Below are 41,813 nucleotides of genomic sequence, written 5' to 3' on the forward strand. Positions count from 1 at the left end.
GGTAGCGCCCCCTCCGTCATGTCGCCACCCCCTCTGACCTGCACTGATCGATCATCGGTCAAAAACTTCTGGCACCCAGTGTCTTGCCGACTGGCACGCGGTGCCATACGTTGATGTTGTCCGGGCGGCCGGCGTGCAGAGATCATCCGTACGTCGGCTGTCCCCTCAGGCCACGGTCTGTGCGCCCGGACGCCTGCGTCACAGGCACCTCCCACGCCCCACCAAGGCGTCGCCGAGCACCACCCTTCGCCGAACCGACGGCACATCCTCCACCGCAACTTCAGCACCAGACGCAACCCTTAAGAGCGTTCCCCTCAGACGCTTCTTCGCCGGAGGCAAAACCGTGAAGGAAATCCTGGACGCGATTCAGGCCCAGACCGCGACCGCGAGCGGCACCGCCGCGGTCACGTCCGCCGACTTCGCCGCTCTCCCCCTGCCCGACTCGTACCGCGCGATCACCGTGCACAAGGACGAGACGGAGATGTTCGCGGGCCTGGAGACCCGCGACAAGGACCCGCGCAAGTCGCTCCACCTGGACGATGTGCCGATCCCCGAACTCGGCCCCGGTGAGGCCCTGGTGGCCGTCATGGCCTCCTCGGTCAACTACAACTCCGTGTGGACCTCGATCTTCGAACCGGTGTCCACCTTCAGCTTCCTGGAGCGGTACGGCAGGCTCAGCGAGCTCACCAAGCGCCACGACCTGCCGTACCACATCATCGGCTCCGACCTGGCGGGCGTCGTGCTGCGCACCGGCCCCGGCGTGAACGCCTGGAACCCGGGCGACGAGGTCGTCGCGCACTGCCTCAGCGTCGAGCTGGAGTCCTCCGACGGCCACAACGACACGATGCTCGACCCCGAGCAGCGCATCTGGGGCTTCGAGACCAACTTCGGCGGCCTCGCCGAGATCGCGCTCGTCAAGTCCAACCAGCTGATGCCGAAGCCCGGCCACCTCACCTGGGAGGAGGCCGCCTCGCCGGGCCTGGTGAACTCCACCGCGTACCGCCAGCTGGTCTCCCGCAACGGCGCCGGCATGAAGCAGGGCGACAACGTGCTGATCTGGGGTGCGAGCGGCGGACTCGGTTCGTACGCCACGCAGTTCGCGCTCGCGGGCGGCGCCAACCCCATCTGCGTCGTCTCCAGCCCCCAGAAGGCGGAGATCTGCCGCGCCATGGGCGCCGACGCGATCATCGACCGCAACGCCGAGGGCTACAAGTTCTGGAAGGACGAGCGCACCCAGGACCCGAAGGAGTGGAAGCGCTTCGGCAAGCGCATCCGCGAGCTCACCGGCGGGGAGGACATCGACATCGTCTTCGAGCACCCCGGCCGCGAGACCTTCGGCGCCAGCGTCTACGTCACCCGCAAGGGCGGCACCATCACCACCTGCGCCTCGACCTCGGGCTACATGCACGAGTACGACAACCGCTACCTGTGGATGTCCCTGAAGCGCATCATCGGCTCGCACTTCGCCAACTACCGCGAGGCGTGGGAGGCCAACCGCCTGATCGCCAAGGGCAAGATCCACCCGACGCTCTCCAAGACGTACCGCCTGGAGGACACCGGCCAGGCCGCCTACGACGTCCACCGCAACCTCCACCAGGGCAAGGTCGGCGTCCTCGCCCTCGCGCCCGAGGAGGGCCTGGGCGTGCGCGACCCGGAGCTGCGGGCCCAGCACATCGACGCGATCAACCGTTTCCGCAACGTCTGAACGCACTGAGGAGCAGCGGAACATGACAGAGCGTCAGAAGGACCGGCCGTGGCTCATGCGGACCTACGCCGGTCACTCCACGGCGGAAGCGTCCAACGAGTTGTACCGCCGCAACCTCGCCAAGGGGCAGACGGGTCTCTCGGTCGCCTTCGACCTGCCCACGCAGACCGGCTACGACCCCGACCACATCCTCGCCCGCGGCGAGGTCGGCCGGGTCGGCGTGCCGGTCTCGCACCTCGGCGACATGCGACGGCTGTTCCAGGACATCCCCCTGGAGCAGATGAACACCTCGATGACGATCAACGCCACCGCCATGTGGCTCCTGGCGCTCTACCAGGTGGTCGCCGAGGAGCAGGGTGCCGACATCACCAAGCTCCAGGGGACGACACAGAACGACATCGTCAAGGAGTACCTCTCGCGCGGGACGCACGTCTTCCCGCCGGGTCCCTCCCTGCGGCTGACCACCGACATGATCACGTACACGGTGGCGCACATCCCCAAGTGGAACCCGATCAACATCTGCAGCTACCACCTCCAGGAGGCGGGGGCCACACCGGTCCAGGAGATCGCGTACGCGATGTCCACCGCCATCGCGGTTCTCGATGCCGTACGCGACTCGGGGCAGGTCCCCGAGGAGAAGTTCGGGGACGTCGTGGCCCGCATCTCCTTCTTCGTGAACGCGGGTGTCCGCTTCATCGAGGAGATGTGCAAGATGCGGGCGTTCGGGCGGATCTGGGATCAGGTCACGCGCGAGCGGTACGGCATCGAGAACCCGAAACACCGCCGGTTCCGCTACGGCGTGCAGGTCAACTCGCTGGGCCTGACCGAGGCCCAGCCGGAGAACAACGTCCAGCGCATCGTGCTCGAAATGCTGGCCGTGACGCTCTCGAAGGACGCACGCGCGCGTGCCGTGCAGCTGCCCGCCTGGAACGAGGCCCTTGGGCTCCCCCGGCCCTGGGACCAGCAGTGGTCGCTGCGCATCCAGCAGGTCCTCGCACACGAGAGCGACCTCCTGGAGTACGAGGACATCTTCGAGGGCTCGCACGTCGTCGAGGCCAAGGTGGCCTCGCTCGTCGACGAGTCCCTCGCCGAGATGGACCGCATCGAGAAGATGGGCGGCGCGATGGCCGCCGTCGAGTCCGGCTACCTCAAGTCGCAGCTCGTCTCCTCGCACGCAGAGCGCAGGGCGCGCATCGAGTCGGGCCAGGAGAAGATCGTCGGCGTGAACTCCTACGAGTCCACGGAGCCGAGCCCCCTCACCTCGGACCTGGACGCGGCGATCATGACGGTCGACCCGGCGGTCGAGGCGCGTGTCGTGAGCGCCCTGAAGCACTGGCGCGACACCCGCTACCAGCCGCCGTTCAACCACCCGCGCCCCTGCAAGGCCCTGCAGCGGCTCAAGGAGGTGGCCGCCGGGACGGGCAACCTGATGGAGGCCACCCTGGAGTGCGCACGCGCCGGTGTGACGACCGGCGAGTGGGCGGGGGCCCTGCGGGAGGTCTTCGGGGAGTTCCGGGCTCCTACGGGCGTCTCAAGCGCTCCTGTGGCGGTCACTGCGGAAGAGGGCACGCCGCTCGCCCTCGTCCGCGAGAAGGTCGCACGGACGGCGGAGGACCTCGGGGGCGGCCGGCTCCGCTTCCTGGTCGGCAAGCCCGGCCTCGACGGGCACTCCAACGGCGCCGAGCAGATCGCGGTGCGCGCGCGGGACGCCGGCTTCGAAGTGGTCTACCAGGGCATCCGCCTCACGCCCGAGCAGATCGTCGACGCGGCGCTCGCCGAGGACGTGCACGCGGTCGGGCTCTCCATCCTCTCCGGCTCCCACGCGGAGCTCGTGCCGGACGTGCTCGTGCGGCTCCGCGAGGCCGGCGCCCCCGACATCCCCGTCATCGCCGGGGGCATCATCCCCAACAGCGACGCCGAGGACCTGAAGGCGGCGGGTGTGGCCGCCGTCTTCACCCCCAAGGACTTCGGCATCACCGAGATCATCGGCCGTATCGTCGACGAGATCCGGAAAGCGAACCACCTCGACCCTCTGGAGGTCCCCGCATGACCGCGCCCATCAACCGGCTCCGCCCCCGCCGCTCCTGTCTGGCGGTACCGGGCTCGAACCCGCGCTTCCTGGAGAAGGCCCAGGGCCTCCCCGCCGACCAGGTCTTCCTCGACCTGGAGGACGCCTGCGCGCCGCTCGCCAAGCCGGAGGCCCGGCACACCATCGTCAAGTTCCTCAACGAGGGCGACTGGACGGGCAAGACGCGGGTCGTGCGCGTCAACGACTGGACGACCGAGTGGACGTACCGCGACGTCGTCACGGTCGTCGAGGGCGCGGGCCAGAACCTCGACTGCATCATGCTGCCGAAGGTCCAGACGGCCGACCAGATCGTCGCGCTCGACCTGCTCCTCACCCAGATCGAGAAGACCATGGGCTTCGAGGTCGGCAAGATCGGCATCGAGGCGCAGATCGAGAACGCGCGGGGCCTCAACAACGTCGACGCGATCGCCGAGGCCTCCCCGCGCGTCGAGACGATCATCTTCGGCCCGGCCGACTTCATGGCGTCGATCAACATGAAGTCCCTGGTCGTCGGCGAGCAGCCGCCCGGCTACCCGGCGGACGCCTACCACTTCATCCTGATGAAGATCCTGATGGCCGCCCGCGCCAACAACCTCCAGGCCATCGACGGCCCCTACCTCCAGATCAAGAACGTGGACGGCTACCGCGAGGTCGCGAACCGCGCCGCCGCGCTCGGCTTCGACGGCAAGTGGGTCCTGCACCCCGGCCAGGTGGAGGCCGCCAACGAGGTCTTCTCGCCCTCCCAGGAGGACTTCGACCACGCCGAGCTGATCCTGGACGCGTACGAGTACTACACGTCCGAGGCGGGCGGCAAGAAGGGCTCGGCGATGCTCGGCGACGAGATGATCGACGAGGCAAGCCGGAAGATGGCACTGGTCATCTCCGGGAAGGGCCGTGCGGCGGGGATGCGGCGCACGTCCAAGTTCGAGGCCCCGGAGGCGTAGGACATCATGCAGTTCGGCCGCACCTACGAAGAGTTCGAAGTCGGCGCCGTGTACAAGCACTGGCCCGGCAAGACGGTCACGGAGTACGACGACCACCTCTTCTGTCTGCTCACCATGAACCACCACCCCCTCCACATGGACGCGAACTATGCGGAGAAGACGACGGACTTCGGGAAGAACGTCGTCGTGGGCAACTACATCTACTCGCTGCTCCTCGGCATGTCCGTGCCGGACGTCTCCGGCAAGGCGATAGCCAATCTGGAGGTCGAGTCCCTGAAGCACGTGGCGCCGACCTTCCACGGCGACACGATCTACGGCGAGACGACGGTCCTCGACAAGACGCCGTCGAAGTCGAAGAGCGACCGCGGGATCGTCCACGTGGAGACCAAGGGCTACAAGCAGGACGGCACGCTCGTCTGCGTGTTCCGCCGCAAGGTGATGGTGCCCACCGAGACGTACATCAAGGAGCGCGGCGGCGAGCAGCCCGGCCGCCCCGAGCTGAAGGCCCCTTCAAAGAGCACGGAGAAGTGAACCCATGAGCCGACTCGCGCAGACCGCCGGTCTCACCGACATCCAGCGGGAGATCCTGTCCACCGTCCGGGACTTCGTCGACAAGGAGATCATTCCTGTCGCGACCGAACTGGAGCACCGCGACGAGTACCCGCAGCAGATCGTCGACGGCCTCAAGGAGTTGGGCCTCTTCGGGCTCATGATCCCGGAGGAGTACGGCGGCCTGGGCGAGTCGCTGCTCACGTACGCGCTGTGCGTCGAGGAGATCGCGCGCGGCTGGATGTCGGTCTCCGGCATCATCAACACCCACTTCATCGTCGCCTACATGCTCAAGCAGCACGGCACGCAGGAGCAGAAGGAGACCTTCCTGCCGCGCATGGCGGCCGGCGAGGTGCGGGGCGCGTTCTCGATGTCGGAGCCGGCGCTCGGCTCCGATGTGTCGGCGATCACGTCGAAGGGCGTGAAGGACGGCGACGAGTATGTCCTCAACGGCCAGAAGATGTGGTTGACGAACGGCGGTACGTCCACCTTGGTGGCCGTCCTGTGCCGAAGTGACGAAGGACACCCTGAAGGCACGGCGCCCCACAAGTCGATGACCACGTTCCTTGTCGAGAAGGAGCCCGGCTTCGGTGAGGTCCGGCCGGGCCTCACCATCCCCGGCAAGATCGACAAGATGGGTTACAAGGGCGTCGACACGACCGAACTCATCATGGATGGGCTGCGAATTCCGGCCAATCGTGTGCTCGGCGGGGTCACCGGCCGAGGGTTTTACCAAATGATGGACGGTGTCGAGGTCGGACGCGTCAATGTCGCGGCGCGTGGCTGCGGCGTCGCTCAGCGTGCGTTCGAGCTCGGCGTGTCGTATGCCCAGCAACGTCACACTTTCGGCAAGGCCATCGCCCAGCACCAGGCGATCCAGTTCAAGCTGGCCGAGATGGCTACCAAGGTCGAGGCCGCCCATGCGATGATGGTGAATGCAGCGCGCAAAAAGGACTCGGGGGAGCGAAACGACCTCGAAGCAGGGATGGCGAAGTACCTCGCCTCCGAGTACTGCAAGGAAGTCGTGGAGGACGCGTTCCGGATCCACGGGGGCTACGGCTTCTCGAAGGAGTACGAGATCGAGCGGCTCTACCGGGAGGCTCCCATGCTGCTGATCGGTGAAGGTACCGCCGAGATCCAGAAAATGATCATTGGCCGACGGCTACTCGAAGAGTATCGATTCCAGGGCTAGATGCCCGGTTTGGGCCACTTTCGCCGAGAAGAAGATCACACCCTGTCAACACTCTTCGGCCGCTGACTCGGCTTCCTGGCTTGCCCAGTTGTGGCTCGCAACCGATAACATCCGGAAAAAGCCGCCGTCCCCCGTTCACTGCGCGGCATCATCCGCTACGAAGGTCATCCATGCCCCACAGCCAAACCTCTGCACCACGCGACGGCATTCTTCAGGGACGCCTTGCTCGCGGAGCATCGCCGTGGCTCCTGCCGACCGTCGCCACCGCCGCACTCAGCCTCGCCCGCGCGCGCCGCTCCAAGAGCGCCGCGGCCGTGGCCGTACCCGCCACCGCTCTCGCGGCGGGCATGCTGTGGTTCTTCCGCGACCCCGAGCGCGAGATCGCTCAGGGCCGGGTCATCTCCCCCGCCGACGGCGTGGTGCAGAGCATCATGCCGTGGAAGGACGGGCGGACCCGCGTCGCCATCTTCATGAGCCCCCTGAACGTCCACGTCAACCGCGCGCCCCTGGCGGGCACGGTGACGTCCGTGGAGCACATCCCCGGCGGGTTCGTCCCGGCGTTCAACAAGGAGAGCGAGAACAACGAGCGCGTTGTCTGGCACTTCGACACCGAGCTCGGCGACATCGAGATGATCCAGATCGCGGGCGCGGTCGCGCGGCGCATCGTGCCGTACGTCCCGCAGGGGTCGAAGGTGGAGCAGGGCGAGCGGATCGGTCTGATCCGCTTCGGCTCGCGCGTCGACATCTACCTCCCCGAGGGTGTCGAGGTGGACGTCGAGGTCGGTCAGAAGACCGTGGCTGGGGTGACTCGCATTGACCGTGGTTGATCCAGAGACACAAGCGGGCTGGGTGCCCGAGGCGGTGCAGGACGAGGCGGACGAGGAGATGCCTCTCTCACTGCGCCTGTCGATAGCGGACACCCTCACGCTCGGCAACGCCACGTGCGGGTTCATGGCGGTGTACTTCACCACCACGGGCATCCTCATCCCGTACGTGCAGGGCAGCACCGAGAGCGGCATGGCGCGGCACTCCGCCGCGACCGCCGTGATCCTGATGCTCTGCGCGGCCGTCTTCGACCTGTTCGACGGGCTCGTGGCCCGCAAGCTGCGGTCCTCGCCGATGGGCGCGGAGCTGGACAACCTGTCGGACCTGATCAGCTTCGGTCTGGCGCCGGCGTACTTCGTCCTCGTCTACGGCATGGTCGCCGACGACGCCCACCAGCGGGTGGCGGCGGTCGGCGCGATCGTCGTGCTGCTGGCGGTGGTGCTGCGGCTTGCGCGGTTCTCGTGCGTGACCGTGAAGGACGGCACCTTCCAGGGCATGCCGTCGCCCTTCGGGGCGCTCACGGTCGTCTCGATCGTGCTCCTGGAGCTGCCCTTCGTGGCGACGCTCCTCGCGATCATCGGCACGGCCTGGCTCATGGTCAGCCGCGTCGAGTACCCGAAGCCGCGGGGTCCCCTCGCGGTGGCCATGCTCTCGTGGATCGTCGCGGCGATGGGGCTCCTGGCGGCCTGGGCGTTCGACGCGCCGGGCGGCCAGCTGCTCCTCCAGACGGGGTGCGCGCTCCAGCTCGTCCTCGGGGCGGTGATTCCCCTCTTCGCCACGGCTCGGAGGGTGAACAACTTCCGGGGCAACCGGCGTGAGGCGCGGGCGGCGCAGTTGCCGTAACGCTTGTACGTAGCCCAGGGGGCCTGAACCGTATGGTTCAGGCCCCCTTTGCTTGCCGTGGAAAACCTCACCCCCCGGCGGTGTAGCTCTCCGCCGCCTTGGCCGCGCCCGGCCGGCGCACCACCTTCATGCCGCCCGTCGCCTTCTTGTCCGGCTGGAGGATGACGCTCTCCTTGGAGGAGGGTGCCTTCGGGTCGGTGAAGTTCTGGGTGACGCCGAAGCCGGAGTCGAAGTCGTCCAGCGTGAGGAGGGCCTTGTCGACGCCCTCGCGGGTGAGGTCCTTGTCCTCGCACGCCTTCTTCAGGGCCTCTCCGAAGACGGACGCGGCCGTCCAGCCCGCCACGACTCCGTTGTCCAGGGAGTCCTTCGGATGGGCCTTCTTGTAGTCGGCGACGAGCTTCTTCGCCGCCGTCGTGTCCGCGCCGATGGGCAGGGTGGGCGAGGCCACGTAGTAGTTCTTCGTGAGGGCCGGGCCCGACTGGGTGGCGAGGAGCTGCGGGGCGAACGCCGAGTTGTTGCCGATGACGGGGACGTCGAAGCGCCCCGCCGCCGCGACGCCGACCAGGGACGCGGCCTGGCGGGGGCCCGCGCTGATGACGACGCCCTTGACGCCGGCCTTCTTCAGGGCGGACACCTGGGCGGTCATGTCGTTGTCCGTGGGCTTGATCTTCTGCTCGACGACGGTGAGGCCCGCGTCCTCCGCCATGTGCTTCGAGCCCTTGAGGGCGCTCTCTCCGTAGTCGCCCTCGAAGTACACGTGGCCGAGCTTGTCGCCCTTCTTGAGGCCCTTCTCCTTCATCAGGAAGTCGATCGCGTTGATCGTCTCCAGGTCGTACGTGGAGCCGATCACGCGCACGTAGGGGCTGCCGAGCAGGTTCGCCGACCAGGCCTGCGGCAGGACCAGGGCCTTGCTGCCGTCGATGCGCTGCTTGACGGCGGCGACGAACGGGGAGCCGATGAACTGGGCAAAGCCGAGGACCTTGGGCTCCAGCTCCGTGTAGGCGGCGACGGCCTTCTGCGGGTCGTAGCCGTGGTCGCGGACGGTCAGCTTCAGCTTGCGGCCGCAGATGCCGCCGTCCGCGTTGGTCTGATCGACGTAGAGCTGCTGGGCCTGGGTGACGCTCTTGCCGAGGGTGGCGTAGACGCCGGTCATGTCGGTGAGCACGCCGAGATCGATGGTCTCGCTCGTCACCCCTTCGCCGGACTTCACCCCTCCCGCGCCCTGGTCGTCCTTCGCCCCGTCGTCGTCCTTGGCCTTCGAGCTGCACGCGGTGAGCGCGAGCAGCGCCGCGACCGCTGTGGCGGCCGCTGTGGCCCTGGTCAGTGTCTTGTGTGTCTTATGTGTGTTCATGCTTCCTCCCCTGGAGTGCCTGGTCTTGGCTTGCTGCGCCGGGCGGCGATCCTCGCCAGGCCGCCGGGCAGGAAGAGCACCACCGCCACGACGGCGGCGCCGTACAGATACCGGGACGCCTCACCCGGTGAGATCCCGCCGGTGCCGGGCGCCGAGACGAGCGGCAGCGCGTCGCTGTACCGGGTGAGCAGCTGGGGCAGCAGCGAGACGAGGGCGGCGCCCGCGACCGCGCCCGCGACCGAGCCGAGGCCGCCGATGACGATCATCGCGAGGTACTCCAGGGAGAGCGTCATGCCGAAGTAGTCCGGCACGGTGCGCTGGAAGACCAGGGCGAGCAGGACCCCGGCGAGGCCCGCGTACATCGACGACAGGACGAAGACGCCGGCGCGGTAGCGGGCCACCGGGACGCCGATCACACCGGCGGCGACCCGGTGGTCGCGGATGGCGTTCATGGCGCGTCCCGGGCGGCCCCGCAGCACGCCGCGGGCGAAGAGGCCGCAGCCGAGGAGCAGGACGAGCCCGGCGTACCAGAGCTTCTCGGCGGAGCCGAACGGCACGGCCGCGATCACGACCTCGCTCTCGTCGAAGGTGATGCCGAAGAGGTCGAGGGGCGGTACGTCGCGCCCGTTGGAGCCGCCCGTCAGGTCGTGGGCGTTGAAGAGCACGTGCTGCCCGATGAAGATCAGCGCGAGGGTCGCGATGCCGAGGTAGGCGCCGCTCAGGCGGCCCGCGATGGGGCTGAAGAGGCCGCCCGCGAGCCCGGCGACGGCCACCGCGAGGGTCGCGGCGAGCCAGCTGGGCAGGCCGAGCCCCGTCAGGCCCTCGCCTCCGTCGCCGGCGAGGACGCAGTAGCCGTACGCCCCGATGGCGAGGAAGAAGGCGTGGCCCATGGAGAGCTGGCCCGTCGCGCCGGTGAGGAGGTTGAGGCCGATCGCGCCGATGGCGGCGGCCATCGCGAAGAGGCCCGCCTGGAGCCAGAAGCGGTCCAGGTAGAACGGCACGGCGAGCAGGAGGACCGCGGCGGCTGCCCACAGATAGGTGCGGGGGCGGCCGAGCCGCGTACGGGCGGCGGTGGGGGTGGGGGTGGAGCGGGCCGGGCGGGTGGCGGCGGCCTCGGAGACCTCAGACACGGGAGAGCTCCTTCGTGCCGAACAGCCCGGCGGGCCGCAGCAGCAGGATGACGGTCATGACGAGGTAGGGGGCGAGGTCGCCGAGGCCACGGCCGAGGAAGCTGAGCTCGCTCTGGTAGCCGGTGGCGAGGGACTCGGTGACGCCGACGACGAGGCCGCCGACCAGGGCGCCCGTCGTGGAGTCGAGGCCGCCGAGGATCGCGGCGGGGAACGCCTTCAGCGCCGCGAGGGACGTGGCGCGTTCCAGGCCGGGCGTCGGGAAGACGGTGAGGAACAGCGCGGCCACGGCGGCGAGCGCGCCCGCCACCGCCCACGCCCCGAGCGAGACCCTGCCGAGCCGTACGCCCATCAGCGCGGCGGTCTCCGGGCTCTCGGCGGCGGCCCGCATCGCCACGCCCCACGAGGTGTAGCGGAAGGCGAGGAGGAAGACGGTGATGAGCAGCGCCGCCGCGACGAACGCCGCGATGCGGGTGTGCGCGAGGGAGATCGAGCCGACGGTCAGCACGTCGTCGCCCCACGGGTCGCCGAGCGGCAGGACGTCGGTGCCGAGGCGGCGGGTGAGTTCGGTGGTGAGCAGGATGTCGACGCCGATGGTGACGATGGCGAGCACGCTGTGGTCGGAGCCTCGGTAGCGGCGCATGACGAGGAACTCGACGGCCGCCCCGACCACCGCGGCGCCCGCGATGCCGACGAGCAGCGCCGCCCAGAAACCGAGGTCGTCGTGGAGGGATGCGGTGACATAGCCGCCCGCGAGGAGCAGCGAGGCGTGGGCGAAGTTGACGACCTCGGTGGCGCGGAAGATGACGACGAAGCCGAGGGCGATGAGGGCGTAGACGGAGCCCATCGAGACCCCGTTGAGGAAGAGTTCGGTGAAGGTGGTCACGGTCGTATCTCCCCTTCACCGGTCCGGCCGCCCTCGCCCAGGTAGGCGCGTACGACCGCCGGATCGTTCTGTACGTCGCCGGGTGCGCCGTCGGCGATCCGGCGCCCGAAGTCGAGTACGGTCACCGCGTCCGCGAGCCGCATCACCACCCCCATGTCGTGTTCCACCAGGACGATCGAGATGCCGAGGCTGTCGCGGACGCCCGCGATGACGGCCGCGGTGCGGCGCCGTTCGTCGGCGGTCATGCCGGCGACGGGCTCGTCGAGGAGCAGCAGGCGCGGCTCCATGCACAGGGCGCGGGCCAGCTCGGCGAGTTTCTGCTGTCCGTAGGGCAGGGCGCCCGCGGGCAGGTCGAGTTGGTGTTCGAGGCCGACGAACGCGGCGATCTCGCGGACGCGTTCGCGGTGCCTGCGTTCCTCGCGGGCGGCCGACGGCAGCCGGAGTCCGGCGGCGACGAAGCCGGTGCGGGTCAGGCGGTGCCGGCCGAGCAGCAAGCTGTCGGCGACGGTGGCGCGCGGCGGCAGGGCGAGGTTCTGGAAGATCCGTGCGACGCCGAGTCCGGCGATCTGGTGCGGGCGCATGCCGGTGAGCTCGTGCTCCCCGAAGCGGACGCTGCCGCCGCTCGCGCGGTAGACGCCGGACAGGACGTTGAAGCAGGTCGACTTGCCGGCACCGTTGGGTCCGATGACGGCGTGCACGGTGCCGGGGCGGACGGTGAAGCTGACGGCGTCGAGGGCGGTGAGCCCGGCGAAGCGGACCGTCAGGTCCCGTACTTCCAGCGGCGGTACGGTCGTCGCGGTCACCGTTCGGCCTCCCAGCGCGGCAGCGTCGGCAGCGCGCCGAGGCCGCGGGTGGCGTCGGCCGCCGCGTCCTCGTCGACCACGCCCAGATAGCGGCGGCGCACCTCGTCGGAGGCGGCGAGTTCGTCCGCGGGCCCCGCGAGGGCGACCTCGCCGACGTCGAGGACGTACGCCGTGGAGGCGAGCCGCAGCGCGAGGGCGGCGTTCTGCTCGACGAGGAGCACCGAGATGCCCTGCGCGTTGATCTCCTGGATGGTGTCGGCGATGCGGGCGGCCATCAACGGCGCGAGCCCGAGGGACGGTTCGTCCAGGAGGAGCAGGCGCGGGGACGCCATGAGGGCCCGGCCCACGGCGAGCATCTGCTGCTCGCCGCCGGAGAGGAGCCCGGCGCGCTGGGCGCCGCGCTCGGCGAGGACGGGGAAGAGGTCGTGGACGCGCCGCAGGGCGGCCGCCTTGGTGGCGCGCGAACCGGTGGAGCCGAGCGCCCCGGCCCGCAGGTTGTCGGTGACGGACATCCGGGCGAACACCTGCCTCCCCTCGGGGACTTGGGAGATTCCGGCGGCCACCACCCGGTCCGGTGCGAGGCCGTCGAGGCGCCGCCCGTCGAAGTGGATGTCGCCCGAGGTCAGCGTCCCGCCCTGGAAGGAGAGGGTGCGCGAGATGGCGCGCAGCAGTGTCGACTTGCCCGCGCCGTTGCCGCCGAGCACGGCGACGACGGCGCCGTCGGGCAGGTCGAGCGAGACGCGGCGCAGGGCCCGCACGGGGCCGTAGCCCACCGACACGTCCCGCACGACGAGCCCCCCGCCGCGGGCGCCGGGCCCGGCCTTCCCGGCGCCCTTCACATCGGATCCAGCCACGTATCGCCCTCTCGTCCCGTCCGGCCGTCCGCCGTCGCGTGGCGCTCACCCCAGCACCGCGGGAGCGGCCCGTCCACGGGCAGCGGGCGAAACGCTGCGGGGGACCAGTGGCGGCGTCCCCCGGTTGTGCACGCGCACAACACCGCGTGTCAGGGGCCTGCCGGAGTGGCCCGGCGGGTGGCATCCTCCGGACGACGACGTCTTGGAGCACGGCGACGGGGGTGACGATGACCGGAACGAAGAGCGGACGCAGGCCCAAAACCGGACACGACTGGAAACTCCTCAAGGAGGCGTGCACGGCTCTGCTGCCGCGCCTGCCCGAGCTGGTCGACGAGCATCTGCGGCAGCTGGGCGAGCACTCGCCGGTGTACGGGCGCGTGCTGCCGTACGACGTGCAGTGGCGGGAGGCCGAGGAGGCCATGCGGATCGGGATCGAGGCGATCTCCGCCCCGCGGGCCTCGCCGCGCCGCGATCTGGAGTACGCGGAGGAGGCGGGGCGGCGCCGGGCCCAGCAGGGCCTGCCCCTCGACCTGGTGGTGCACTCGTACCGCAACGCGGGCTATCTGGTGTGGGACTCGCTCCTGGAGGGGACGGCGGGCAAGGACCCGGAGAAGCTCGCGGTCCTGATGCGTTCGGCGACGATGGTGTGGTCGGCGGTGGACGCCCAGGCCGCGGTGGCGTCCGACGCGTACCGTGCGACGGAGCTTGAGCTGCGCCGGCGCACGGACGAGCAGCTGCAGGCGCTGCTCGACGCGCTTCTGGAGGGCCGTTCGGCGCCGGGGCTCGCGGCGCGCGCGGCGGCAGGGCTGGACCTGCCCGAGCACGGCCGGTATGCGGTGGTGGTGCTCCGCGTGGACCGGCGCGACGGCCGCGAGGCGTTCCACCGGCAGATCCAGCGGGCGGGGTTCCGCTTCATCTGGCGGATGCGGACGGACTGCGAGGTCGGCGTGGTGGCGCTCGGCGCGGCCGGTGACGGCGAGGAGGGCGGTCTGGACGGTCTCGCCCGGCTGCTCGACGGGCGCTGCCCCGGCCCCGGCGGGATCAGCCCCGTGGTCGGCGGGCTCGCGGAGCTGGGGCACGCCCGGCGGCTCGCTGAGCTCGCGCTGCGCACCTGCCCGCCCGGCGCGACGGGCATCGTGCGCCTGGACCGGCGGATGCCGACGGCCCTGGTGGTGAGCCAGCCCGAGCTGGCGGGGCGCCTGGTGAAGGACGTGCTGGGTGAGGTGCTCGCCCTCGAACCGGCGGACCAGGCGGTGCTGTTGGAGACGCTGGACGCGTGGCTGGCCTGCGAGGGCTCGGCGGGCCGGGCGGCCGGCCGCCTCTACTGTCACCGCAACACGGTGTTCAACCGCCTGCGCCGCCTGGAACAGCTCACCTCACGCTCGCTGGCAAGACCGCGGGACCTGGTCGAGGTGGCGCTGGCGGTGGAGGCGCACAGGCTGACCCCGGGGTAGGGAGGGGCGCCGCCCCCTGAGGGGCGCGGGGAACTACGCGAGCAACCCAACACAACCCGCACCCGGCAGACGCCCCCGCGGAACCCCCGGAACCGGAAATCCGCCCAGGCCCTACGCCAAGTAGTCCCGTCCCAGCCGCTCCGCGAGCGTCTCCAGGATCGGCCCCGCTTCGGCGATGCACCGCGCCACGTCGGGCTCGACGTCGGTCAGGGCATACGCGCGGCGGATGCCCGCCTTGCCGAGCACCTCAGGGGCGAGCGCGAGGCGGCCGCAGACCGCGACGACCTCGACGCCCGCGGCCCGCGCGGCGGCGGCCACCCCTGCGGGGGCCTTGCCGTGCAGGGTCTGCTCGTCGAGGGAGCCCTCGCCGGTGATGACGAGTGTGGCGCGCTCCAGGGCGGGCGCGAAGCCGAGCACGTCGAGCATGACCTCGATGCCGGGCCGGAAGCCCGCCCCGAGCCCGACCAGCGCGCCGTACCCGATACCGCCCGCGGCGCCGGCGCCCGGCGCCTTGGCGTACTCGGCGGCCTTGGGGCCGATGGACTTCTCCAGGACCGCGGCGAAGTGGGCGAGCGCGGCGTCCAGCGCGGCGACGTCCGCCGGGCAGGCGCCCTTCTGCGGCCCGTACACCGCGGGTGCGCCCTTCGGTCCGGTCAGCGGGTTGTCCACATCGCTGGCGAGCACGATCTCGACGTCCTTGAGCCGCGGGTCGAGGCCCGTCAGGTCCGCGGTGGCCAGGTCCTTCAGCGGGCCGCCGCCCGGCGCGACGGGCTCGCCCCCCGCGTCCAGGAGGCGCGCGCCGAGCGCGGCCAGCATGCCCGCGCCGCCGTCGGTCGTGGCGCTGCCGCCGACGCCGAAGACGATGGTGTGCGCCCCCGCGTCGAGCGCGGCGCGGATCAGCTCCCCGGAGCCGTACGTGGTGGCCGTGAGCGGCGCGAAGACGCCCTCGGGGAGCAGTTGGAGGCCCGAGGCCTCGGCCATCTCCACCACGGCGGTGCCGTCCTTCAGGGCGTACTCCGCCGTCACCGCGTTGCCGAGCGGTCCCGTGACGCGCACCTCGCGGCGCTCGAAGCCGCCCGCGACGGCCGCGGCGACCGTGCCGTCGCCGCCGTCGGCGACGGGCAGCGCCTCGATCTCCGTGCCGGGGGCGACGCGGTGGAGCCCGGCCGTCACCCGCTCGGCGACCTGCACGGCCGTGAGCGAACCCTTGAACTTGTCCGCGGCGATGAGGACACGCTGCTCGTGTCCCGTCGTTCCTGCAGCGTCCGCCACCTTGCATTCCCCTTGCTTTCCGGGCCTTGCTCGCGTCAAGGCAGTCGCGCCGCTGCGACCATAACCGCAGACGGGGCCCGCTGCCCATGGCCGACCGGGACGCGAGACGGCCCACCACGGCGGAAAATCCCCTGATTTCCCCTCATAGCGGTGCGCCCGAGGAGGGAAATGATCGATCAGCCATCGATCGGCCCGGGCTGGCTACCCTTTTCTCCGTGACTTCTCAGAACGTGCATGACTACGCCACGTACATCGCCGGACTCCCCCGCGTCCTCGTCGGGGCCGCCGCGCTCTTCCGGGACGCCGAGGGCCGGGTCCTGCTCGTCGAGCCCAACTACCGCGAGGGCTGGGCGCTGCCGGGCGGCACCGTCGAGTCGGACGACGGGGAGACGCCGCGGCAGGGGGCGCGCCGGGAGACCCTTGAGGAGATAGGGCTCGATGTGGAGCTCGGGCCGCTGCTCGCGGTCGACTGGGTGCCGCCGGGCCCCCTGCGGTCGCGGCCGCCGGTGGTCGCGTATCTGTACGACGGTGGCGTGCTCGGCACGGAGCAGCTGAAGTCGATCCGGCTGCAGGAGGAGGAGTTGCTCTCCTGGCGGCTGGTCGCGCCCGGCGACCTCGCGGAGCATCTGCCGGGCGAGCTCGGGCGCCGGGTCGCCGCCGCGCTCGACGTGCTGGCGCGGGGCAACGGCCCGGCGGAGCTGGAGGACGGGCACCGGGCCGGCTGACTCCCGGCACCCGCGGGCGTGCGGGCCCTTCAGAACAGGGCGTCCTCGGTGGTCCGCGCCGACCCGCCCTCGAAGGCCAGCAGCCGCTGCTTGCGGTCGAGCCCGCCGCCGTACCCCGTCAGGCTGCCGTTGGCGCCGATGACGCGGTGACAGGGCACGATGACGCCGATCGGGTTCTTGCCGTTGGCGAGGCCGACCGCGCGTGAGGCGTTGGGCCTGCCGAGGGCTTCGGCGAGTTCGCCGTACGTACGGGTCTCGCCGTAGGGGATCTGCTGGAGCGCGCGCCACACCGTGCGCTGGAACGGCGTGCCGTCGAGCCGCAGCGGCACGTCGAACTCCGTCAGCTCCCCGGCGAAGTAGGCCTCCAGTTGGCTGATCACCGCACCGAACGGTGCCGGGTCCCGGTCGCCGAAGGTCTCCTCGGGCGGGCGGTGGCGCTGCTCGGTCATGTAGAGGCCGCTGAGCACGCCGCCGGTGGCGACGAGGGTGAGCGGCCCGTAGGGACTGTCGACGAGGGTGTGCTGACGTTCCATGCGCTCCGTGCTTTCCGAGCTTTCCGGGCTTTTCATGTGTTTCATACGTGAAGTCCCTTACGCCGGGATCGAGTTGATCGGGTGGTCGTCGGTGGCCCACAGGTACTGGACGGCGTAGGCCCGCCAGGGCCGCCAGGCGGTGGCGCGCGCGGTGAGCGCGGCGGGGGTGTGCGGCAGGCCGAGCTCCCGCGCCGCGCGGCGGATGCCGAGGTCGGAGGGGAGGAAGGCGTCGGGGTCGCCGAGCGCCCGCATCGCGATGACCTCGACCGTCCAGGGGCCGAAGCCGGGGAGCCCGGTGAGCCGGGCGCGGGCCTCGTCCCAGTCGCTCTCCACGCCGAGGCCGATGCTGCCGTCGGCGAGGTGGCGTACCAGCGTGGTCAGGGTGGAGCGGCGGCTGCGGGGCAGGGCGAGGGAGTCGGGGTCCAGCGCGGCGAGGTCGTCCGGGGCGGGGAAGAGGTGGGTGAGGCCGCCCTCGGGGTCGTCGACCGGACGGCCGTGCGCGGTGACGAGGCGGGCGGCGTGGGTGCGGGCGGCGGCCGTGGAGACCTGCTGGCCGAGGACGGCGCGCACGGCGAACTCGGCCTCGTCGACGGTGCGCGGCACGCGCCGTCCCGGGGCCTTGTCGACGAGCGGCGCGAGCAGCGGGTCGGTCCGCAGCCGGCCGTCGACGGCGGCCGGGTCGGCGTCCAGGTCGAGCATGCGGCGGCAGCGGCTGATGGCGATGGTCAGGTCGCGCAGGTCGGTGAGGGTCAGCCGGCAGCCGATGTGCTCGGGGTGCGGGGTGAGGGCGACGACGCCGTGTCCGTAGGGGAGGTTCAGGGTTCTGCGGTACGCCCCGTCCCGCCACTCCTCGACGCCGGGTACGGCGGTGGCGACGAGGTGTCCGAAGAGGTTGTCGGGGTTGAGGGGGGCGCGGAACGGCAGCCGCAGGGAGAGGACCCCGCCCGGCGCCCCGGTCGGTGCGGCACCGGTCCGCTTGGGCGCGCGGGCGCGGAGCTCGCCGGGGGCCAGCGCGAAGACCTCGCGGACCGTGTCGTTGAAGGTGCGGATCGAGGAGAAGCCGGCGGCGAAGGCGATCTCGGCCATGGGCAGTTCGGTGGTCTCGATGAGGAGCCGGGCGGTCTGCGCGCGCTGGGCGCGGGCGAGCGCGAGCGGTCCGGCGCCGAGCTCGGCGAGCAGTTGCCGTTCGACCTGCCGGGTGCTGTAGCCGAGGCGGGCCGCGAGGCCGGGGACGCCGTCGCGGTCGACGACGCCGTCACCGATGAGGCGCATGGCGCGGGCCACGAGGTCGGCCCGCTGGTTCCACTCGGGAGAACCCGGGCTGCTGTCCGGGCGGCACCGCTTGCAGGCCCGGAAGCCGGCCTGCTGGCAGGCGGCGGCGCTCGGGTAGAACGTCATGTTCTCGGCCTTGGGCGGTACGACGGGGCAGCTGGGGCGGCAGTAGATCCGGGTGGTGACGACTGCTGTGAAGAACCAGCCGTCGAAGCGGGCGTCCTTCGACTGAACGGCGCGTACACAGCGCTCTGTGTCGGTGTGCATGCATCAAGGATCGCGGGTCCCGCCCCGTGTGGCTGGCGAGAATCCGACATCGACGTCGCGCTGCCAGGGACGCCGCCGTTTACCCCTGCTCCGCCTCCGCGAGTGCCGCCGCGAACGCGTCGTGAGCGGCCCGGTCGAAGAGCACGAACCGCACCTCGTCGAAGAGCGCGGGATCGGCGGCCTCCCGGACCGTCCGGACCGCGGTGCGGGCCGCGTCGTCGAGCGGCCAGCGGTAGACGCCGGTGGAGATCGCGGGGAAGGCGACCGTACGCGCGCCCAGCTCGGCGGCGACCCGCAACGACTCGCGGTGGCAGGAGGCGAGCAGCTCGGAGCGGTCCTCGGTGGCGGACCAGACCGGGCCGACGGTGTGGATCACATGCCGGGCGTCGAGCCGTCCGGCGGTGGTGGCGACGGCGCGGCCGGTGGGCAGCCCCTTACCAAGATGCGAGGCGCGCAGGCGTCGGCAGTCGGCGAGGATGTCGGGCCCGCCGCGCCGGTGGATGGCGCCGTCCACGCCTCCGCCGCCGAGCAGGGAGGAGTTGGCGGCGTTCACGACGGCGTCGGCGCTCTGCTGGGTGATGTCGCCCTGGACGAGGGTGATGCGGACGGTCACTGCTGTCTCCTGAGTCTCTTCCACACGGCCTTCGCGGCGTTGTGCCCGGACATGCCGTGCACGCCGGGGCCTGGCGGTGTCGCGGACGAGCAGAGGAAGACGGCGGGGTGCCGGGTGGCGTACGGGAAGAGGGAGGGCTTGGGCCGGAGCAGCAGCTGCAGTCCGCTCGCGGCGCCGCAGGCGATGTCGCCGCCCACGTAGTTGGCGTTGTGCGCGGCGAGTTCGCGTGGGCCTGCCGTGGCGCGGGCGAGGACGCGGTCGCGGAAGCCGGGGGCGAAGCGCTCCAGTTGGCGCTCGATCGCGTCGGTGAGGTCGCCGTCCCAGCCGTTCGGGACGTGGCCGTACGCCCAGAAGACGTGTTTGCCCTCCGGGGACCGGGAGGGGTCGACGACGCTGGGCTGCACGGTGATCAGGAAGGGGGCTTCCGGCGCCTGCCGCGTCCGCGATGCGGCGTGCAGGGCGGCGCTGATGTCCTTGCTGCCCGGGCCGATCTGCACGGTTCCGGCGGTCCGCGGCTCCTCGGCGGTCCAGGGGACAGGGCCGTCGAGCGCGTAGTCGATCTTGAAGACGCTCGCCCCGTACCGGTACCCCTCATAGGCGCGGCCGAGTCCGGCGATCCTGGCGAGCGCGGTCGGCGAGGTGTCGAAGACGTAGGCGCGGGCGGGCGGCAGGTCGTCGAGCCGCTTGACCTCGTAGTCCGTGTGGACGGAGCCGCCGAGGTCTGTCAGATACGCGGTGAGGGCGTCGGAGATGGACTGCGAGCCGCCACGGGCGACGGGCCAGCCGCGGGCGTGCGCGGCCAGCGCGAAGACCATGCCGACACCGCCGGTGACGATGCCGTCGAGCGGCGCGATGACGTGTGCGACGAGGCCCGCGAACAGGGCGCGCGCCCGGTCGTCGCGGAAGCGGCGCATCAGCCACGTCGACGGCGGCAGCCCCGCGAGGCCGAACCGGGCGAGGGTCACCGGGTCCCGCGGCAGCGAGGTCATCGGCAGGGACATGAAGTCCCGCAGCAGCACGTCCCAGTGCGGCAGGAAGGGCTCCACCAGCCTTCGGTACGCCCCCGCGTCGCGCGGCCCGAAGGACGCGGCGGTCTCGGCGACGGAACGGGACAGGACGGCGGCCGTGCCGTCCGGGAAGGGGTGCGCCATGGGCAGCGGAGGCTGGAGCCACTCAAGTCCGTACCGGTCGAGGGGCATGGCGCGGAACGCCGGGGAGTTGACGCCCAGCGGATGGGCGGCGGAGCAGGGGTCGTGCCGGAACCCGGGCAGCGTCAGCTCCTGCGTGCGCGCACCGCCCCCCACCGTGCTCTTCGCCTCGAAGACGGCGACGGAGAAGCCGCGGCGGGCCAGCTCGACGGCAGCGGTCAGCCCGTTCGGTCCCGCTCCCACGATGACGGCGTCAAGCATCGACGGCACCTTCGGACTCCTTTGTCAGCCGATGGCCTGTGCCGCCCAGGATAGGACGGGGCACCCGCCCCACCCTCCGGGCCCCTCCCAGGTCAGGCGGCGCCTGCGAGGAGGCCGGCGACGCGGCGGGCCGTGGCGGCGTCGCGGGCGGCGGTGAACGGCAGGGCATTGCCCCCGCCGAGCCGGAACGGCTCTCCCGTCAGCGTCAGGTCGGCGCCGCCCGCCTCGGAGACGAGCAGCAGTCCCGCGGCGTGGTCCCAGTCCAGCTCCCATGAGAACGCGATGGCGTCCAGCTCCCCCTTGGCTATGGCGAGATACTCAAGGCCGGCCGAGCCGCACGGCCGCGGCTTCACGCCGTCGACCCCCAGCCCCAGCAGGGCCCGCTTCTGCTCCTCCGTGGTGTAGTCCGGGTGGGAGGTGGCCACCTGCACGTCCGCTCCCGCCTCGGGCGAGCCGGCCGCCAGCCGCTGCCCGTTCAGCCAGGCGCCCTGACCGCGAATGGCCACGGCGAACTGATCGAGCATGGGCGCATACGTCCAGGAGGCATACACCTCACCGCGCACCGCGAGGGCGACGAGCATGCAGAACCCCGGGTCCCCGTTGACGAACTGCCGCGTCCCGTCGACCGGGTCGACGATCCACACGGGCGCGTCCCCGCGTATCGCCTCGTACGAAGAAGGGTCGGCGTGCACCGCTTCCTCGCCCACGACGACCGAGCCGGGAAGCAGGGCGGCGAGGTCGACGGTCAGCTGCTCCTCCGCACGGCGGTCGGCGACGGTCACCATGTCGTGCGGACCGCTCTTCTCCACGACGTCACCTGCGGCGAGCTGCCGGAAACGGGGGGTGACCTCCGCTGCGGCGGCCTTGCGGAGGGCCTCTTCCACGTCGCGCACCCCGTGCGCCAAAAACTCTTCGATCATGTCCCCATGAGAGCACGTCTCACTGACATCCCGTACGCCCCCGGCAAACGCACTCTTAACCCCCCGTGAACCCCCGGCGCCGCACCCCACCGACTCATGCGATCATGCGTGCGAATCAGAGGTCACGCGAGATGGGGAGTGCGGCGTGAGCGGAGCCGGGGGGCAGGACGGATCCTCCATGTCCGACGAGGAATGGGAGCGGTTCCTCCGTGAATCGATGGCGGGCGACACCGGAGCTCCGGTGGAGCCGTCGGCACGCGCCCGTGAAGTGGAGCACCGACTGCGCTCCGCACAGCCGCAGGGCTGGCGTACCTATTCACCACCCCGCCCCCGCCGCAGAACAGGCCGGTACATCACCGGAATGCTCGCGGCCGTGGCCCTGCTGATCGCCGGACTCTTCCCCCACCAGATCCTCGGCTGGTTCGACGACGACAGCTCCGCCAAACCAACACCCACCGCCGGACCGGACACCCCCACCCGCACCGCCCCCTTCCGGGGCTCGCCCGCCGCCCACTGGGCCGACGGAGCGGCCGGTATCCGGGTGCCGCGGGCCAAGGCGACCGGCTGGATGGACGCCGCACAGGTGGAACGAGCACTTCAGCGAAGCCGGGACTTCCTGGTCGACGCGGGGCTCAACCCCCGCGTACTCCGCGGCGAGCCCCCCAAAAAGGCAACCGCACTGCTGAACCCCCACCAAAAGGACCTCCAACAGTTCCTCCGCACCGCCCTGACATCGAAGTCCCCCACGCCCAAGACCGACCCCCTCCTCCTGTTCAGCCGCTTCCGCCCCGAGCAGGCCCGCCTGGTCGGTGACGTCGTGAAGACACGCGGCCACCTCACCTACCGGGAAGGGAAGCGGGGCGCCCTCGTGGTGACGGCGGACGTCACCTTCGTGTACCCGGTCACGCCGGCGGACGACGACTCCGAGGTCATCCGCACGATCGTGCGGCGCGAGGTGGTGATGAGCTGGGACGACCCGGCCAAGGTCATCACCGAGCCCGGCACGATGTCCCTCGTCTCGTACACCCTGGACATGACCAACGGCGGCTGCTCGGCCCCGACCGGCTACTTCGAGCCGCCCTTCGACACGGCCGACAAGCAAGCGGCCGACGAGTCCCACCGAATCGACCCGTACGACCGCAGCAAGCCGATAAACACCACCGACAACGCAACAACCAAGAACCCCAACTGCGCAACCGCCACCCGCTCATAGAGCGACCGCGCGCACCAGGAGCACGGCCGGTCCGCAGCCGCAAGCGCGCCGGAGGGGACGTGGGGGTATGTGCGAACGGAGCACCGAGCACACCCTGGCGCCTTTGGACTTGAGGCGCGACGCAGGGATAGCGAGTACGCACATACCCCCGCGGCCCCGCCCCACAACGCACCCGAGACGCCCCCCGGCGGACCCCAGGCGCGCCCCACACCGAGCAGCGGACCCACCCAGCGCCTAACGCCCCACGGCATACCCCTGCATCCCCCGCGCATTGGCCGCCCCGTACAACACCCCACTCTCCGCATCCCGCCCCACCGCACACAGCCGCCCCTCCGACCACGCACCCCCCACCGTCACGTCATGCCCCCTCCGCCGCAGTTCCTCCACCACGTCCGCAGCCATGCGTGACTCCACCGTGAGGCTCCCGGGCCGCATGCCCCGCGGATGGAAGGACCCGGGGAACGACTCCGTGTGCCAGTTGGGCGCGTCGATCGCGCCCTGCAGATCCAGTCCGCCCCGCACGGCCTCCCGCAGCACCACCCCCAGGAAGAAGTGCACCTGCCACTGGTCCTGCTGATCGCCGCCCGGCGTGCCGAAGGCGAGGACCGGTACTCCGCCCTTCAGCGCCAGCGACGGCGAGAGGGTCGTCCGAGGGCGCCTCCCCGGTGTGAGGGAGTTGGGCAGCCCCTCCTCCAGCCACGCCATCTGCAACCGCGTCCCCAGCGGAAAGCCCAGCTCGGGCACGACAGGGTTGGACTGCAGCCATCCCCCGCTGGGCGTGGCGGACAGCATGTTGCCCCAGCGGTCCACGATGTCGACATGGCAGGTGTCGCCGCGCGTCCCCCCGTCCCCGGCCACCGTCGGCTCCCCCGCCCCGGCCGCCGCCGTGCCACCCCACGCCTCCCGGTCCGCCGTCTCCCCCGACGCCACCGCGTACGCGTGCGCGGAGAGCCGCGGCTCGCGCCCGCCCGGCGCCCCGGGCCGCAACCGGTACGACGCCTTGTCCCCGACGAGCCGCCGCCGCGACGCGCTGTACTCGTCGGAAAGCAACTCCCGCACAGGCACGCCCACACCCACACCCGCACCCGCACCCGCACCCACACCCTCCGCGTCCCCGTACCAGGCCTCCCGATCAGCCATGGCCAACTTGCAGCCCTCGACGAGGAGATGGACGTATTCGGCGGACCCGTACGCCGGAAGTTCGTCGATGTTCCGGGGCAGCAGCGCGAACTGCTGCAGGAACGCGGGCCCTTGGCTCCAGCCACCGGCCTTGCACAGGGTCCAGCCGTTCCACTCGTACGTGACGGGGTCCTCGTAGGAGGCGGACCACCTCCGCAGATCCTCCGCCGAGAGCGTCCCCACATGCCGCTCGCCACTCGTGTCCATGGTGGGCCGCCCGGCCTGCCGTACAAGCGCCTCGGCGATGAACCCACCGCGCCACACTTCCCGCGCCGCCTCGATCTGCGCCACACGTGTGCCGTCGGCCGCACCGGTCGCACCCGACGCCGCCTCCGCCTCCGCCTCCGCCAGCAGCCGCCGCCACGTCGCCGCGAGCGCGGGGTTGCGGAACAGCTCGCCGGGGCGCGGGGGCGTGCCGCCGGGGAGGTAGACCTCGGCCGACGAGGGCCACTCGCGTTCGAAGAGTTCCCGTACCGTCTCGACGGTCTCGCCGACCCGCTCCACGGGCGCGTGCCCGTCCTCCGCGTACCCGATGGCGTACTTGAGGACGTCCGCGAGCGACTTCGTGCCGTGGTCCCGCAGGAGCAGCATCCACGCGTCGAAGGCGCCGGGCACGGCCGCGGCGAGCGGTCCGGTGCCGGGCACCAGGTCGAGCCCGAGGGAACGGTAGTGGGCCACGGTGGCGCCCGCGGGCGCGCAGCCCTGCCCGCAGAGCACGCGCACCTCGCCCCCCGCGGGCGCGAGGATGATCGGGACCTCGCCCGCGGGACCGTTCAGGTGCGGTTCGACGACGTGCAGCACGAACCCGGCGGCGACCGCGGCGTCGAAGGCGTTGCCGCCGTCCTCCAGTACGGCCATCGCGGACTGGGAGGCGAGCCAGTGGGTGGACGACACCATGCCGAAGGTGCCCTGCAGAGTGGGGCGCGTCGTGAACATGATCCGCAGGCTAACCCTCCGCGTCCCCGCCCCGTCAGGCCGCCAGGAGGGACTCGATCCGGTCCGCGGCCGTCCGCAGCCCGGTCAGGCGCTCGACGCCCGGCGCGTACGCCCCCGCCGTCGGTGACCAGCCGGGCCCCGCGATGAGCACGGCGGGGTGGGCCCTGGCGCCTCGTACGCCCCACTCGGCGTCGGCGACGAGGTGGACCAGCGCGCGGTCGGCGGTGTTCCGCGAGTGCGCCCAGAGCACGACGGCCGAAGGGCCGATGCGCCGCACCGCCTCGTACAGCGCCTCCGCGGGGAGGGCGGCGCCGAACATCCGTGTGGGCAGGCCCCGTTCGCCGAGCACCGCGGTGAGGGCCTCCAGCGGAAGGGTGTGCTGCTCCCCCGGGACACAGGTCAGCACCACCGGCGGGGCAGCCCTCGACGCACCCGCGTCCTGGCCCGCTCCCGCCCCCGGAGTGCGGCGCAGGGCGGACGAGACGTGCCACGAGAGCAGGTGCTCGACCTCCACATACCGCTCGCCCGACGACGCCCACTTGCGTCCGACGGCGTGCAGGGCCGGTGCCATGACCTCCTCCCACCCCGTGGTGAAGCCGTACTCGCCGAGTGTGGTCCGCAGTTGGGACTCGACGGCGGGGGCGTCGAGCCGCACCGCGGCCCTGGCGAGGCCGCGGCACTCCTGACGGACGTTGCCGAGGGGCAGGGAGAGGGTGCCGCGGACGCCGCCGTGCCGCGCGGAGCGCTGGGCCGGGACCGCGGCCTCGGCCTCGGCCTGCCGCAGCGCGACGCGCGCCGCCTCCGCGGGCGGCACGCCGAGCGCGGTCAGCCTGCACATCTCCTCCACCCGCCCCACGTCGGCGGCGGTCCAGCGGCGGTGGCGGCCCTGTTCGCGGTCGGCGGGCCCGATTCCGTACCGCCGTTCCCACGAGCGCAGCGTGGTCGGTGCGACGCCCAGTCTGCGGGCGACGGTCCCGGTGGTCAGCGCTGGGTCCTTGTCGTTCTGCCGGGCGTGGCCCGGTCGCCGGGTAGCTCCCATCCCGCGACGATACGACGCACAATCGCTGCGAGTTGTCGTCTCTCGCGGACTGTCACCAGTGTGGGGTCAACTCCGGCCCCCGCACGAGGAGTACGCATCATGGTGACGGTCGACTCCGGGACCCACGACGGCATCCGGCACCCCGAGGACCTGCTCGGGGACGATCAGCTGGCGGCGGGCTTCGCCGCCGGTGACGAACTCTGTCTCGCGGCCGCCTACCGCCGTTGGGGCCGGCTCGTCCACCGGCTCGCCGGGCGCGCGCTGGGCGACGGCGCGGACGCCGAGGACGTGACGCAGCAGGTGTTCCTCGCCGCCTGGCGCGGCCGGCGCGGGTACCGTCCGGGCGCGGGCGGCCTGGGCGGCTGGCTGGTGGGCATCACGCGCCACAAGGTCGCCGACGCGCTCACCGCCAGGGCCCGGCGTGCCGGGCTTGTGGCGGCCGTGGGCGCCCGGCAGGACGCGGTCCCCGTCGCCGCGGGCCCTTGCCCCGAGCAGATCCTGGACCGGATCGTCGTCCAGCACGAACTCGCGAACCTGCCCCCGGCACAGCAGTTGGTGCTGCACCTGGCGTTCTACGCGGACCTGACGCAGAGCCAGATCTCGGAGCGGACCGGCCTGCCGCTCGGCACCGTCAAGAGCCACACGCGGCGCGGGCTGCGGGCCCTGCGGAACGGCCTGGGAACCGCAGCGCCGGCCCTGCCCGCCGTTCCCTCCGTGCCCGCCGCGCCCTGCATCCGTCCGGCCCGCCCGGCGTGAAGTCCCGTACATCCGGCATCACATGCAGGCGTTGGGAGGCAGACATGGAAATCTCGGGTGCCCGTGTTCTGGTGGTCGGGGCCACCGGCGTCCTCGGTGGTCTCGCCGCCCGGGCCCTGACCGAGCTCGGCGCTCAAGTCGCTGTCGCGGGGCGCAATCCGGTGCGGCTCACCGCGCTCGCGCGGGACCTCGGCGGGGTCCCGGCCCGGTGCTTCGAGGCGTCGGACCTGGACCAGTGTTCCGCCCTCGGCCCGTGGGCGGAGCGGATGCTCCTGGGGCTCGACGGGGTGCTCGTGACGGTCGGGGCCACGGGGTTCGGCGCCGTCGAGGACGTGTCGAACGACGTGGCCGGGCATCTCCTGACGGTGAACGCGCTGTGCCCCATGGCCGTGCTGCGGGGCGCGGCCCGCGTGGTGGCGGACAAGGGGTTCCTGCTGGCGGCCACCGGCGGGGCGACGGAGCCCCGGTCGCGTACGGCCGCCTGCCACCTCGCGGGCACCGCCGACTACACCGCCTCCAAGGCCGCGTTGGGCAGCTGGCTCCGCGTGCTCGCGGAGGAGCTCGCGCCGCGGTCCGTCGCGGTCCACGACATCCGCTCCCCGCACCTGGACACCGGCTTCACCGAACGGCCCGTCGTCGGCGAGCCGCCCGCGCCTCCGCCCGGGGCCGACCCGCTGGAGGCGGTGCGCTCCCTCGTGGAGAGGATCGCCACGACCTGAGAGCCTGCGGGCAGCGGACCGGTCAGGCGATGCCCCTCGCCTGCTTGAACCGGCTGAGCCCGTCGGCCAGTTCGACGAGCGGCTCGGGATAGTCGTAGCGTTCCCGCTCGCGGTCCGGCAGCTTCCAGGGCTCGTGGACCGCCGCGCCCCGCAGCGGGCCGAGCTCGGGCACCCAACGGCGTACGTAGGTGCCGTCCGGGTCGTAACGTTTCGCCTGGAGCACGGGGTTGAGCACCCGGTTGGGGCGGCTGTCCGTGCCGGTCCCGGCCGTCCACTGCCAGTTGAGCTGGTTGTTGGCGGTGTCGCCGTCGACGAGGAGCCGCTGGAAGTACCGGGCGCCCACCCGCCAGTCGACGTAGAGCGTCTTGGTCAGGAAGCTCGCGGTGAGCAGCCTGCCGCGGTTGTGCATCCACCCCTCGTGGCGCAGCTGGCGCATGGCGGCATCGACGATCGGATAGCCCGTGCGCCCCTCCTGCCATGCCCGGACGTCCTCCCGCGCCGACTCCTCGGAACGCCAGCGGTCGCCGCGGGTGCGGTAGTCGGCGGTGGCCGCGGCCGGTCTGGCGGCGAGCACCTGGTGGTGGAAGTCGCGCCAGCACAGTTGCCGGACGAACCCGTCGGCGCCCGCGGTCGCCCGGTCGCGGGCCGCGCGGACGAGTTCGGCGGCGGACAGCGTGCCGAAGTGCAGGTGCGGCGAGAGCTTCGAGGTGTCGTCGGCCGCGAGGTCGTCGTGGGTCTCCAGGTACCGGTCGATGCCGTCGCGCAGCCACGCCTTCCAGAGCGCGCGGCCGACGCTCTCGCCGCCGCGGGCGAGCCCCGGCGAGAGGCCGTCCATGTCGTCGCGGTCGGGGAACGGGACGGAGCGGATGTGGTCCGGGACGGGCACGGTGCGCGGGGCGGGCAGTACGGCGCGCACGCCCTGCGCCGACCAGCGGCGGAAGTACGGGGTGAAGACGGCGAAGTGGTCGGAGCCCGCGGGGGTCACCGCGCCGGGGGCAACCGCGGTGACCACGGCGTCGTGGACGTACAGGCGTCGGCCGTCGCGCTCCAGCGCCTCGCGGAGCCGCTGCTCGCGGGCGTGCGCGTACCGGCTGACGCCGGCCGCCATGTGGACCTCGTCGGCGTCCGCCGCCTCGACGACGGACCGCACCTGTTCGACGAGGTCGCCCTCGCGCACCACGAGCCTGCCGCCGCGCTCCCGCAGCCGCCGGTCGAGGTCGGCGAGGCAGTCGGCGAGGAACGCCTCCCGGTTCGGGCCCGCGAGCCCGAGGTCCGCGATGGCCCGGTCGCGGACGAAGAGCGGCACCACGGCGTCCGCGCCCGTGCGGGCGGCACGCAGCGGCGGGTGGTCGTGCACCCGCAGGTCGGAGGTGAACAGGACGACCGAGATGTGCATGGTGCGTACTCCAGGGGGGGTGGGCCGGTCCGTTGCCTGCGAACCGACAGGTCTCACTCGCTGCCGGTTCCTTCCTCCCCTGCTTCGGCCGGTCCGCCGCGCGGGGATGCGCCGTCCGGGGCGCGGTCCCCCGCACGGCGCACACAACGGGACATTCCCGCGCTCGGATAGCGTTGGGGGATGATTCGGAACAGAACGTGGAGGCGGCACGGTGCACGGTGAGTACAAGGTCCCCGGCGGCAAGCTCGTCGTGGTGGATCTGGACGTCGAGGGCGGTGAGCTGCGGAACACGCGCGTGGCCGGGGACTTCTTCCTGGAGCCCGACGAGGCGCTCGACGCGATCAACGGCGCGCTGGACGGCGCCCCCGCCGACACGGACGCCCAGGGTCTCGCCGCCCGGGTCGACGCCGCGCTCCCCGAGGGCACGGTCATGTACGGCCTGACGTCCGAGGGTGTCGGGATCGCCGTCCGCCGCGCCCTCGCGCACGCGACGGACTGGACCGACTACGACTGGCAGCTGATCCACGAGGCGCCGCAGCCGCCCGCGCTGCACATGGCCCTCGACGAGGTGCTGACGCAGGAGGTCGCGGCGGGGCGGCGGCCGCCGACGCTGCGCGTGTGGGAGTGGGCCTCACCCTCGGTGATCATCGGCAGTTTCCAGTCGCTGGCCAACGAGGTCGACGCGGAGGGCGCGGCCCGGCACGGCATCGACGTGGTGCGCCGGATCTCCGGCGGCGGGGCGATGTTCGTGGAGCCCGGCAACACCATCACGTACTCGCTCTCCGTCCCGGACGCCCTCGTGCAGGGGCTCTCCTTCCAGGACAGCTACGCCTACCTCGACGACTGGGTGCTCGGCGCGCTCGCCGACATGGGCATCAAGGCGTGGTACCAGCCGCTGAACGACATCGCGACGGACGCGGGGAAGATCGCGGGTGCCGCGCAGAAGCGCATGGTGGCGCCCGGCGGCGGCCCGGGCGCGGTGCTGCACCACGTGACGATGTCGTACGACATCGACGCGGACAAGATGCTCGACGTGCTCCGCATCGGCAAGGAGAAGCTGTCCGACAAGGGCACGCGGAGCGCCAAGAAGCGGGTCGACCCGCTGCGCCGCCAGACCGGCCTGCCCCGCGAGGCGGTCATCGAGCGCATGGTCGACTCGTTCCGCGGCCGCTACGGCCTCGCCGAGGGGAAGGTCACCGACGAGGAGATGGCGCGCGCCCAGGACCTCGTGCGGACCAAGTTCACGACCGCCGAGTGGACGGCCCGCGTGCCCTAGGGCCTGTACGGCGGATCAGGTCATGGCCGGGTGGGCTTCAGGAGAGTGCCGGGATGACCGAGGCGCCGTACGCGTCGATGACGTCCTCCCGGGCGTCGTGCATCGCGTACACCGCGAACTGGTCGACACCCAGCTCCCGGAGCTCGCCGAGCCGTTCGAGGTGTGCTTCGACGGGCCCCAGCAGGCAGAACCGGTCGACGATCTCGTCGGGCACGAAGGCGGTGTCGGGGTTCCCGGCGCGCCCGTGGTGGCTGTAGTCGTAGCCCTTGCGGGCCTTGATGTACGCGGTGAGGGCCTCGGGCACCATCGAGGAGTGCTCGCCGTACCGGGTGACCAGGTCGGCGACGTGGTTGCCGACCATTCCGCCGAACCACCTGCACTGCTCGCGGGCGTGTGCGAGGTCGTCTCCCACGTACGCGGGCGCGGCCACGCAGATCTTGACGTCCGCCGGGTCGCGCCCGGCGTCGGCGGCCGCGTCCCGCACGGCCTTGACCATCCACTGCGTCAGATAGGGGTCGGCGAGCTGCAGGATGAACCCGTCGGCCTTCTGTCCGGCGAGCGCGAGCGCCTTCGGGCCGTACGCCGCCATCCACACCGGCAGCTTCCCGTCCCGCACCCACGGCAGCCGCAGCCGCTGGCCGCCGATGTCCGCCTCTCGGCCCTCGGCGAGGTCACGGATGACGTCGATCGCCTCGGCGAGGCGGGCGAGGGTGTTGGGCTTGCGCCCTGCGACGCGCATCGCGGAGTCGCCGCGCCCGATGCCGCACACGGTGCGGTTGCCGTACATGTCGTTGAGCGTGGCGAAGGTGGAGGCGGTGACCTCCCAGGTCCTGGTGCCCGGGTTGGTGACCATGGGGCCGACGGTCAGTCGCGTGGTGTGTTCGAGGATGCGGCTGTAGATGACGAACGGCTCCTGCCACAGGACCGACGAGTCGAACGTCCAGCCGTAGTGGAAGCCGTTGCGCTCCGCGCGCCTCATGAGTCCGACGACCTCCGAGGCGGGCGGGTCGGTCTGCAGTACGAGCCCAAAGTCCATGGCCTTCGCTCCTCACTCGGGTCGCGCGCCCCTCGGAGGTCGTCCGAGGAGGGACAATCCTCGGCTTCCCGCCGGAGCTTGGCAAGAGGGACTCAGAGCGCGACGGCGACCGGGCCGTCCGCCGTGGAGTCGAGGTCCTCGGGGGTGGCGGGGCGGATCCGGCCCCGGTCCAGGGTCACGATCCCGTCGGCCGCGGCGAGGCCCGCGCGCTCGTGCGTGACGAGGAGCGTGGTGCGGCCCCGGGTGGCGTCGAGGATGTCGGCGAGCACCTCGGCGGCGGTGTCCGGGTCGAGGCCCTCGGTGGGTTCGTCCAGGACGAGGACGGGCGGGTCGGCGAGCAGCGCGCGGGCGAGGAGGAGGCGTTGGCGCTGGCCGCCCGAGACGGTGGCGCCGTCCCCGCCGAGCACGGTCTCCCAGCCGTCGGGCAGGGACTCGATCCACTCCAGGATGCGTGCCCTGCAGGCCGCCTCGCGCAGGTCGGCGTCGGTGGCGTCGGGTGCGGCGAGGAGCAGGTTGGCGCGGATCGTGGCGTGGAAGACGTGTGCGTCCTGCGTCATGCCGGTGATCGCGCGGCGGGCGTCGGCGCCCGAGCAGTGGCTCAGTTCGCGTCCGCCGACGCGGACGCTGCCGGCCTCGTACGGTACGAACCGCATGAGCGCGGCGATCAGCGTCGACTTACCGGACCCGCTGGCACCGAGGAGCACCACCCGGTGACCGGCCGGCAGCCGCAGGCTCGCCCCGTCCAGGGCCGGGGGGCCGTCCTGGATGTGGCGGACCCGCAGGCCGTCGATGGTCACGTCGAGCGGTTCGTCGGTGGGCAGCGGGTCCGGGGCTGTGGGGTCGGCGACGGGCGCCGGCGTGTCGAACAGGTCGGCGAGGCGCTGCGCGGAGGCCCGGACCTCGGCGAAGCGGCGGGCGGCGGCGGGCAGCGGTGCGAGGGCCTCGAAGGAGACGAGCGCGAGGACCGCGAGGACGGTGAGCTGTACGGCGGGCAGGTCGCCCGCCGCGTGGGCGCGCAGCGCGAGCCAGGTGACGCCGACCGTCGCCGCGCCCTGCAGCACCAGCACCACGGCCTGGGCGAGCGAGGTGGTCAGGGCCTTGTGGCGCTCAAGCCCTGCGATCCGGGCCGTGACGCGGCGGGCCCGGTCGTGGGTGCGGCCGCGGGCACCGTACGCGGCGAGGTCCGCGGCGCCCTGGGTCAGGTCGACGGTGACGGCGGCGAGTTCGGCGCGCGCCGCCTTCTCGTCCCGGCCCGCGCGGTGGGACAGGACGAGCACGAGGGCGGGCACGAGCAGTCCCGCCACGGCCAGCAGCAGCCCGAGCAGCAGGCCCGCCTCCGGCAGCAGCACCATGGTCAGGCCGGTGGCGCTCGCGGCGACCACGCAGGCCGCCGTGACCGGGATCATGACGCGCAGCAGCAGGTCCTGGGCGGCGTCCACGTCGTCGACGAGACGGGTCAGCAGGTCCCCGCTCCGGAAGGCGGGGGTGCCCGCGGGCGCGAGCGGCACCAGCGCCTCGTACACCCGGGCGCGGAACCCCGCGACGGCCCGCAGCACACCGTCGTGGCCGAGGAGCCGGTCGATGTAGCGCAGCGCGCCACGCCCCAGGGCCAGCGCCCGCACGGCGACGATCGCGACGCTCACCGCGGCGAGCGGCGGCTGCTCGGCCGCACGGGTGATGAGCCAGGCGGCGGTCGCCATCAGCGCGGCGGCGGCGAGTTCACTGCCGGCCGCGGCGAGCGCGGCGGGCAGCAGCCTGCGCCAGTACGGCAGGAGGTGGCGCAGGAGCCGAACGGTGGGACGGGTCTTGCGGACGGGCCGCCCGGGGGCGTCGGCGCTCGGGGCAACGGCCTCGGCGTAGACGGTCATGAGGCCACCAGGCTTTCCGACGAGGGGAGTTCGTGGGCGGGGATTGGTTCAGGCGCGGGTAGCGGCTCGGGCGCGGGCGCCGGCGGCAATCCGGACTCGGGCGCTACTTCGCGCGCGGGCGTCTCTACGTGCACGGGGGCCGGCCCGGCCGCGGGCGCCGACCCGGACCCGGGTACCGCTCCGGCCTCGGGCGCCCCGGGCGTGTGTGCCGCACCGGACGCGGGCAGCGGCTCGGGCGCCGGCGGCAACTCGGACTCGGGCACTCCTTCGCACGCAGACGTCTGCACACGCACGGGGTTCGATCCGGCCGCGGGCGCCGGCCCGGACGCGGGTACCGCTCCGGTCTCGGGCGCCCCAGGCGCGGGCGCCAGCCCGGACGCGGGCGCCGCCCCGGGGAGGGAGATGCCGCCCGCTCGTACCGTGATGATGCGGTCCGCGTGTGGGAGCAGGCTGGTGCGGTGGGCCACGACGATCGATGTGCGGCCGCGCATGAGGGCGACCGTGGCGCGGGTGACGGCGGCCTCGCTCTCGGGGTCGAGGTGGGCGGTCGGCTCGTCGAGGAGCAGGACGGGGGCGTCCTTGAGGAAGGCGCGGGCCAGTGCGATGCGCTGGCGCTGACCGGCGGAGAGCCCGGCGCCGTGCTCGCCGAGCACCGTGCCGTACCCCTGGGGCAGTTCGTCGACGAAGAGGTCGGCGGACGCGGCGCGGGCCGCCTCCCGCACCTCGGCGTCGCTCGCGTCGGGTCGTCCGAGGCGGATGTTCTCGGCGACGGTCCCGGCGACGAGGTGGGGGCGCTGCGGCACCCACGCCACCTGGGTGCACCAGTCGTCGATGTCGAGGCGGGCGAGGTCGACACCGCCGGCCTCGACCCGCCCCGACGCGGGGGTGACGAAGCCGAGGAGCAGCGAGAGCAGCGTGGACTTGCCGGCGCCGCTCGGGCCGATGAGGGCGATGTGCTCGCCGGGGGCGATGGTCAGGGAGACGTTGCGGAGGGCGGGTTCGGTGCGGCCCGGGTGGTGGACGGTGACGTCGTCGAGGGTGAGAGGGGCGGTGCGGGCGTCGGGGGCGGGAACGCGGTCGGCGGGCGCCGGGGAGGTGTCCTCTTCGTCGAGGACGGTGAAGACGCGTTCGGCGACGGCGATGCCCTCGGCGCTGTCGTGGAAGGCGGCGCCCATGGCGCGCAGCGGCAGGTACGCCTCGGGGGCGAGGAACAGGACGACCAGGGCGGTGTGCAGGCCGACGTCGCCGTGGAGCAGCCGCAGTCCGACGGGGACGGCGACGAGCGCCACGGAGAGGGTGGCGACGGTTTCCAGGACGAGGGAGGAGAGGAACGCGACGCGGAGGGTCCGCATGGTGGCGCGCCGGTGGGCGTCCGCCATCTCGTGCACGACTTTGGTCTGGTGCCGCTCGCGGCCGAAGGCGCGGAGGGTCGGCAGGCCGGCCACCACGTCCAGGAAGTGGCCGCCGAGGCGGGACAGCAACCGCCATTGGCGGGCGGTGCGCTGGGCGGTGTGCATGCCGACCAGCGCGCCGAACACGGGGATCAGCGGCAGGGTGATGACGATGATCAGCGCGGAGGTCCAGTCGGTCCACCACACCCAGCCGACGACCGTGAGGGGGACGACCGCGGTGGCCGCCATCGTGGGCAGGTAGCCGACGATGTACGGGTCGAGGGCGTCGAGGCCGCGGGTGAGCAGCGTGGCCGTCTCGCCGTGGCGGCGGGCGGTCAGCCGCAGCGGTCCTGTCCGCTGCAGCCGTCCGGTGATGCGGTCCCGCAGGGTGCGCTTGGCGTCGGCGGCGGCGCGCTGGGCGAGGACGCCGCGGAGCCAGGTGAGGAGTGCGCGCAGCGCCATGACGGCGCCCAGCGCGGCCAGTGTGCCGGTGCGGAGCCCGTGTCCGGCGAAGCCGTCCGCGAGCGCCGTCGCCAGCAGGACGGCCTGGGTGACGATGAGCCCGGCGCCCGCCAGGGCCAGCACCGAGGAGTACGTCATGTGGCGCCGCAGTGCCGGTATTTCCCGCGTCAGGCGGCGTTCGACGGGCTTCATCGTGGGGGTCCCTCTCGTCGCTTTCCGGGGGTCAGAAGTAGCTGGGGTGACGCTGTCCCGTCCGCCCCCGGAAGGCCCACCAGCTCCAGAACTGGTAGGCGAGGATCGTCGGGATCACCAGGATCCCGAAGCCGCTGAGGATCTTCAGCGTGGCGTCGTCGGTGATGGCGTGGTCGATGTCAAGGCCCGCGCCGGCGTCGGTGATCAGGAGGTACGGGTAGTGGCCCGCGCCCACGAGCAGGACGGGCAGCGCGGTCGCGGCGCAGGTGGCGGCGAACGCGAGGACGTTGTGTCCGCGGCTGAGGTACCACCAGGCGGCGGCGAGGGCCGCGACGAGCAGGACGGCGATGACGGCGGAGCTCGCGCGGTTCGTCATCGAGGCGCCCGCCCCGAAGAGCGTGAGGAGCAGGGCGAGGGCGCCCGTGGCGGCGACGCCGACGAGCAGCTTGGCGCCCAGCTGCCGCGCCCTGGCGGCGAGTCGGGGCTCCGAGCGGAGGGCGACGAAGGTCGCGCCGTGGGCCGCGAAGAGCAGCACGGTGGTGGCTCCGCAGGCGAGCACGAACGGCGTGAACACGTCGCCGAACCCGATGTGGAAGCTGCCGTCGGCGCGGCGGGGCACGCCGTGCAGCAGCAGTCCGACGATCAGGCCCCACGCCACGGCGGGGACGACGCCGCCGAAGACGATCAGGGCGTCCCACGTCCGGCGGCCGCGGGCGCTGTGGGAGCGGCGGCGGAGCTGGACCGCGGCGTTGCCGAGGACCAGGCCGGCGAGGATCGCCACGATCAGCGGGTACATGCCGGACAGGAGGGTGCCTTCGAGGTGCGGGAAGGCGCCGAACATGACTCCGGCGAAGGCGACCAGCCAGACCTCGTTGCCCAGGAAGAACGGCGCGATGGCGTCGAGGGCGGCGTTTCCGCCGGTGCGCTTCTCCTCCTGACCGTCTCGGCCGAGGAAGGGGTGCAGCATCTGTGCGCCGTAGTCGTAGCCGCCGAGGACAAAGTACCCGGCGAGTAGCAGGCCCAGGAGGGCCAGCCAGACGGTCTCCAGACTCATCTCGCTCAACTTTCCGTTACAGCAGGGGAGGTCATCTCGGTGGGGGGTGCCGGGTCGGCCCGGCTCAGAGCGCGGGCACCGGCTGCTTCTCGCTGGTGCTGCCGTCCGGGCCCTCGGGGAGGTCTTCCGGCAGTGGCTCGCTGACGCCGAGCTGGGTGGCGTCGGGGCCGCGGAGCGCGAACCGAGTGATCAGGGTCCAGTTGGTCACGGCCAGCGCGACGAAGATGGCGATGAACAGGACGCAGGACAGGAGCAGCGAGGTCTTCCCGACGTGGGACAGCGCGTCCTCGACGGTCAACTCGCCGTAGACGATCCACGGTTGGCGGCCGACCTCGCGGACGATCCAGCCGCCGACGGAGGCGATGAACGGGAAGGGGATCGTCGCGACCAGGATCCAGGAGGCCCAGCGCCAGCGCATCAGCCGGTCCTTCCACAGAAGGATGAGGGCGATGAAGGTGATGGTGGAGACGGTGTTGCCGATGAGCGTCATGACGTCCATCGAGATCCGCATCGTGTCCTGCCAGGGCACGTAGTTGCCGGGCCCGTGCTCCTTGACGAGCTCGGCCTGCAGCTCGGCGACGCCGCTGTTCTCCAGGACCGCGTCCTTCATGGGCTGGGTGCGCTCGATGATGGGGCGCTGCATCTCGCCGACGACGACCACAAAGAAGGAGGCGACGGTCGACACCCAGAGCCCGAGCTTCAGGGAGGGCCGGAAGAGTTCGGTCTCCTTGGTGCCGCGCAGGTAGTGCCAGGCGCTGACGCCGGCGACGAAGCAACCGCCCGTCGTCAGGGCGCCGAGCGAGAGGTGGAAGAGGGCCATCAGGGCGCTGGAGTTGGTGAGCAGTGCCCCGAAGTCGGTCAGGTAGGCGGCGCCGTCGCGGACCTCGTAGCCGACGGGGTGCTGCATGAAGCCGTTGGCGATCAGGATCCAGTATCCGGAGGCGTACGCGGTCAGGGCGACCAGCCAGATGAGCGTGACGTGCACGCCTCTGCGCAGACGGCCCCAGCCGAAGATCCACATGCCGAGGAAGGTGGACTCGGCGAAGAAGGCGATGAGGGTTTCGAGGGCCAGCGGGGCGCCGAAGACGTTGCCCGCGAACTTGCTCAGGCCGCTCCAGCTGAGCCCGAACTGGAACTCCATGACGAGGCCGGTGACGATGCCGACCGCGTAGTTGATGACGTAGAGCTGGCCCCAGAAGCGAGTCATACGCTCCCGGACTGCTCTCTTGGCGGGATCACGGGTGAACGCGGCCCGGGTGTGCATGATCGCCACGATGGGGACGAGTCCCATGGTGAGGATCACGAACAGCCAGTGGATGCCGGTCGTGGCCGCGAACTGGAGTCGGGCCAGATCCGCAGCGCTCATGATGCGACCTTCCTGGGGGCGGTGGCCGGTGGGACGGCTGAGGGGGGTTGGTGTGCCGGTCGTGGCGGACGGTGGACGGTGGGGCCGCCGCTTCGCGTGTGCAGGTGCCGGGCCGCGTTGCCCGCCACCTGTGCGGTGACCTCGATGAAAACCGTAGAGAGAAATCCTTATGCAATCCAAGACCGGTTTGGCCATGTGATGATGTCCCGGAAGGCATAAGTGAAGGTGGATCATGGATCTTCTGCAGTTGCGCTACTTCCAGACGGTCGCCCGTTACGAGCACATCAGCCGGGCCGCGGAGGAGCTGCGCGTCGCCCAGCCCTCCCTGAGCCGCACCATCGCGCGCCTGGAGGCCGAGCTCGGCACCCCCCTCTTCGACCGGCAGGGCCGCCGCATCCGGCTGAACCAGTACGGCGTGGTCTTCCTGCACCACGTGGACCGCGCCCTGAGCGAGCTCGACGACGCCCGCAGGGTCCTGAGCGACGCCCGCGACACGGCGTTCGGCCGGGTCAGCGTCGCCTCCGAGACCCTCCTGACGATCACCCACCTCCTCGGCAGCTTCCGCGCCGCCTACCCCCGCGCGGACGTCCGGCTCTACCAGTCGAACGCGGAGGAGATGGACCGTCAGCTGCGCGCCAGGGAGGTCGACTTCTGCGTGGCCTCGCAGCCGCTGACCGGCACGAACCTGGAGATGATCGAGCTGGCCCGCGAGGAGGTGCTGCTCGCCGTCCCGCGCGGCCACTGGCTCGACGGCCAGGAGAGTGTGACGATCCGTGAGATCGCCACCGAGCCGTTCGTGACGACCCGCGTCGGCCAGTGGCAACGCACGCTCCTGGACCGCCTCTTCGCTTCCGAGGGCCTCACCCCAATGATCTCCTGCGAGGGCGACGAGCCGGGCGCCAGTCAGGACATGATCAGCGCCGGCCTCGGCATCGGCCTGATCCCCGCCATCTCCCGCCAGGCCGGGACCGACTCCCAAGTCCCGGTGGCCTGGGTGCACTTGAACGCGCCGGACTGCAGCCGGGTGCTCACGCTGGTGTGGAGCCGCGACACCTACCTGTCCGACGCCGCGGTGAAGTTCCGGGAGTTCACGACCAGCAGGCCCTTCATGACGCACCGGCTGCCCGACAAGCGCCGCGGACGCCAGCCTTGAGCCGGCCATGAGTCAAGACTGAGTCAACACCCGATCCCCCGGGCGGTCCTGGCCCGGCCCGAATCGGTTTGGTACTCTCCAACCGCTGCCACAGCCCTGGCCCAGGACGTCGCGTGTCCCGACGGCCAGCGAGTGATGGCGAGCCGCCAGGGGTGTCCGCGTTCCCCCTTCGGCCGTCGGCACGCCGTCTCACCCTTCCGTTTTCCACTTGCCAGGCCATCCGCACCACGACCCGCCCTCGCGCACGCACGTCCGGATGCCATCAAGGAGTTCCGCCATGCCCAAAATCACGTACGTCGCCGTCGACGGCAACCAGACCACGATCGACGTCCCCGCCGGTACGAGCGTCATGCGCGGCGCCGTCTTCAACGACATCGACGGCATCGTCGCCCAGTGCGGCGGCAACATGCAGTGCGCCACCTGCCACGTCTACGTGGACGAGACCACCCTCGACAAGCTGGAGCCGCCGCAGGAGCGGGAGGACGAGATGCTCGACTTCACGGCGTGCCCCCGCAAGCCCAACAGCCGGCTGAGCTGCCAGCTCAAGTCGAGCGACGCCCTCGACGGCCTCATCGTCCACACCCCGGAACGGCAGAACTGATGACGGACGGCACACACCCCGATTCGGTCGTCGTGGTCGGAGCCGGCCAGGGCGGCTACCAGACCGCGGCGTCCCTGCGGGAGCTCGGCTATACGGGGACCATCACGCTCATCAGCGCCGAGGACGCGCTGCCCTACGAGCGTCCGCCGCTGTCCAAGGCGTACCTCAAGGGCGAGGCGGACGAGGCGGAGCTGTGGCTGCGGCCCGCCACGTACTACGTGCGCCAGTCGATCGACCTGGTCGCGGGCACCGTGACGGAGATCGACCCGGCCGCCCGCACGGTACGCCTCACCGACGGCTCCGCGTACGGCTACGGCCACCTCGTCCTGGCCACCGGCGCCACGCCCCGCACACTCTCCGTGCCGGGCGCGGAGCTGCGCGGCGTACACACCCTGCGCACCGCGCGGGACGCCGCCGCGCTGCAGTCGTCGCTGGCGGGAGCGCGGCGCGCGGTGGTGGTGGGGGCGGGGTTCATCGGCCTCGAATTCGCCGCCGTGGCGCGGGAAGCGGGCGTCGAGGTGACCGTCGTCGAAGCGCTCGACCGGCCGCTCGCCCGGGTCGCGTCGGCGCCGACCGCGGAGCACTTCACGCGGCTGCACCGCGGCAAGGGCACCGAGCTGCTGTTCGGGCAGGGCGTCACGGCCCTGCACGGCGACGGCCGCTCGGGGGTCACCGCGGTGGAGCTCGCCGACGGCCGCCGGCTCCCCGCCGACCTGGTCCTGGTCGGTGTCGGCGTCACCCCCCGCACGGAGCTGGCCGCCGCAGCCGGTCTGCCGGTGGACGGCGGCATCACCGTCGACTCCCGGCTGCTGACCGGCGATCCGCACATCTCGGCCATCGGTGACTGCGCTGCGTTCCCGCAGGTGCGCTCCGGCAACCGGCTGCGGCTCGAATCGGTCCAGAACGCCGTGGGGCACGCCCAGTCGGTCGCCGGGCGGCTGACCGGTTCGCCCCGCGCGTACGACGAACTGCCGTGGTTCTGGAGCGACCAGTTCGCCACCACCGTGCAGATCGCGGGATTCAACGAAGGGCACGACGTGGAGGTCGTGCTCGGCGACGACCCCGACGCCTTCTCGGTGCTGCTCTTCCACGGGCAGGAGCTGCAGGCGGTCGAGTCCGTCAACCGGCCCGCCGACCACCTCGCGGCCCGCCGTCTCCTGACGCAGGGCGCCGCCCTGACGCCCGAGGACGCGTCGGCGCCGGGATTCAGCCTCAGGGAGCACCTCCGGAGCCTCGCCAGGCGCGGGACGGAGGCGCCGGTGCCTCTCTGACACCGGCGGCCGACGTCGGCGGACGCGCGCGACTGGAATCGACTATTCCGATTCCGGTCGCGCGCTGATTCGCCGCCCTGTGAATTGTGGCGGAATAGTTTCGACGCCTGCCGCCGCAATGTTTAAAGATGCGCACTGAGTTTATGTCAGTGCGCTTTTTTTATGGTTGAAAGTTGCATCGCGTTCACCGATGAAACATCAAAACGCTGTTGATTTGCTTCGTTGAATCAGGCAGGATCGCTGAAGGCCAACGGGGGGCTTTCGGCGCCTGCGCAATTCGTCCAGCAGATGCACGCGCTCGGCATTCCGTTGCCGAAGACTCCGTTTACCGGGAGATCAAGCGCACGGGAATACCCGCCCGAGTATCACTTCACCGCTGGATCGGAGTGCGTCATGGAAGACGTTATACGGGAGATTCGTATCCGCGGGGCATTGCAGCAACCCGACTGGAGCGACCTTTCCCAGCTGAACCGGGTGGGCGAGGCCCTTTCCGCCCGCCCGCCCCTCGTCCAGGGCGACGACCTGGCCACCCTGCGCACCCTGCTCGGCAAGGTGGCCCGCGGCCAGGCGATGGTCCTGCAGTCCGGCGACTGCGCCGAGGACCCCCAGGAATGCACCCCCCGCCACGTGGCCCGCAAGGCCGCCCTGCTCGACCTGCTGGCCGGCCGGCTCGGCCTGATCACCGGCAAGCCCGTCCTGCGGGTGGGACGCATCGCGGGCCAGTTCGCCAAGCCCCGCTCCAAGCCCACCGAAGTCATCGACGGCCTCGAACTGCCCGTCTTCCGCGGCCACATGGTCAACGGCCCCGAACCCGACGCCGAAAGCCGCCGCCCCGACCCGCTCAGGATCATCACGGGATATATGGCGGCCGGGGACATCCTGGAGAATCTGGGCTGGCGGGAGCGGGCGGCGGGCCGCGAAACAGTGGGCCCGCGCGTGTGGACGAGCCACGAGGCGCTGCTTCTGGACTACGAGATGCCCATGCTGCGCACCGACGACAAGGGCCGCCTCTTTCTGGGCTCCACCCACTGGCCCTGGATCGGGGAGCGCACCCGGCAGGTCGAGGGCGCCCACGTGGCGCTGCTCGCCGAGGTGAGCAACCCGGTGGCCTGCAAGGTCGGGCCCGCCATGGAGGTGGCCGAGCTGCTGGCGCTGTGCGAGAAGCTGGACCCCTGGCGCGACCCGGGCCGGCTCACCCTGATCGCCCGGATGGGCGCGGACCAGGTCACCGAGCGCCTGCCCCGCCTGGTGGAAGCGGTCCGCGAGGCCGGCCACCCCGCGATCTGGCTCAGC

Annotated in this window: 36 protein-coding genes; 17 read left to right on the forward strand and 19 right to left on the reverse strand. The window is 71.9% G+C overall.

Features of this window, described 5'->3' with window-relative positions; genetic code table 11:
* Positions 1-343 precede the first annotated feature (343 nt).
* The 7 genes from ccrA to pssA all read left to right on the forward strand — a co-directional run bounded on the left by ccrA (position 344) and on the right by pssA (position 8,126).
* Positions 344-1,705, forward strand: a complete 1,362-nt coding sequence (ccrA, locus tag AB0H82_RS28255; protein ID WP_362997553.1) for a crotonyl-CoA carboxylase/reductase — start codon at positions 344-346, stop codon at positions 1,703-1,705.
* Positions 1,706-1,727: 22 nt separating this feature from the next.
* Entirely contained in the window at positions 1,728-3,755 is a 2,028-nt protein-coding gene (locus AB0H82_RS28260; protein WP_362997555.1) for a methylmalonyl-CoA mutase family protein, read from the forward strand.
* Positions 3,752-4,717, forward strand: coding sequence for a CoA ester lyase (locus tag AB0H82_RS28265; protein WP_362997557.1), 966 nt, complete (start codon positions 3,752-3,754; stop codon positions 4,715-4,717). Before AB0H82_RS28260 ends, AB0H82_RS28265 begins: the two co-directional genes overlap by 4 nt.
* A 6-nt stretch (positions 4,718-4,723) precedes the next feature.
* Entirely contained in the window at positions 4,724-5,248 is a 525-nt protein-coding gene (locus AB0H82_RS28270) for a MaoC family dehydratase (protein WP_362997559.1), read from the forward strand.
* 4 nt (positions 5,249-5,252) lie between these two features.
* Complete coding sequence (locus AB0H82_RS28275; RefSeq protein ID WP_362997561.1) at positions 5,253-6,458, forward strand: acyl-CoA dehydrogenase family protein; 1,206 nt, start codon at positions 5,253-5,255, stop codon at positions 6,456-6,458.
* A 170-nt stretch (positions 6,459-6,628) separates the two neighbouring features.
* Entirely contained in the window at positions 6,629-7,285 is a 657-nt protein-coding gene (locus AB0H82_RS28280) for a phosphatidylserine decarboxylase (RefSeq protein ID WP_362997563.1), read from the forward strand.
* Positions 7,272-8,126 (forward strand): CDP-diacylglycerol--serine O-phosphatidyltransferase, encoded by an 855-nt coding sequence (pssA, locus tag AB0H82_RS28285; protein ID WP_362997565.1) that lies wholly within the window; start codon positions 7,272-7,274, stop codon positions 8,124-8,126. Before AB0H82_RS28280 ends, pssA begins: the two co-directional genes overlap by 14 nt.
* 67 nt (positions 8,127-8,193) lie before the next feature.
* On the opposite strand, the gene AB0H82_RS28290 is transcribed toward pssA, so the two are convergent.
* From AB0H82_RS28290 to AB0H82_RS28310, 5 genes are read right to left on the reverse strand one after another with little or no spacing between them, the layout of a single operon-like run.
* Positions 8,194-9,477 (reverse strand): ABC transporter substrate-binding protein, encoded by a 1,284-nt coding sequence (locus AB0H82_RS28290; protein WP_362997567.1) that lies wholly within the window; start codon positions 9,475-9,477, stop codon positions 8,194-8,196.
* Positions 9,474-10,607, reverse strand: coding sequence for a branched-chain amino acid ABC transporter permease (locus AB0H82_RS28295; RefSeq protein ID WP_362997569.1), 1,134 nt, complete (start codon positions 10,605-10,607; stop codon positions 9,474-9,476). The genes AB0H82_RS28290 and AB0H82_RS28295 overlap by 4 nt, the downstream gene beginning before the upstream one ends.
* The gene (locus AB0H82_RS28300; RefSeq protein ID WP_362997571.1) at positions 10,600-11,490 is read right to left on the reverse strand and encodes a branched-chain amino acid ABC transporter permease; all 891 of its coding nucleotides are present in this window, start codon (positions 11,488-11,490) and stop codon (positions 10,600-10,602) included. Before AB0H82_RS28300 ends, AB0H82_RS28295 begins: the two co-directional genes overlap by 8 nt.
* Positions 11,487-12,293, reverse strand: coding sequence for an ABC transporter ATP-binding protein (locus AB0H82_RS28305; RefSeq protein ID WP_362997573.1), 807 nt, complete (start codon positions 12,291-12,293; stop codon positions 11,487-11,489). Before AB0H82_RS28305 ends, AB0H82_RS28300 begins: the two co-directional genes overlap by 4 nt.
* Positions 12,290-13,081, reverse strand: coding sequence for an ABC transporter ATP-binding protein (locus AB0H82_RS28310; protein WP_362997626.1), 792 nt, complete (start codon positions 13,079-13,081; stop codon positions 12,290-12,292). Before AB0H82_RS28310 ends, AB0H82_RS28305 begins: the two co-directional genes overlap by 4 nt.
* Positions 13,082-13,374: 293 nt before the next feature.
* On the opposite strand from AB0H82_RS28310, the gene AB0H82_RS28315 reads away from it, so the two are divergent.
* Positions 13,375-14,601 (forward strand): helix-turn-helix domain-containing protein, encoded by a 1,227-nt coding sequence (locus AB0H82_RS28315; protein ID WP_362997575.1) that lies wholly within the window; start codon positions 13,375-13,377, stop codon positions 14,599-14,601.
* Between the two features lie 111 nt (positions 14,602-14,712).
* Here the strand turns inward: AB0H82_RS28315 and AB0H82_RS28320 are convergent, their stop codons facing one another.
* Positions 14,713-15,873: a glycerate kinase gene (locus AB0H82_RS28320; RefSeq protein ID WP_362997576.1), complete on the reverse strand. Its 1,161-nt coding sequence runs from the start codon at positions 15,871-15,873 to the stop codon at positions 14,713-14,715.
* A 215-nt stretch (positions 15,874-16,088) separates the two neighbouring features.
* Here AB0H82_RS28320 and AB0H82_RS28325 point away from each other — a divergent pair, with 215 nt between their 5' ends.
* Entirely contained in the window at positions 16,089-16,598 is a 510-nt protein-coding gene (locus tag AB0H82_RS28325) for an NUDIX hydrolase (RefSeq protein ID WP_362997578.1), read from the forward strand.
* 29 nt (positions 16,599-16,627) lie between these two features.
* Here the strand turns inward: AB0H82_RS28325 and AB0H82_RS28330 are convergent, their stop codons facing one another.
* From AB0H82_RS28330 to AB0H82_RS28350, 5 genes are all read right to left on the reverse strand, one after another.
* Positions 16,628-17,131 carry a methylated-DNA--[protein]-cysteine S-methyltransferase gene (locus tag AB0H82_RS28330; RefSeq protein WP_362997580.1) on the reverse strand — a complete coding sequence of 168 codons (504 nt, stop codon included), beginning with the start codon at positions 17,129-17,131 and terminating at the stop codon, positions 16,628-16,630.
* Between the two features lie 57 nt (positions 17,132-17,188).
* Positions 17,189-18,670, reverse strand: a complete 1,482-nt coding sequence (locus tag AB0H82_RS28335) for an AlkA N-terminal domain-containing protein (RefSeq protein WP_362997582.1) — start codon at positions 18,668-18,670, stop codon at positions 17,189-17,191.
* Between the two features lie 79 nt (positions 18,671-18,749).
* Positions 18,750-19,283, reverse strand: coding sequence for an O-acetyl-ADP-ribose deacetylase (locus tag AB0H82_RS28340; RefSeq protein WP_362997584.1), 534 nt, complete (start codon positions 19,281-19,283; stop codon positions 18,750-18,752).
* Complete coding sequence (locus tag AB0H82_RS28345) at positions 19,280-20,692, reverse strand: NAD(P)/FAD-dependent oxidoreductase (RefSeq protein WP_362997628.1); 1,413 nt, start codon at positions 20,690-20,692, stop codon at positions 19,280-19,282. The genes AB0H82_RS28340 and AB0H82_RS28345 overlap by 4 nt, the downstream gene beginning before the upstream one ends.
* Before the next feature lie 92 nt (positions 20,693-20,784).
* Positions 20,785-21,612 (reverse strand): inositol monophosphatase family protein, encoded by an 828-nt coding sequence (locus AB0H82_RS28350; protein WP_362997586.1) that lies wholly within the window; start codon positions 21,610-21,612, stop codon positions 20,785-20,787.
* 178 nt (positions 21,613-21,790) lie between these two features.
* On the opposite strand from AB0H82_RS28350, the gene AB0H82_RS28355 reads away from it, so the two are divergent.
* Entirely contained in the window at positions 21,791-22,825 is a 1,035-nt protein-coding gene (locus AB0H82_RS28355; RefSeq protein WP_362997588.1) for a hypothetical protein, read from the forward strand.
* Between the two features lie 234 nt (positions 22,826-23,059).
* On the opposite strand, the gene AB0H82_RS28360 is transcribed toward AB0H82_RS28355, so the two are convergent.
* Positions 23,060-24,940 (reverse strand): gamma-glutamyltransferase, encoded by a 1,881-nt coding sequence (locus tag AB0H82_RS28360; RefSeq protein WP_362997590.1) that lies wholly within the window; start codon positions 24,938-24,940, stop codon positions 23,060-23,062.
* A 34-nt stretch (positions 24,941-24,974) separates the two neighbouring features.
* Positions 24,975-25,979: a MerR family transcriptional regulator gene (locus AB0H82_RS28365; protein ID WP_362997592.1), complete on the reverse strand. Its 1,005-nt coding sequence runs from the start codon at positions 25,977-25,979 to the stop codon at positions 24,975-24,977.
* 99 nt (positions 25,980-26,078) lie between these two features.
* On the opposite strand from AB0H82_RS28365, the gene AB0H82_RS28370 reads away from it, so the two are divergent.
* Positions 26,079-26,735 (forward strand): sigma-70 family RNA polymerase sigma factor, encoded by a 657-nt coding sequence (locus AB0H82_RS28370; protein WP_362997594.1) that lies wholly within the window; start codon positions 26,079-26,081, stop codon positions 26,733-26,735.
* 44 nt (positions 26,736-26,779) lie between these two features.
* The gene (locus AB0H82_RS28375; RefSeq protein ID WP_362997596.1) at positions 26,780-27,454 is read left to right on the forward strand and encodes an SDR family NAD(P)-dependent oxidoreductase; all 675 of its coding nucleotides are present in this window, start codon (positions 26,780-26,782) and stop codon (positions 27,452-27,454) included.
* Positions 27,455-27,476: 22 nt separating this feature from the next.
* Here the strand turns inward: AB0H82_RS28375 and AB0H82_RS28380 are convergent, their stop codons facing one another.
* Positions 27,477-28,850 carry a deoxyribodipyrimidine photo-lyase gene (locus tag AB0H82_RS28380; RefSeq protein WP_362997598.1) on the reverse strand — a complete coding sequence of 458 codons (1,374 nt, stop codon included), beginning with the start codon at positions 28,848-28,850 and terminating at the stop codon, positions 27,477-27,479.
* A 211-nt stretch (positions 28,851-29,061) separates the two neighbouring features.
* On the opposite strand from AB0H82_RS28380, the gene AB0H82_RS28385 reads away from it, so the two are divergent.
* Complete coding sequence (locus AB0H82_RS28385; RefSeq protein ID WP_362997600.1) at positions 29,062-30,126, forward strand: biotin/lipoate A/B protein ligase family protein; 1,065 nt, start codon at positions 29,062-29,064, stop codon at positions 30,124-30,126.
* Positions 30,127-30,163: 37 nt separating this feature from the next.
* Here the strand turns inward: AB0H82_RS28385 and AB0H82_RS28390 are convergent, their stop codons facing one another.
* From AB0H82_RS28390 to AB0H82_RS28410, 5 genes are all read right to left on the reverse strand, one after another.
* Positions 30,164-31,162, reverse strand: coding sequence for a TIGR03842 family LLM class F420-dependent oxidoreductase (locus AB0H82_RS28390; protein ID WP_362997602.1), 999 nt, complete (start codon positions 31,160-31,162; stop codon positions 30,164-30,166).
* Positions 31,163-31,254: 92 nt separating this feature from the next.
* Complete coding sequence (gene cydC / locus AB0H82_RS28395) at positions 31,255-33,030, reverse strand: thiol reductant ABC exporter subunit CydC (RefSeq protein WP_362997604.1); 1,776 nt, start codon at positions 33,028-33,030, stop codon at positions 31,255-31,257.
* Positions 33,027-35,075 carry a thiol reductant ABC exporter subunit CydD gene (gene cydD, locus AB0H82_RS28400; protein ID WP_362997606.1) on the reverse strand — a complete coding sequence of 683 codons (2,049 nt, stop codon included), beginning with the start codon at positions 35,073-35,075 and terminating at the stop codon, positions 33,027-33,029. The genes cydC and cydD overlap by 4 nt, the downstream gene beginning before the upstream one ends.
* A gap of 31 nt (positions 35,076-35,106) precedes the next feature.
* Complete coding sequence (gene cydB / locus AB0H82_RS28405) at positions 35,107-36,129, reverse strand: cytochrome d ubiquinol oxidase subunit II (RefSeq protein ID WP_362997608.1); 1,023 nt, start codon at positions 36,127-36,129, stop codon at positions 35,107-35,109.
* Between the two features lie 64 nt (positions 36,130-36,193).
* Entirely contained in the window at positions 36,194-37,495 is a 1,302-nt protein-coding gene (locus AB0H82_RS28410; RefSeq protein ID WP_362997610.1) for a cytochrome ubiquinol oxidase subunit I, read from the reverse strand.
* Between the two features lie 232 nt (positions 37,496-37,727).
* Between AB0H82_RS28410 and AB0H82_RS28415 the strand changes: the two genes are divergently transcribed.
* The 4 genes from AB0H82_RS28415 to AB0H82_RS28430 form a co-directional block, all read left to right on the forward strand.
* Entirely contained in the window at positions 37,728-38,648 is a 921-nt protein-coding gene (locus tag AB0H82_RS28415; protein ID WP_362997612.1) for a LysR substrate-binding domain-containing protein, read from the forward strand.
* 277 nt (positions 38,649-38,925) lie between these two features.
* Positions 38,926-39,249, forward strand: a complete 324-nt coding sequence (locus AB0H82_RS28420; RefSeq protein WP_362997614.1) for a 2Fe-2S iron-sulfur cluster-binding protein — start codon at positions 38,926-38,928, stop codon at positions 39,247-39,249.
* A complete protein-coding gene (locus AB0H82_RS28425) occupies positions 39,249-40,520 on the forward strand; it encodes an FAD/NAD(P)-binding oxidoreductase (RefSeq protein ID WP_362997616.1) in 1,272 nt (423 codons plus the stop codon). The genes AB0H82_RS28420 and AB0H82_RS28425 overlap by 1 nt, the downstream gene beginning before the upstream one ends.
* A 393-nt stretch (positions 40,521-40,913) precedes the next feature.
* Positions 40,914-41,813 (forward strand): 3-deoxy-7-phosphoheptulonate synthase (locus AB0H82_RS28430; RefSeq protein WP_362997618.1); only part of this gene is annotated, 900 nt, incomplete at its 3' end.

It is taken from the genome of Streptomyces sp. NPDC050732, from assembly GCF_040654255.1.
Classification (GTDB): domain Bacteria; phylum Actinomycetota; class Actinomycetes; order Streptomycetales; family Streptomycetaceae; genus Streptomyces.

Coding starts and splice junctions, on each gene's coding strand:
- AB0H82_RS28360 (WP_362997590.1), bottom strand. CDS start 24,940: ATGTTCACGACGCGCCCCACTCTGCAGGGCACCTTCGGCATGGTGTCG.
- AB0H82_RS28380 (WP_362997598.1), bottom strand. CDS start 28,850: ATGCACATCTCGGTCGTCCTGTTCACCTCCGACCTGCGGGTGCACGAC.
- AB0H82_RS28365 (WP_362997592.1), bottom strand. CDS start 25,979: ATGGGAGCTACCCGGCGACCGGGCCACGCCCGGCAGAACGACAAGGAC.
- AB0H82_RS28345 (WP_362997628.1), bottom strand. CDS start 20,692: ATGCTTGACGCCGTCATCGTGGGAGCGGGACCGAACGGGCTGACCGCT.
- AB0H82_RS28370 (WP_362997594.1), top strand. CDS start 26,079: ATGGTGACGGTCGACTCCGGGACCCACGACGGCATCCGGCACCCCGAG.
- AB0H82_RS28335 (WP_362997582.1), bottom strand. CDS start 18,670: ATGCACACCGACACAGAGCGCTGTGTACGCGCCGTTCAGTCGAAGGAC.
- AB0H82_RS28270 (WP_362997559.1), top strand. CDS start 4,724: ATGCAGTTCGGCCGCACCTACGAAGAGTTCGAAGTCGGCGCCGTGTAC.
- AB0H82_RS28280 (WP_362997563.1), top strand. CDS start 6,629: ATGCCCCACAGCCAAACCTCTGCACCACGCGACGGCATTCTTCAGGGA.
- cydD (WP_362997606.1), bottom strand. CDS start 35,075: ATGAAGCCCGTCGAACGCCGCCTGACGCGGGAAATACCGGCACTGCGG.
- AB0H82_RS28420 (WP_362997614.1), top strand. CDS start 38,926: ATGCCCAAAATCACGTACGTCGCCGTCGACGGCAACCAGACCACGATC.
- AB0H82_RS28355 (WP_362997588.1), top strand. CDS start 21,791: ATGTCCGACGAGGAATGGGAGCGGTTCCTCCGTGAATCGATGGCGGGC.
- AB0H82_RS28290 (WP_362997567.1), bottom strand. CDS start 9,477: ATGAACACACATAAGACACACAAGACACTGACCAGGGCCACAGCGGCC.
- AB0H82_RS28375 (WP_362997596.1), top strand. CDS start 26,780: ATGGAAATCTCGGGTGCCCGTGTTCTGGTGGTCGGGGCCACCGGCGTC.
- AB0H82_RS28265 (WP_362997557.1), top strand. CDS start 3,752: ATGACCGCGCCCATCAACCGGCTCCGCCCCCGCCGCTCCTGTCTGGCG.
- AB0H82_RS28330 (WP_362997580.1), bottom strand. CDS start 17,131: ATGGAACGTCAGCACACCCTCGTCGACAGTCCCTACGGGCCGCTCACC.
- cydB (WP_362997608.1), bottom strand. CDS start 36,129: ATGAGTCTGGAGACCGTCTGGCTGGCCCTCCTGGGCCTGCTACTCGCC.
- AB0H82_RS28410 (WP_362997610.1), bottom strand. CDS start 37,495: ATGAGCGCTGCGGATCTGGCCCGACTCCAGTTCGCGGCCACGACCGGC.
- AB0H82_RS28415 (WP_362997612.1), top strand. CDS start 37,728: ATGGATCTTCTGCAGTTGCGCTACTTCCAGACGGTCGCCCGTTACGAG.
- cydC (WP_362997604.1), bottom strand. CDS start 33,030: ATGACCGTCTACGCCGAGGCCGTTGCCCCGAGCGCCGACGCCCCCGGG.
- AB0H82_RS28275 (WP_362997561.1), top strand. CDS start 5,253: ATGAGCCGACTCGCGCAGACCGCCGGTCTCACCGACATCCAGCGGGAG.
- AB0H82_RS28425 (WP_362997616.1), top strand. CDS start 39,249: ATGACGGACGGCACACACCCCGATTCGGTCGTCGTGGTCGGAGCCGGC.
- AB0H82_RS28350 (WP_362997586.1), bottom strand. CDS start 21,612: ATGATCGAAGAGTTTTTGGCGCACGGGGTGCGCGACGTGGAAGAGGCC.
- AB0H82_RS28260 (WP_362997555.1), top strand. CDS start 1,728: ATGACAGAGCGTCAGAAGGACCGGCCGTGGCTCATGCGGACCTACGCC.
- AB0H82_RS28315 (WP_362997575.1), top strand. CDS start 13,375: ATGACCGGAACGAAGAGCGGACGCAGGCCCAAAACCGGACACGACTGG.
- AB0H82_RS28390 (WP_362997602.1), bottom strand. CDS start 31,162: ATGGACTTTGGGCTCGTACTGCAGACCGACCCGCCCGCCTCGGAGGTC.